General features: G+C 68.8%; 53 protein-coding genes (2 of these 53 cut by a window edge). 23 read left to right on the top strand and 30 right to left on the bottom strand.

The genetic code is table 11. The features are described 5' to 3' along the window. From ACT541_RS08210 to ACT541_RS08200, 3 genes are all read left to right on the top strand, one after another. On the top strand, positions 1-97 hold the end of the coding sequence (locus ACT541_RS08210; RefSeq protein WP_476135772.1) for an AEC family transporter. 845 nt of this gene lie to the left of the window's left edge; only the last 97 of its 942 coding nucleotides appear in the window; its start codon lies off the left edge, out of view; the stop codon is at positions 95-97. Positions 98-178: 81 nt separating this feature from the next. Further along, complete coding sequence (locus ACT541_RS08205) at positions 179-1,288, top strand: ATP-dependent DNA helicase (RefSeq protein ID WP_476135770.1); 1,110 nt, start codon at positions 179-181, stop codon at positions 1,286-1,288. Positions 1,289-1,557: 269 nt separating this feature from the next. Next, entirely contained in the window at positions 1,558-3,243 is a 1,686-nt protein-coding gene (locus ACT541_RS08200) for a methyl-accepting chemotaxis protein (RefSeq protein WP_476135768.1), read from the top strand. Between the two features lie 83 nt (positions 3,244-3,326). On the opposite strand, the gene puuE is transcribed toward ACT541_RS08200, so the two are convergent. Next, positions 3,327-4,250 (bottom strand): allantoinase PuuE, encoded by a 924-nt coding sequence (gene puuE / locus ACT541_RS08195; protein WP_476135766.1) that lies wholly within the window; start codon positions 4,248-4,250, stop codon positions 3,327-3,329. Positions 4,251-4,356: 106 nt separating this feature from the next. Beyond that, entirely contained in the window at positions 4,357-4,794 is a 438-nt protein-coding gene (locus ACT541_RS08190; RefSeq protein WP_476135764.1) for a hypothetical protein, read from the bottom strand. Positions 4,795-5,024: 230 nt separating this feature from the next. Here ACT541_RS08190 and ACT541_RS08185 point away from each other — a divergent pair, with 230 nt between their 5' ends. After that, on the top strand, positions 5,025-5,279 hold the full coding sequence (locus ACT541_RS08185) for a hypothetical protein (RefSeq protein WP_476135763.1): 255 nt from the start codon (positions 5,025-5,027) through the stop codon (positions 5,277-5,279). Positions 5,280-5,282: 3 nt separating this feature from the next. Here ACT541_RS08185 and ACT541_RS08180 read toward each other — a convergent pair whose 3' ends face one another. From ACT541_RS08180 to ACT541_RS08170, 3 genes are all read right to left on the bottom strand, one after another. Beyond that, positions 5,283-6,131, bottom strand: coding sequence for a CDP-alcohol phosphatidyltransferase family protein (locus tag ACT541_RS08180; RefSeq protein WP_476135761.1), 849 nt, complete (start codon positions 6,129-6,131; stop codon positions 5,283-5,285). A 28-nt stretch (positions 6,132-6,159) separates the two neighbouring features. Continuing rightward, positions 6,160-6,864 carry a phosphatidylserine decarboxylase gene (locus ACT541_RS08175; protein ID WP_476135759.1) on the bottom strand — a complete coding sequence of 235 codons (705 nt, stop codon included), beginning with the start codon at positions 6,862-6,864 and terminating at the stop codon, positions 6,160-6,162. 148 nt (positions 6,865-7,012) lie between these two features. Next, a complete protein-coding gene (locus tag ACT541_RS08170; RefSeq protein ID WP_476135757.1) occupies positions 7,013-8,911 on the bottom strand; it encodes an ABCB family ABC transporter ATP-binding protein/permease in 1,899 nt (632 codons plus the stop codon). Positions 8,912-9,109: 198 nt separating this feature from the next. Between ACT541_RS08170 and ACT541_RS08165 the strand changes: the two genes are divergently transcribed. Next, entirely contained in the window at positions 9,110-9,730 is a 621-nt protein-coding gene (locus tag ACT541_RS08165) for an LOG family protein (protein ID WP_476135755.1), read from the top strand. Between the two features lie 13 nt (positions 9,731-9,743). Here ACT541_RS08165 and cimA read toward each other — a convergent pair whose 3' ends face one another. From cimA to ACT541_RS08130, 7 genes are all read right to left on the bottom strand, one after another. Beyond that, positions 9,744-11,342 carry a citramalate synthase gene (gene cimA, locus ACT541_RS08160; protein WP_476135753.1) on the bottom strand — a complete coding sequence of 533 codons (1,599 nt, stop codon included), beginning with the start codon at positions 11,340-11,342 and terminating at the stop codon, positions 9,744-9,746. Positions 11,343-11,361: 19 nt separating this feature from the next. Beyond that, positions 11,362-11,835: a GFA family protein gene (locus ACT541_RS08155; RefSeq protein WP_476135751.1), complete on the bottom strand. Its 474-nt coding sequence runs from the start codon at positions 11,833-11,835 to the stop codon at positions 11,362-11,364. A gap of 30 nt (positions 11,836-11,865) precedes the next feature. Then, positions 11,866-11,991: a hypothetical protein gene (locus ACT541_RS08150; protein WP_476135749.1), complete on the bottom strand. Its 126-nt coding sequence runs from the start codon at positions 11,989-11,991 to the stop codon at positions 11,866-11,868. Between the two features lie 22 nt (positions 11,992-12,013). Next, complete coding sequence (gene cysS / locus ACT541_RS08145) at positions 12,014-13,408, bottom strand: cysteine--tRNA ligase (protein WP_476135747.1); 1,395 nt, start codon at positions 13,406-13,408, stop codon at positions 12,014-12,016. 239 nt (positions 13,409-13,647) lie between these two features. Continuing rightward, positions 13,648-14,415, bottom strand: coding sequence for a sulfite exporter TauE/SafE family protein (locus tag ACT541_RS08140; RefSeq protein ID WP_476135745.1), 768 nt, complete (start codon positions 14,413-14,415; stop codon positions 13,648-13,650). An 86-nt stretch (positions 14,416-14,501) separates the two neighbouring features. Then, positions 14,502-14,714, bottom strand: coding sequence for a hypothetical protein (locus tag ACT541_RS08135; protein ID WP_476135743.1), 213 nt, complete (start codon positions 14,712-14,714; stop codon positions 14,502-14,504). Positions 14,715-14,722: 8 nt separating this feature from the next. Continuing rightward, positions 14,723-15,232 carry a CreA family protein gene (locus ACT541_RS08130; RefSeq protein ID WP_476135742.1) on the bottom strand — a complete coding sequence of 170 codons (510 nt, stop codon included), beginning with the start codon at positions 15,230-15,232 and terminating at the stop codon, positions 14,723-14,725. 193 nt (positions 15,233-15,425) lie between these two features. Between ACT541_RS08130 and ACT541_RS08125 the strand changes: the two genes are divergently transcribed. After that, a complete protein-coding gene (locus ACT541_RS08125) occupies positions 15,426-16,568 on the top strand; it encodes a DUF2865 domain-containing protein (protein ID WP_476135740.1) in 1,143 nt (380 codons plus the stop codon). Here the strand turns inward: ACT541_RS08125 and gltX are convergent. The 4 genes from gltX to ACT541_RS08105 form a co-directional block, all read right to left on the bottom strand. After that, the gene (gene gltX, locus ACT541_RS08120) at positions 16,531-17,865 is read right to left on the bottom strand and encodes a glutamate--tRNA ligase (protein WP_476135738.1); all 1,335 of its coding nucleotides are present in this window, start codon (positions 17,863-17,865) and stop codon (positions 16,531-16,533) included. The two genes, ACT541_RS08125 and gltX, sit on opposite strands and share 38 nt — an antisense overlap. A 16-nt stretch (positions 17,866-17,881) precedes the next feature. Beyond that, positions 17,882-19,606 (bottom strand): NAD+ synthase, encoded by a 1,725-nt coding sequence (locus ACT541_RS08115; RefSeq protein ID WP_476135736.1) that lies wholly within the window; start codon positions 19,604-19,606, stop codon positions 17,882-17,884. Between the two features lie 9 nt (positions 19,607-19,615). Further along, positions 19,616-20,893 (bottom strand): PAS domain-containing protein, encoded by a 1,278-nt coding sequence (locus ACT541_RS08110; RefSeq protein ID WP_476135735.1) that lies wholly within the window; start codon positions 20,891-20,893, stop codon positions 19,616-19,618. Between the two features lie 152 nt (positions 20,894-21,045). Beyond that, on the bottom strand, positions 21,046-21,684 hold the full coding sequence (locus ACT541_RS08105) for a LysE family translocator (protein WP_476135733.1): 639 nt from the start codon (positions 21,682-21,684) through the stop codon (positions 21,046-21,048). Positions 21,685-21,815: 131 nt separating this feature from the next. Here ACT541_RS08105 and ACT541_RS08100 point away from each other — a divergent pair, with 131 nt between their 5' ends. After that, on the top strand, positions 21,816-22,316 hold the full coding sequence (locus ACT541_RS08100; RefSeq protein WP_476135732.1) for an Lrp/AsnC family transcriptional regulator: 501 nt from the start codon (positions 21,816-21,818) through the stop codon (positions 22,314-22,316). Here the strand turns inward: ACT541_RS08100 and ACT541_RS08095 are convergent. Next, positions 22,298-23,101, bottom strand: coding sequence for a DODA-type extradiol aromatic ring-opening family dioxygenase (locus tag ACT541_RS08095; protein ID WP_476135730.1), 804 nt, complete (start codon positions 23,099-23,101; stop codon positions 22,298-22,300). The genes ACT541_RS08100 and ACT541_RS08095 overlap by 19 nt on opposite strands. A gap of 182 nt (positions 23,102-23,283) precedes the next feature. Beyond that, the gene (locus ACT541_RS08090; RefSeq protein WP_476135729.1) at positions 23,284-24,681 is read right to left on the bottom strand and encodes a class II 3-deoxy-7-phosphoheptulonate synthase; all 1,398 of its coding nucleotides are present in this window, start codon (positions 24,679-24,681) and stop codon (positions 23,284-23,286) included. A gap of 320 nt (positions 24,682-25,001) precedes the next feature. On the opposite strand from ACT541_RS08090, the gene ACT541_RS08085 reads away from it, so the two are divergent. After that, a complete protein-coding gene (locus tag ACT541_RS08085) occupies positions 25,002-25,817 on the top strand; it encodes a GntR family transcriptional regulator (RefSeq protein WP_476136067.1) in 816 nt (271 codons plus the stop codon). 84 nt (positions 25,818-25,901) lie between these two features. Here ACT541_RS08085 and ACT541_RS08080 read toward each other — a convergent pair whose 3' ends face one another. Together ACT541_RS08080 and ACT541_RS08075 are read right to left on the bottom strand one after the other, a co-directional pair. Further along, entirely contained in the window at positions 25,902-29,165 is a 3,264-nt protein-coding gene (locus tag ACT541_RS08080) for an efflux RND transporter permease subunit (protein ID WP_476135728.1), read from the bottom strand. After that, on the bottom strand, positions 29,162-30,208 hold the full coding sequence (locus ACT541_RS08075; RefSeq protein ID WP_476135726.1) for an efflux RND transporter periplasmic adaptor subunit: 1,047 nt from the start codon (positions 30,206-30,208) through the stop codon (positions 29,162-29,164). The genes ACT541_RS08080 and ACT541_RS08075 overlap by 4 nt, the downstream gene beginning before the upstream one ends. Positions 30,209-30,430: 222 nt before the next feature. On the opposite strand from ACT541_RS08075, the gene ACT541_RS08070 reads away from it, so the two are divergent. Continuing rightward, the gene (locus tag ACT541_RS08070; protein WP_476135724.1) at positions 30,431-30,634 is read left to right on the top strand and encodes a YgaP family membrane protein; all 204 of its coding nucleotides are present in this window, start codon (positions 30,431-30,433) and stop codon (positions 30,632-30,634) included. 81 nt (positions 30,635-30,715) lie between these two features. Here the strand turns inward: ACT541_RS08070 and ACT541_RS08065 are convergent, their stop codons facing one another. The 4 genes from ACT541_RS08065 to rpiA form a co-directional block, all read right to left on the bottom strand. Further along, entirely contained in the window at positions 30,716-32,719 is a 2,004-nt protein-coding gene (locus ACT541_RS08065) for a potassium transporter Kup (protein ID WP_476135722.1), read from the bottom strand. Between the two features lie 279 nt (positions 32,720-32,998). Continuing rightward, positions 32,999-34,381, bottom strand: coding sequence for a glutathione-disulfide reductase (gorA, locus tag ACT541_RS08060; RefSeq protein WP_476135720.1), 1,383 nt, complete (start codon positions 34,379-34,381; stop codon positions 32,999-33,001). Positions 34,382-34,501: 120 nt separating this feature from the next. Continuing rightward, positions 34,502-34,999 (bottom strand): DUF2059 domain-containing protein, encoded by a 498-nt coding sequence (locus ACT541_RS08055; RefSeq protein WP_476135719.1) that lies wholly within the window; start codon positions 34,997-34,999, stop codon positions 34,502-34,504. A 62-nt stretch (positions 35,000-35,061) separates the two neighbouring features. Then, entirely contained in the window at positions 35,062-35,757 is a 696-nt protein-coding gene (rpiA, locus tag ACT541_RS08050) for a ribose-5-phosphate isomerase RpiA (protein ID WP_476135717.1), read from the bottom strand. Between the two features lie 208 nt (positions 35,758-35,965). Between rpiA and gph the strand changes: the two genes are divergently transcribed. Then, positions 35,966-36,637, top strand: coding sequence for a phosphoglycolate phosphatase (gene gph / locus ACT541_RS08045; protein WP_476135715.1), 672 nt, complete (start codon positions 35,966-35,968; stop codon positions 36,635-36,637). A 171-nt stretch (positions 36,638-36,808) separates the two neighbouring features. On the opposite strand, the gene rpe is transcribed toward gph, so the two are convergent. Then, entirely contained in the window at positions 36,809-37,501 is a 693-nt protein-coding gene (gene rpe, locus ACT541_RS08040) for a ribulose-phosphate 3-epimerase (protein ID WP_476135714.1), read from the bottom strand. Positions 37,502-37,655: 154 nt separating this feature from the next. On the opposite strand from rpe, the gene ACT541_RS08035 reads away from it, so the two are divergent. From ACT541_RS08035 to ACT541_RS08005, 7 genes are all read left to right on the top strand, one after another. Beyond that, positions 37,656-37,934 carry a metal/formaldehyde-sensitive transcriptional repressor gene (locus ACT541_RS08035; protein WP_476135712.1) on the top strand — a complete coding sequence of 93 codons (279 nt, stop codon included), beginning with the start codon at positions 37,656-37,658 and terminating at the stop codon, positions 37,932-37,934. Between the two features lie 23 nt (positions 37,935-37,957). Then, entirely contained in the window at positions 37,958-39,085 is a 1,128-nt protein-coding gene (locus ACT541_RS08030) for an S-(hydroxymethyl)glutathione dehydrogenase/class III alcohol dehydrogenase (protein ID WP_476135710.1), read from the top strand. Between the two features lie 11 nt (positions 39,086-39,096). Next, a complete protein-coding gene (gene fghA, locus ACT541_RS08025; protein ID WP_476135708.1) occupies positions 39,097-39,939 on the top strand; it encodes an S-formylglutathione hydrolase in 843 nt (280 codons plus the stop codon). Between the two features lie 325 nt (positions 39,940-40,264). Further along, the gene (locus ACT541_RS08020) at positions 40,265-40,504 is read left to right on the top strand and encodes a hypothetical protein (RefSeq protein WP_476135707.1); all 240 of its coding nucleotides are present in this window, start codon (positions 40,265-40,267) and stop codon (positions 40,502-40,504) included. 114 nt (positions 40,505-40,618) lie between these two features. After that, positions 40,619-41,014, top strand: a complete 396-nt coding sequence (locus ACT541_RS08015) for a COG4315 family predicted lipoprotein (RefSeq protein ID WP_476135706.1) — start codon at positions 40,619-40,621, stop codon at positions 41,012-41,014. A 41-nt stretch (positions 41,015-41,055) separates the two neighbouring features. After that, on the top strand, positions 41,056-41,568 hold the full coding sequence (locus ACT541_RS08010) for a sigma-70 family RNA polymerase sigma factor (RefSeq protein ID WP_476135704.1): 513 nt from the start codon (positions 41,056-41,058) through the stop codon (positions 41,566-41,568). Next, on the top strand, positions 41,565-42,374 hold the full coding sequence (locus ACT541_RS08005) for an anti-sigma factor family protein (protein ID WP_476135702.1): 810 nt from the start codon (positions 41,565-41,567) through the stop codon (positions 42,372-42,374). Before ACT541_RS08010 ends, ACT541_RS08005 begins: the two co-directional genes overlap by 4 nt. A 747-nt stretch (positions 42,375-43,121) precedes the next feature. Here the strand turns inward: ACT541_RS08005 and ACT541_RS08000 are convergent. The 3 genes from ACT541_RS08000 to ACT541_RS07990 form a co-directional block, all read right to left on the bottom strand. Then, positions 43,122-44,753 (bottom strand): fumarate hydratase, encoded by a 1,632-nt coding sequence (locus ACT541_RS08000; RefSeq protein ID WP_476135700.1) that lies wholly within the window; start codon positions 44,751-44,753, stop codon positions 43,122-43,124. Positions 44,754-44,920: 167 nt separating this feature from the next. Continuing rightward, positions 44,921-45,709, bottom strand: coding sequence for a sterol desaturase family protein (locus ACT541_RS07995; RefSeq protein WP_476135698.1), 789 nt, complete (start codon positions 45,707-45,709; stop codon positions 44,921-44,923). 52 nt (positions 45,710-45,761) lie between these two features. Then, a complete protein-coding gene (locus ACT541_RS07990) occupies positions 45,762-46,505 on the bottom strand; it encodes an LbetaH domain-containing protein (protein WP_476135697.1) in 744 nt (247 codons plus the stop codon). Positions 46,506-46,721: 216 nt separating this feature from the next. Between ACT541_RS07990 and ACT541_RS07985 the strand changes: the two genes are divergently transcribed. The 3 genes from ACT541_RS07985 (at position 46,722) to fba (ending at position 51,659) form a co-directional block, all read left to right on the top strand. After that, the gene (locus ACT541_RS07985) at positions 46,722-47,738 is read left to right on the top strand and encodes a class 1 fructose-bisphosphatase (protein WP_476135695.1); all 1,017 of its coding nucleotides are present in this window, start codon (positions 46,722-46,724) and stop codon (positions 47,736-47,738) included. Positions 47,739-48,399: 661 nt separating this feature from the next. Beyond that, a complete protein-coding gene (gene tkt, locus ACT541_RS07980) occupies positions 48,400-50,406 on the top strand; it encodes a transketolase (protein WP_476135693.1) in 2,007 nt (668 codons plus the stop codon). Positions 50,407-50,594: 188 nt separating this feature from the next. Beyond that, entirely contained in the window at positions 50,595-51,659 is a 1,065-nt protein-coding gene (gene fba / locus ACT541_RS07975; protein WP_476135692.1) for a class II fructose-bisphosphate aldolase, read from the top strand. Positions 51,660-51,853: 194 nt separating this feature from the next. Here the strand turns inward: fba and ACT541_RS07970 are convergent, their stop codons facing one another. Further along, positions 51,854-52,942, bottom strand: a complete 1,089-nt coding sequence (locus tag ACT541_RS07970; protein ID WP_476135691.1) for a DUF2336 domain-containing protein — start codon at positions 52,940-52,942, stop codon at positions 51,854-51,856. Between the two features lie 331 nt (positions 52,943-53,273). Between ACT541_RS07970 and ACT541_RS07965 the strand changes: the two genes are divergently transcribed. Then, entirely contained in the window at positions 53,274-53,885 is a 612-nt protein-coding gene (locus ACT541_RS07965) for a L,D-transpeptidase (RefSeq protein WP_476135689.1), read from the top strand. 106 nt (positions 53,886-53,991) lie between these two features. Here ACT541_RS07965 and ACT541_RS07960 read toward each other — a convergent pair whose 3' ends face one another. Then, the gene (locus ACT541_RS07960; RefSeq protein WP_476135687.1) at positions 53,992-54,357 is read right to left on the bottom strand and encodes a gamma-butyrobetaine hydroxylase family protein; all 366 of its coding nucleotides are present in this window, start codon (positions 54,355-54,357) and stop codon (positions 53,992-53,994) included. Between the two features lie 126 nt (positions 54,358-54,483). On the opposite strand from ACT541_RS07960, the gene moaA reads away from it, so the two are divergent. Together moaA and ACT541_RS07950 are read left to right on the top strand one after the other, a co-directional pair. Beyond that, positions 54,484-55,515 (top strand): GTP 3',8-cyclase MoaA, encoded by a 1,032-nt coding sequence (gene moaA, locus ACT541_RS07955; protein ID WP_476135685.1) that lies wholly within the window; start codon positions 54,484-54,486, stop codon positions 55,513-55,515. 183 nt (positions 55,516-55,698) lie between these two features. After that, on the top strand, positions 55,699-56,567 hold the 5' portion of the coding sequence (locus ACT541_RS07950) for a DMT family transporter (protein ID WP_476135683.1). It continues 28 nt past the right edge of the window; 869 of the gene's 897 nt are visible here — the first part of the coding sequence; the start codon lies at positions 55,699-55,701; the stop codon falls past the right edge of the window.

Below are 56,567 nucleotides of genomic sequence, written 5' to 3'. Positions count from 1 at the left end.
CGCCGGTCAGCGGCTGGGGGCCGGCGTGGTGGCGCTGACCACGGCGCTCGGCGTCCTCACCTCGGTCGGCTGGCTGACGCTGCTCGGGGCGCGGTGAGCGAGCCCGCAACCTCTGTTTTCATTTTGTTCCGATCCCTGTAGAACCTTGCTCGAGGGAATCGACGAGGATCGGCGTCGCATGGAATGGGCACCCCAACAGGATCGCGCGCTGGTCGAGATCGCCGACTGGCTGAAGCGCGGTGATCGACAGGTCTTCCGCCTGTTCGGCTATGCCGGCACCGGCAAGACGACGCTCGCCCGTCACATCGCCGAGGGCGTCGACGGCGACGTCTGTTTCGGCGCCTTCACCGGCAAGGCGGCGCTGGTGATGCGCTCCAAGGGCTGCGACGGCGCCTCGACCATCCATTCGATGATCTATCGCCCCAAACGCCCGGCCGAAGACGAAGAGGAAGAGGAGGAGACCTTCTCCTTCACCCTCAACCGCAACTCGGACGCCGCCAAGGCCGATCTGATCGTCATCGACGAATGCTCGATGGTCGACGAGGAGCTCGGGCGCGACCTGCTCTCCTTCGGCAAGAAGACGCTGGTGCTCGGCGATCCGGCGCAGCTGCCGCCGGTCAAGGGCGGCGGCTACTTCACCGAGGCGACGCCCGACGTGATGCTGACGGAAGTGCACCGGCAGGCGGCGCACAATCCGATCATCCGCCTGTCGATGGACATCCGCGAGGGGCGCGACCTCGAGCCGGGCGACTACGGCGAGGCCGCGGTGATCGGCCGGCGCGACATCACCGCCGACCGCATCCTCGCCGCCGATCAGGTGCTGGTCGGGCGCAACAAGACGCGGCATCTCTACAACAGGCGCATCCGCGAACTGCGCGGCTACACCGCCTCGACGCCCGAGGTCGGCGAGAAGCTCGTCTGCCTCAGGAACGACAAGACCAAGGGCATCCAGAACGGCGGCCTCTATCGCGTCACCCGGGTGAAGAGCCCGAAGGGCGCCTTCCTGAAGTTCGACCTCGCAGCGGAAGACACGACCGAGCGGCGACGCATCGCTGCCTCGGTTCTACCGGCCTTCTTCGAAGGCGGCGAAGATGCTCTGCCCTGGCAGTTGCGTCGTCGATCGGACGAATTCGACTACGGTTACGCGTTGACCGTCCACAAGTCGCAAGGTTCGCAGTGGGACGACGTCGTCCTGTTCGACGAGAGCTTCGCCTTCAAGGAACATCGCGCCCGCTGGCTCTACACCGGCATTACGCGTGCGGCAGAGCGTCTCACTATCGTGACGTGAGGGCAATCCGGCCCTCTCGTCGACGTGATGCCCGGCGGGACATCACGAAATCGTTTTCAGTCTCGATTGCGGCGGTTTCCCGCGAATTCTACCGCGACAACGATATCAGCCTTTCGTCTAATTTTTCTGACGTCGCGTCAGCTTCGCGTGGAAACTGTACGGCCACGTGGTTTCCCGTATGCGGGCAAATCGCTGTGACGCAATGATTTCTTTAACCACCACGGCCTATTTTTGCAGCGGAACGCCTGCGAGAGCCGGAACAAGAAAACATGTTCAGCCGCATCAAACTGACCCTCGGGCTTCGGTTTCTCACGATCATCGCCATCGCGGTCGTGATCATGAGTGCCGGAACGATCTATGCGATCTACCAGTTCCGCGAGGCGATGATCGAGCTGCGCCAGCAGCAGGCCAAGGCGGTGATCGACACCACCGCCTCCCATCTCGGCGGATTGCAGCGCAAGGTCGCGGCCGGCGAGATGACGCCGGAGGCCGCCCGCAAGGCAGGCGCCGAGGCAATCGCGGCGATCCGTTTCGAGGGCGACAACTACATCTTCGCCTACGACAAGGCCGGCCATCTGGTCGCCTCCGGCAATCCCGACCTGAAGGTCGGCTCCGACGCCAAGGGCGTGATCACCGCCGACGGCAAGATGCTGATGAAGGAGATGATGGCGGTCGCCGCGGCGGGCGGCGGCTTCGTCGACTATCAGTGGAAGCGGCCGGGCGACGGTTCGATCAGCCGCAAGAGCGCCTATGCCCTGACCGTCCCCGGCTTCGACTGGATGATCGGCTCCGGCACCCACGTGACCGACGTCGACACGACCATCATCCGCACCGTGATGTGGATCTCCGCCGGCTGCACGCCGGCGATGGTCGCCTTCGTGATCTATGCGCTGTGGCTCGGCCGCGGCATCTCGCGCCCGATCAACCGCCTGACCGGCGTCATGGACGAGCTCGCCGCCGGCGACACCTCGGGCAAGGTCCCCTACACGGTCCGCAACGACGAGGTCGGCGAGATCGCCCGCGCCGTCGAGGTGTTCCGTCAGTCGATGATCGAGCGTGACGCGCTGAAGCTCGAGGAGGCCAACATCGCCGACGAGCACAATGCCCGCGCCGGCCGCATCGAGAAGATCATCTCCGACTTCCGCGGCGAGGCGGCACAGATCGTCGCCTTCGTCCGCACCACGGCGCAGGACATGACGGTCTCGGCCGAAGAGCTGACCAAGACGGCGCGCGAGACCGGCCAGTCGATGCACGAGGCCGAGAAACTCGCCTATGCCGACGCCGAGCACGTCGCCGCCGTGGCGCATGCGACGTCGGAACTGTCGTCGACCGTCATCGACGTCGGCCGCCAGACCTCCGAGGCCGGCCGCATCACCTCGGAAGGCGCCGAACAGGGTCGCGAGGCGCGCCAGGGCGTCGCCGCGCTCGCCGACACCGCCGAGAAGATCGGCGTCGTCGTCGACCTGATCCGCGCCATCGCCGACCAGACCAATCTCCTCGCCCTCAACGCCACGATCGAGGCGGCGCGGGCCGGTGAGGCGGGCAAGGGCTTCGCGGTCGTCGCCTCCGAGGTCAAGCAGCTCGCCACCCAGACCACCAAGGCCACCGAAGAGATCGGCGGCAGCGTCGCCGCCATCCAGTCGGCGACCCGCGAGGCGGTTCGTCAGATCGCCTCGGTGACGCATTCGCTGGAGGCGATCGAGAATTCGAGCTCGACCATCGCGCAGGCCGTCGAGGAACAGACCGCCACCACCAACCAGATCTCCGACCGTTCGCGCGACGTGGCACGCGACACCGCGCTGCTCACCGAGGCGATCTCGCGGGTGGCCGGCGCCGTCGACGACACCTCGCGCGTCGCCGACGAGGTCACCGGTGTCGCCAAGGAACTGGCCGAGGCCGCCAGCGAACTCGACGGCCGCATCTCGCGTTTCCTCCAGGACGTCGCGGCGGCCTGACGCCCGATCGTCCCGCCCGCATGCACAAAGAGGCCGCCTCATGGGCGGCCTCTTTCGTTTCGACGTCGTCGGATCGACCGACCTCAGCCCGCGTCGGCGGGGCGATGGTGGGAGTGCCAGTGCCAGGCGATGTCGATGCGGCGCGGGATCCACACCTTCTCCTTCGACGCGATGTAGTCGAGGAAGCGGGCGAGACCGGCGGCGCGGCCGGGGCGACCGACGATGCGGCAGTGGAGGCCGACCGACATCATCTTCGGGCTCGTCGCCCCCTCCTCCCACAGGACGTCGAACGTGTCCTTGAGATACTGGAAGAACTGCACGCTCTCGGTGAAGCCCGGCGCGTTCGAGAACCGCATGTCGTTGGTCTCGAGGCTGTAGGGGATGACGAGATGCGGCCCCTTCGGGCCCTCCTCCCAATAGGGCAGGTCGTCGGCATAGGTGTCGCTGTCGTAGACGAAGCCGCCTTCCGCCTTGACCAGATCGCGGGTGTTGACCGAGGTGCGGCCGGTGTACCAGCCGAGCGGGCGCGAGCCGGTCACTTGCGTGTGGATGCGGATCGCCTCTTCGACGTGGGCGCGTTCCTCTTCCGCGGTGAAGTGGCGGTAGTCGATCCACTTCAGGCCGTGGCTGGCGATCTCCCAGTTCGCCTCCTTCATCGCCGCGACGATCTCGGGATTGCGGGCGAGCGCGGTGGCGACGCCGTAGACGGTGACCGGCATCTCGCGGGCGGTGAACATCCGCCACAGTCGCCAGAAGCCGGCGCGCGAGCCGTATTCGTACATGCTCTCGACGTTCATGTGGCGCTGGCCCGGCCAGGGCTGGGCGCCGAGCACGTCGGAGAGGAAGGCCTCGGAGGCGGCATCGCCGTGCAGGATGCAGTTCTCGCCGCCCTCCTCGTAGTTCACCACGAACTGCACCGCCACGCGCGCGCCGCCCGGCCACTTCGGGTCCGGCGGGTTGCGGCCGTAGCCGATCAGGTCGCGGGGATAGGCGGTATCGGCGGTCATGGGTCACCCTCGCAGCGTATACGGTGACGCATACAGTGCGTCCGTCGCCGGCGCGAATTCAACCCCCGCCGCGCGGAGACCATCCATTCGGGAAACGGAGAGCCGCTCAGCGCCGCCGCGACCGCGAAGGGGCGACGCGGATCGGCACGGGCTCGAGCCGCGGCGCGGGGGTCGGAAGCTTCAGCACCTCGAGCCTCATGCCGCCGCCCGGACCGTCGTCGTCGTCGTCCTTGGGCAGCAGCATCACCGCCGTCGCCATGGCGACCGAGCACATGGTGACGAGGAAGCCGAAGACAAGAAGGATGAGGCCGATCCACGGCTCGCTCGAGCGCATGATCAGCGAACGCAGGTGGGCGGTGTCGGTCACCAGCACGACGGCGACGAGCACCAGCGCGACCGCTGCGCCGATCAGCCAGTTGACCGCGAAGAGGCGGAGCAGCGGGTCGTCGCGCAGGCGACGCGGCCCACCCGCCAGGGCGAGATCGGGGTCGGCGAGCATGGGGTCGCTCGGCTCGAATTCCCCATCGCGACGATCGTCGTTCATGCGGGCTGTCTCCCGAAGCGCTCTCGGAGAAGAGGATAGCGCGGCGTCTCGTCCCGCACAGAGGAAAAGCGCCGAAGTAGACAAAAAGATGCAGACGCCGTCGAAAACGTCACGATCGCGTGCGACGATCGGGCACGGATGGCGGCAATCCGACAGAATGACGATGGCACGAAACGTGCTTTGTCATCTGCCAGTCGATCGACTCACTCGAAGAGGCCACGGAGCGCGACATGACGGACAGAAAGACGTCGCCCGGCGTCGCAGAATGGACGCCGACCACCAGGGTCCTCGGCGAGTGTCCGCCGGGCTGGCAGGCCGATGCCCATGCCATGGCGATCGACGCGCGCATCGCCGAGATGCGGGCCTTTCTCGCCCGGATGCGACCGACGAGCGACGCCGAGGCGCTGAAGTGCCTGTGCGACGCCTTTCCCGAGGCGAGCCTGTCGGCCCGCGTCGCGGTCATCGCGGGCGTGGCGCGGCGCTGAGGCTCAAAGACCGACGTCGTCGACGTCGGGCTGCGGCACCGAGGCTTCCGCCGCCTTGTGGGCGCGGTCCAGACGCCGGAAGGCATGCCAGCCGAGAGGAATGCAGACGAGATAGGCGATGGTGGCGATCGCCAGGAACGGGAACGGCCAGCTGACCAGGAAGGCGATCAGCATCACCACCGCGACGATCATCGGCACGACCTGCTCGCGCGGCACCCGGGCGCCGATCTTCTTGCCCGACCAGGTCGGGATGGTCGAAACCATCAGGAAGGCGACGAGCGCGAGATAGATCGCGACCACGCCGGCGATCGGACGGGCGGGGGCGAACTCGAAGATCTGCGCCAGATAGAGCGGCAGCAGCGCGGCGATGGCGCCGGCGGGCGCCGGCATGCCGGTGAAGAAGTTCGCCTGCCAGGCGGGCTTCTCGGTGTCGAGCTGGGTGTTGAAACGGGCGAGGCGCAGCACGGCGCCGAGCACATAGGCGAGCACCGCGATCCAGCCGAAGTTGCCGGCGAGCTTCAGCACCCAGATGTAGAGCAGCAGACCCGGCACGACGCCGAAGTTGACGAAGTCGGCGAGGCTGTCGAGCTCGGCGCCGAAGCGCGAGGTTCCCTTCAGCCAGCGCGCGACGCGGCCGTCGACGGCATCGAGCAGGGCGGCGAGCACCACCGCGCCGACCGCCCATTCGAAGCGGCCGTCGAGACCCATGCGGATGCCGGTGAGGCCGGCGCAGAGCGCCAGCAGCGTCACCAGATTGGGCAGGATGACGCGGAAGGGCAGCGAGCGCAGGCGCGCGAAACGGCGCCCGGTGCGGATCGACTGGTGGTCGACTTCGGGAAAAAGCTCGCTCATCGTCCGATCTCCGGATGCGGTCGCCCGATCAGGCGGCGTGGTAGACCGGCGCGGCGGCGCCGCCCGTCGTCAGGTCGGCGAGGATGGTCTCGCCGGCGATCGTCGTCTGGCCCAGCGCCACCTTGGCCACGGTGCCGACCGGCAGATAGACGTCGAGGCGCGAGCCGAAGCGGATCATGCCGATGCGGGTGCCGACCGTGTGGTGCGAGCCCTCGGTCGTCCAGGTGACGATGCGGCGGGCGACGAGGCCGGCGATCTGGACGCAGCCGATGGTGCCGAGCGAATGGCGGATGACGAAGCCGTTGCGCTCGTTGAATTCGGACGCCTTGTCGAGCTCGGCGTTGAGGAACTTGCCGGGCGTGTAGGCGATCTTCTCGATCTCGCCGGTGATCGGCATGCGGTTCACGTGGACGTTGAACACGTTCATGAAGATCGACACGCGCAGCATCGGCTCGGCCGGAAGACCCAGTTCCGGCGGCGGCAGGACCTCGCCGACATGGGAGACGCGGCCGTCGGCGGGGGCGACCACCAGGCCCTCGGCCTCGGGGGTGACACGGACCGGATCACGGAAGAAGGCGGCGACCCAGATCGTCAGACCGAGCAGGATCCAGAACAGCGGCTGCCAGAAGGCGCCGAGCACCAGCGTCAGGATCAGCGCGATCGCCACGAAGGGCCAGCCTTCGCGATTGACCGGGGGGAAGGCCTTGGTGATCGTCGCCCAGAGGGAATCCATGCCGTCAGCTCTCGTCTATCAGCGCGGGTGCGCGGGGTCTCGTCTCGGTGCGCGCGGGCGCAGGGTGCCCAAGGACCTATACGGGAACGGCGGCGAAGAAAAGGCCGCACGTCGGCGCAGGCGGTTCGGCGGGCACACGGCCCGCCCCTCACTCCGCCGCCGGTGCGCCGCGCTTGACGATGCCGAACGGGTCTTCGGCCTCGGTCTTCTCCAGCTGTTCGCGGGCCTCGTCGGCGGCGCGCTGGCGGGTCCACATCGAGGCGTAGAGACCACCCCTGGCGAGGAGCTCCTCGTGGCGGCCGCGTTCGGCGACGACGCCCTTGTCGAGCACCAGGATCTCGTCGGCGCCGACCACCGTCGACAGGCGGTGGGCGATGACCAGCGTGGTGCGGTTGCGCGAGACGCGGTCGAGCGCCTCCTGGATCTCGCGTTCGGTGTGGGTGTCGAGCGCCGAGGTCGCCTCGTCGAGCATCAGGATCGGCGGCGCCTTGAGAATGGTGCGGGCGATCGCCACGCGCTGCTTCTCGCCGCCCGAGAGCTTGAGGCCGCGCTCGCCGACTTCCGTCTCCCAGTGCTTGGGCAGACGCTCGACGAAATCGGCGATCTGGGCGAGGCGGGCGGCCTCGCGCACGTCCTCTTCCGAGGCGTCGGGGCGGCCGTAGCGGATGTTGTAGGCGATGGTGTCGTTGAACAGCACCGTGTCCTGCGGAACCATGCCGATGGCGCCGCGCAGGCTCTCCTGCGTCACGTCGCGGATGTCCTGGCCGTCGACGGTGATGCGGCCGCCCTTGACGTCGAAGAAGCGGAAGAGCAGCCGCGAGATGGTCGACTTGCCCGCCCCCGAGGGGCCGACGATGGCGACGGTCTTGCCGGCCGGCACCTCGAAGGTGACGCCCTTGAGGATCTGGCGCTCGGGATCGTAGGCGAAGTGGACGTCCTCGAAGCGGATGGTGGCGTCGCGCACCACGAGGGGCTTGGCGTCCGGCTTGTCGGCGACCTCGGCCGGCTGTCCGAGGATCGAGAACAGGCTCTCGATGTCGACGAGCGACTGCTTGATCTCGCGATAGAGCGTGCCGATGAAGTTGAGCGGCACCGACAGCTGCATCATCAGCGCGTTGATCATTACGAAGTGGCCGACCGACTGCTCGCCCTTCGACACCGACCAGGCCGACAGGCCCATGCAGGCCGCCATGCCGATCGAGAAGATCACCGCCTGGCCCATGTTGAGCCAGGAGAGCGAGGTGTAGGTGCGGATGGCGGCGCGCTCGTATTTCGCCATGGCGCGATCGTAGCGATCGGCCTCGAGGCGCTCGGCGCCGAAATACTTCACCGTCTCGAAGTTGAGCAGGCTGTCGACCGCCTTCGACATGGAGTCGTTGTCGGCGTCGTTCATGTCGCGGCGGATGTCCATCCGCCAGTCCGACGCCTTGACCGAGAACCAGACGTAGATCCAGGTCGTCACCGCGATGACGGCGACGTAGGTCCAGTCGAACTCCCACAGGATCACCGCCGCCATCAGGGCGAATTCCACGATGGTCGGGAAGCCGGCGAGGATGGAGATGCGGACGATGGTCTCGATGCCCTTGGCGCCGCGCTCGACGATGCGGGAGAGGCCGCCGGTGCGGCGCTGCAGGTGGAAACGCAGCGACAGGGCGTGGAGGTGGCGGAAGGTCTCGGTGGCGAGTTCGCGCACGGCGTGCTGGCCGACGGCGGCGAAGAGCGCGTCGCGCAGCTGGTTGAAGCCGTTGGAGGCGATCCGCACCATGCCCCAGGCGACGACCAGCATGATCGGCGCGGCGAGAAGCCCGGTGGCGGTCGGCCCGGCGCCCGAGGGGGCGAGCGCGTCCGTCGTCCACTTGTAGACGTAGGGCATCCACACCGTCAGCACCTTGCCGGCAACGAGGGCGAGCAGCGCCCAGATCACGGCACGCTTCAGGTCGGGACGGGCGGCGGGCCACAGGTGGGGCCACAGCTCGCGCAGCGTCTCGAGCGTCTTGCCGTCGCCGACCGGAACGTTCGGGCCGACGGGCTTGTGGTGTCGCGACATGGGAATCTCTTCGGGAAGGCGGGCTTGGAACGTTTCCATGTAAGGCGTCGGCGGCGGAATTCAAACCCCATGGCGCGCAGGGCGGCCCCGACGGGCCGTTCTTTCGCGAAAGGGGTTCCACGGGCGGGCGAAGCGGATAGACTTGACCCATGCTGCATCGCGAAAGCCCGATCCGGGCCGACGACGGAGATCCCCCCTGTGAGCGCGCTTTCCTCCATCTGCATCTACTGCGGTTCCGGCAAGGGTGCCGATCCGGCCTTCGAGACGGCGGCGGTCGATCTCGGCCGACTGCTGGCGCGTGAAGGCATCCGCCTCGTCTACGGCGGCGGCTCGCTCGGCCTGATGGGGGCGGCGGCGCGCGCCTGCCTCGCCGGGGGCGGCAAGGTGACGGGCATCATCCCGCAGTTCCTGGTCGACATGGAGGTGATGCTGCCGGAGGTCTCCGAGCTGATCGTCACCGCCGACATGCACGAGCGCAAGCGGCTGATGTTCGACCACGCCGACGCCTTCGTGGCGCTGCCGGGCGGCATCGGCACGCTCGAGGAGGTGGTCGAACAGATGACCTGGGCGCAGCTCGGCCAGCACGCCAAGCCGATCGTGCTCGCCAACATCGCCGGCTTCTGGGACCCGTTCGTGGCGCTGCTCTCCCACATGAAGGACAGCGCCTTCATCCGCCCGCGCTTCGAACTCTCCTACGGTGTGGCGAACGCGATCGACGAGATCCTGCCGAAGATGCGCAAGCGCCTCGGCCAGCTCGCCGAACAGGCCGATCAGGCGATCACCGCGGAACAGGCGGCGGTGGATCTGAAGAAGATGTGAGGGGCGCCGCCCCTCACCCCGCCTTCTCGACCCCGGCCTTCACCAGCTTGTAGACCACCGAGTCCATCAGCGCCTGGAACGAGGCGTCGATGATGTTCTCGCTGACGCCGATCGTCGTCCAATGGTTCTTGGCGCCGTCGCGGCTCTCGATCAGGACGCGGGTCGTCGCCCCCGTGCCGCCGTTGAGGATGCGGACCTTGAAGTCGACCAGCTCGAGATCCTCGATCGCCGCCTGATAGGGGCCGAGATCCTTGCGCAGCGCCGCGTCGAGGGCGTTGACCGGGCCGTTGCCCTCCGCCACCGACAGGAACAGGTCCTCGCCGATGCGCACCTTCACGATCGCCTCCGACTGGGTGACCATCTCGCCCATGCCGTCCGAGCGCTGGCCGACGATGACGCGGAAGGACTGGACGTCGAAGTAGCGCGGCACGGCACCGAGGGTGCGGCGGGCGAGCAGTTCCAGCGAGGCGTCCGCCGCCTCGTAGGAGAAGCCGCGCGCCTCGCGCTCCTTCACTTCCGAGAGCAACGTGTCGAGCTTCGGGTTGGCCTTGTCGACCTCGATGCCGAAACGGGCGAGTTCGGCGAGGAGGTTCGACTTGCCGGCCTGATCGGAGACGAGCACCCGGCGGCGATTGCCGACGCTCTCGGGCTCGACGTGCTCGTAGGTCTTGGGGTCCTTGACGATCGCCGAGGCGTGGATCCCGGCCTTGGTGGCGAAGGCATTGGCGCCGACATACGGCGCATGCCGATTGGGCGAGCGGTTGAGGATGTCGTCGAAGGCGCGGCTGACGTGGGTCAGCTCCTTCAGCTTTCCGGCCTCGACGCCGGTGACGAAGCGGTCGGAGAACTCCGGCTTCAACGACAGCGTGCCGATGATCGTCACCAGATTGGCGTTGCCGCAGCGCTCGCCGATGCCGTTGAGCGTGCCCTGGACCTGACGCACGCCGGCGCGCACCGCGGCGAGCGAGTTGGCGACCGCCTGGCCGGTGTCGTCGTGGGCATGGATGCCGAGATGGCTGCCGGGCACCACTTCCGTCACGGCGCGGACGATCGCGTCGACCTCGTGCGGCAGGGTACCGCCGTTGGTGTCGCAGAGCACGACCCAACGGGCGCCGCTGTCGTAGGCCGCGCGAGCGACCTCGAGGGCATAGGCGGGGTTCGCCTTCCAACCGTCGAAGAAGTGCTCGCAGTCGATCATCGCCTCGCGGCCGCGGGCGATCGCCGCTTCCACCGTCTGGCGGACGCAGGCGACGTTCTCCTCGAGCGTCGTGCCGAGCGCGACGTGGACGTGGTAGTCCCAGGACTTGGCGACGAAACAGTTGGCGTCGGCGGCGGCCGCGAGCAGCGCAGCGAGGCCGGGGTCGTTCGACACCGAGACGCCGGCGCGCTTGGTCATGCCGAAGGCGGTGAAGCGGGCGCGCTTGGTGCGCTTCTCCTCGAAGAAGGCGCTGTCGGTCGGGTTGGCGCCGGGATAGCCGCCCTCGACATAGTCGACGCCGAGATCGTCGAGCAGACGGGCGATCTTCACCTTGTCGTCGAGGGTGAAGTCGACGCCGGAGGTCTGTGCACCGTCGCGCAGGGTGGTGTCGAAGAGGTGGACGCGCTCTTTCATCGGACTTCTCTCGGCTCTGTCACGCGTCGGCGCGCGGCGGCCATTCGGCCGTGTCGTGGTCGGGATGCTGGTAGGAGACGATGTCGGCGAAGAAGGTCTCCGCCGTCGCCTGCTGCTCGGGCGGGCGGCCGGGGAGCCCCGCCAGTTCGTGGAACCAGGGCATGCGGCTCTCGACGCCGACCTGGATCGCCGGGCGGATGTCGGCGGGATGATCGAAGGCGCCGAGCGCCACCTCGACCACGGGGAAGCCGTCCGGCTCGTAGGTCAGCGGCGTGCCGCAGTCGGGGCAGAAGCCACGGGCGATCTTGTTCGACGAGCGGAAGCGCTTGGGCTCGCCGCGGGTCCACACCAGACCCTTGGCGGTGACGAGCGGTCCGTAATGCCCGCCGAAGGCCTTCTGGCACATGCGGCAATGGCAGATCGACGCGCGTCCGAGATCCTCACAACGAAAACGGATGGCGCCGCACTGGCACCCACCGGTGAACCCCGTCATGGCAAGTCCCTCCCCTTCGGATCGGCCTCTTCAGATCAGCCCCTTCCAGCGCAGGACGACGACCGTGAGCGCCGAGAGCAGCGCGATCTTCACCGCGATGAAGATCGAGACCTTCAACACCGGATTCATCGGCTCGCGCTTTCCCGGATCGCTCATCGTGCCGGTTCCCCAGAGCGCGTCATCGCGCCGGTTCCCACGTCGTCTTCATCTCGCCGGTTGCCGGATCCTTGGCGTCCTTGATGACGAGACCCATCGCCGTCAGCTGGTCGCGAATGCGGTCGCTCTCGGCCCAGTTGCGGGCCTGACGGGCGGCCAGACGATCGGCGATCAGCGCCTCGACGGCGGCGACGTCGACCTCGACGGCCGACTTGCGGCGCGCCGCCCAGGCCTCGCCCGTGTCGGCGAAGAAGCCGAGGAAGCGGAGCGAACCCGCGAGCGCGTCGCGGGCGCCCTCGCCGCCGGTGCGCTGGGCGGCGTTCCTCAGCGCATGCAGCTCGGCGATCGCCTTCGGGGTCGAGAGGTCGTCGCAGAGCGCCTCGACGACCGCCTTGGCCGGACGGGTGCCGGGGACGTCGCCGGCGAACCAGTACCAGTCGTCGAGCGTCTTCCAGCTCTCCTCGAGGCTCTTCACGGTCCAGTCGATCGGCTGGCGATAGTGCGTCTTCATCATGGTGAAGCGCAGCACCTCGCCCGGCCAGTCGGCGAGCAACTGGTTGATGGTGAGGAAGTTGCCGAGCGACTTCGACATCTTCTCGCCTTCGACCTGAAGGAAGCCGTTGTGCATCCAGACGTTCGCCATCACGTCGTGGCCGAAGGCGCAACGCGACTGGGCGACCTCGTTCTCGTGATGCGGGAAGACCAGATCGATGCCGCCGCCGTGGATGTCGAAGGTCTCGCCGAGGTGCTTCCAGCTCATGGCGGAGCACTCGAGGTGCCAGCCCGGACGGCCGCGGCCCCAGGGGCTCTCCCAGCCGGGCTCGTTCTCGGTCGACGGCTTCCACAGCACGAAGTCCATCTCGCCGCGCTTGTAGGGCGCGACGTCGACGCGGGCGCCGGCGATCATGTCGTCGAGCGGACGGCGCGACAGGCGGCCGTAGTCGGCCATCGACGGCACGTCGAAGAGGACGTGGCCTTCGGCGGCATAGGCATGGCCGGAGGCGATCAGCCGCTCGATGATGGCGATCATCTCGGCGATGTGCTCGGTGGCGCGCGGCTGGACGGTGGGCGCCAGCGTGCCGAGCGCTGTGACGTCGGCCTGGAACTGCGCCTCGGTCGCGCTCGTCACCTGGCGGATCGCGTCGTTGAGCGCGAGACCGGGGAAGTCGCGGGCGGCGCGCGCATTGATCTTGTCGTCGACGTCCGTGATGTTGCGCACGTAGGTCACGGCACTGGTGCCGTAGAGGTGGCGCAGCAGGCGGAAGAGCAGGTCGAAGACGATGACCGGGCGGGCATTGCCGATGTGGGCGAAGTCGTAGACCGTCGGCCCGCAGACGTACATGCGCACGTTGGCGGGATCGATCGGCGAGAAGTCTTCCTTCTCGCGAGTGAGCGTGTTGTAGAGCTTCAGGACCACGACCGGTCTCCTCGAATGCCGCATTTCAACGCGGACCATGAACGTCGAGACGAATTTCCCCGCCCGCCGGCCGGGGTTTCATCTGGGCTTTTCGAGGAAAGACAGACGGAACCGGGCCAGCGAAGCTGCTAGCCGCAAATAATGCAAATGGCGATCTGCGCGAGACGCGCGACGGGTCCGTTCGTCATGGCGCGAGAAGTGACGGATTTCGGGCCTGCCGTCAAGGGAGCGCGGATGCTTCAGAAGGTCCGCGCGAAGTCGATCACCAGTTTGACGATGAGCGCCACCACCGCGATCAGGAAGACCTTGCGCAGGAACTTCGAGCCGTAGCGCAGCGCGACGCGGGCGCCGACCTGGGCGCCGAGGAAGTTCGCCGCCGCCATGGCGAGTGCCACCGGCCACATCACCGCCCCCGACGCCGCGAAGAACAGGATGGCGGCGATGTTGGTCGTGGCGTTGACGATCTTGGTGGCGGCGTTCGCCCTGACCATGTCGAGGCCGAAGAGGCGGACGAAGCCGAAGATCAGGAACGAACCCGTGCCGGGACCGAAGATGCCGTCGTAGAAGCCGATACCGCCGCCCATCGCGGCCGCCTTCGGCCGGTCGGCGGCGACCGGCTCACGGGTGGCGACGCTGCCGAAGTCCTTCTTGAGGAAGGTGTAGAGCGCGGCGCCGATCATCAGCACGATGACCAGGGGCAGCATCACCCGGCGCGGCAGCGACGAGGCGAAGATCGCACCGGAGAACGAGCCGACGAAGGCGGCGATGGTCGCCGGGATCACGATCAGCCAGGGCATCCTCACCCGGCGGACGAAGTGCAGCGCCGCCGCCGCCGTACCCACCACGCTCGCCACCTTGTTGGTGCCGAAGAGCGCCGGGATCGAGGTCGTCGGGAAGAGTGCGAGCAGCGCCGGCACCTGGATCAGACCACCACCGCCACCGACCGCGTCGACCATGCCGGCGAAGAAGGAAGCGCCGAGCAGCAACGGCCATTGATCGGGAAACATGGAACACCTCGGGAGCCGCGCGGGGCGGAAGAACATGCGCCGCCCGACCCTGCGGCCGGACGGCGGAAACGGACGGGTGGGAACCGTCAGCGCAGCGTGGCGCGCTTCAGGCAGAGTTGGAGGCGGAAGCGCGTGTCGGCCGAGGCCTGCTGCACCGCCGTCATGCGGCTCCAGCCGATCTCGGCGCGGCAGCGCTCGAGCGCGCGGTCGGCGGCGGTGCGGGTGGTGGTCGCGGTCTGGGCGGCGGCCGCCAGCGGGGCGGCGACGATCAGGGCGAGCGCGAGGAGGACGGGCTTCATCGGTCGGCTCACTTGACGAAGTCGGCGCAGCGCGGCGGCGGCTCGACGCCCCAGGGCATCAGCGGCACCGAGGAGGTGGAATTCTTCGGGCTGCCTTCGATGATCTTGTCGGTATAGACCATGTAGACGAGGACGTTGCGTTTGGCGTCGCAACCGCGCACGATCTGCATCTTCTTGAAGAAGAGCGAGCGTCGTTCGCGGAACATCTCGTCGCCCTGCGCCAACGGGCGCTTGAACTTGACCGGGCCGACCTGACGGCAGGCGAGCGAGACGTCGGAGGTCTGTTCGGCGACACCGAGCATGCCCTTGACGCCGCCGCGCTCGGGAACGGTGAAGTGACAGGCGACGCCTTCGACGTCGGGATCGTCGATGCCGTAGACCGCGAGCTTGTCGTCGGGGGTGAGCAGCTTCCACACCGTCGACTTCTTGAAGACCAGATCGGGCTCCTCGGCGCGCGCCGAAAGGGGCACCGCCGCGAGGGCGAAGGCGAGGAGAGCGAAGGCGAGGCGCGACGTCATGGGGTACTCCCGCGGAATGGCGAGGTGCCAGAGCATCCGACGATTCGGGCGGTACGAAGGCCCGAAATCGCCCGGATCGCCGCCGTTCGCGACGACCGGGCCCGACAGGCGTCCGCGTTTTGACTTTGGCTACCAAATGCGGGTTATAGCTCGTCCCGACGGAGGTGTCGCCGGGGCGACGACGGGGACGGACATGTTCGAAACGAGGGGCAGAGCGACGGTGCGCCGACGCACGCGGGGGTTCGCACGGGCGATCCCGGCCGCGGTCGCGCTGCTGTGCGCCGTCCTCGCGCCGTCCTTCGCTTCGGCCCAGTCGGCGGTCGACCAGTATGCCTCGGCGATCCGCGAACAGCGCGAGGCGATCGCCACCAACCGCGCGGCGCGGGCGCGCTGCGGCGCGCCGGGCGATCCGCGCTGCGCCGCGATCGACGACCGCGCCAAGCTGATGGCCGACAATCTGGCGCGGCTCGAGCGCCAGCATGCCCGGATGGGCGGCTCGGCCGCCGCCCGCGCCCCCGAGCCGTCGCGCTTCGTGCCGCCGCCGCCCGGCCCGCCGCACGGGCGTTTCGAACCGCCGCCGGGGGTGCAGACCTATCAACAGCCGGCGCCGCAACAGCAGCAGCGCTCGCTGTTCTCGTTCCTGTTCGAGCCGCGCGGCTCGCAGACGCGGCCCGCACCTTACGAGCCCGGGCGGGCGGCGCCGTCGGGCGTCACCATCTACCCCGGTGACGGCGACCCGAACGCCGCGCTCACCGCCGGCGGCGAGACGACGATCGGCGGGGCGGGTGCGTGGTCGGGCAACTACCGCACGCTCTGCGTCCGCACCTGCGACGGCTTCTTCTTCCCCGTGACGTTCAACGCCTCGCGGGCGCGGATGAAGACCGACGCCAACGTCTGCAAGGCGCTGTGCCCGGCGGCCGAGACCCGGCTCTACTATCACGACACGACGGGCCAGGAGGCGGAGGACGCGGTCGCCGCCGACGACGGCACGCCGATCACCCGGCTGCCGAACGCCTTCGTCTATCGCACCAAGGTGGTGTCGAACTGCAGCTGCGGCGCGCCCGACCTCAAGGCGATCCCGGCGGGCGCCGGCGGGCTGATGGGCACGCGCGAGGCGCGGGCGGGCATCGACGCCGGGGCGCCGCTGCCGCGTGTCCGCCCGGCCCCCGATCAGGATCCCGAGACGCAGGCGCTGCGGATGTCCGGCCTCGCCATCGACGACGTCGCGCCGCAGACCCCGGTCTCGGCCGAGGCCGCCGCCAAGATCGCCGAATCCGAGCTTCCCGCGGCGCCGAAGGTCAGGACAGTCGGGCCGAAGTACTTCTCCGACCGATGAGCGGCATGAGGCGCTTCATCTCCGGCCCGTGATCGCGGCCGGTGAGCGCGAGGCGCAGCGGCAGGAAGAGATCGCGGCCCTTGCGCCCGGTCGCCGCCTGGATCGCCTTGGTCCAGAGCCCCCAGGTCGTCTCGTCCCACGGCTCCTCGGGAAGGAGACGCACGGCTTCGGCGAGGAACTCGCCCTGCCCGTCCGCCTTCACCGACACCGCGTCGGAGCGAACCACCTCGGCCCATTCGGCGACGTCGGCGAGCTTCGCCAGATTGTCGCGCACCGCGAGCCAGAAGGCCTCGCCGAGATCGGCGTCGAGGGCGGCGAGCCTGTCGCGCACCTCGGCGTGGCCGAGGTGATGGACGAGGCGGGCGTTGATCGTGTCGAGCTCGTGGGGATCGAACTTGGCGGTCGAGCGTGACATCGCCGAGAGTTCGGCGTGGGGCGCGAGGCTTTCGAGATCCGGATAGGCGTGGACCTCTTCCGACGAGCCGATCAGCACGGCGATCGAGGCGACGGTCATCGCCTCGTAGCCGGCGTCGCGAAGCGAGCGAATGGAGAGCGAGCCGAGCCGCTTCGACAGCGCCTCGCCGGTCGTCGCGGCCAGCAGATTGTGATGGGCGAAGCGCGGCACCGGGCCGCCGAGCGCCTCGAAGATCTCGATCTGGACGCCGGTATTGGTGACGTGGTCCTCGCCACGAACGACGTCGGTCACGCCCATCTCGATGTCGTCGACGACCGAACCGAGCGTGTAGAGGCAGGTGCCGTCGGCGCGGATCAGCACCGGATCGGAGAGCGAGGCGGTGTCGACCGACTGACGGCCGCGCACGCCGTCCTCCCACGTGACCGGCCTGCCGTCGAGGCGGAAGCGCCAGTGCGGCCGGCGACCCTCGGCCTCGAAGGCGGCGATCTCGTCGGGGGTCAGCGTCAGCGCCGCGCGGTCGTAGATCGGCGGCAGGCCGCGGGCGAGCTGGCGGCGACGGCGGCGCTCGAGTTCGTCGGGCGTCTCGAAGGCGGGATAGAGACGGTCGGCCGCCTTCAGCCGTTCGACGGCGAGGGCGTAGCGATCGAGCCGTTCCGACTGGCGCTCGACACGATCCGGCACGATGCCGAGCCAGGCGAGATCCTCGGCGATGGCGTCGGCATATTCGCGCTTCGAGCGCTCGGTGTCGGTGTCGTCGTAGCGCAGGATGAACGTCCCCCCGCGGGCCTTGGCCCAGAGGAAGTTCAGGAGCGCGGTGCGCGCGTTGCCGATGTGGATCAGGCCGGACGGCGACGGCGCGAAGCGGGTGACGGGTGCGGTCACGGGGGATCCGTTCGGGTCAGAAGTCGACGACGTCGGTCTGCGGCTTCACCGGCAGCGGTGCAGCCGGCAGGTCGGGCTTCACGCCCGGATCGCGGAAGCCGTTGGTGATCGGATAGCGGCGGTCGCGGCCGAAGTTGCGGTGGCCGATCTTCACGCCGGGGGCGGCCTGACGGCGCTTGTATTCGGCGACGTAGAGCAGCCGCTCGATGCGGCGCACCGTCGGCTCGTCGAAGCCTTCGGCGACGATCTCGGCGACCGCCATCTCGCGCTCCACCAGCCGCGTCAGGATGCCGTCGAGCACGTCGTAGGGCGGCAGGCTGTCCTGGTCGGTCTGGTTCTCGCGCAGTTCCGCGGTCGGCGCCTTGGTGATGATGCGGTCGGGGACGACCTCGCCGGCCGGGCCGAGCGCACCCTCGGGGCGGTTGGCGTTGCGCCAGCGCGAGGCGGCGTAGACCTCGGTCTTGTAGAGATCCTTGATCGGGTTGAAGCCGCCGTTCATGTCGCCGTAGAGCGTGGCGTAGCCGACGGACATCTCCGACTTGTTGCCGGTCGTCACCACCATCGGCCCGAACTTGTTGGAGATCGCCATCAGGATGGTGCCGCGGGTGCGCGACTGGAGGTTCTCTTCCGTGATGTCGGGGGTCTTGCCGGCGAACATCGGCGCCAGCGCACCGAGGAAGCCCTCGACCGGATCGGAGATCGGCACGACGTCGTAGCGGATGCCGAGACGACGGGCGCAGTCGGCGGCGTCCTCGAGGCTGTCGGACGAGGTCCAGCGATAGGGCAGCATCACCGCATGCACCCGGTCGGCGCCGAGCGCATCGACCGCCATCGCCGCGACGATCGCCGAATCGATGCCGCCGGAGAGGCCGAGCACCACGCCGGGGAAGCGGTTCTTGTTGACGTAGTCGCGCAGGCCCAGGACGCAGGCGGTGTAGTCGCCGGCGGTCCCCTCCTCGACCAGTGCCTTCTCGCCCGGGCTCGGCACCCAGCGGCCGGAGACCTTGCGGAACTCGACGAGGCCGAGCGCCTCGCGGAAGGCCGGCATCTGCACGACGAGGTTCGCATTCGCATCGAGCACGAAGGAGGCGCCGTCGAAGACCAGTTCGTCCTGGCCGCCGACCTGATTGAGATAGGCGAGCGGCAGGCCGCTCTCCTTCACCCGCGCCACGGCGACGGAGAAGCGTTCGTCCATCACCGCGCGGCGGAAGGGCGAACCGTTGGGAACGAGCAGGATCTCGGCGCCGGTCTCGGCGAGGCATTCGACCACGTCCGGCTTCCAGACGTCCTCGCAGATCGGCACGCCGACGCGCACGCCGCGCACCGGCATCGGGCCGGAGAGATCGCCGGGGACGAAGACGCGCTTCTCGTCGAAGGGGCCGTAGTTGGGCAGGTCGACCTTGAAGCGCAGATGGCGGATGGCGCCGCCGTCGACGAGCGCATGGGCGTTGTGCAGCCGCCCTTCGGCGAGCCAGGGCGTGCCGATCAGCACCGCCGGGCCGCCGTCGGCGGTATCGGCGGCGAGGTCGGCGACCGCGGCCATGCAGGTCGCCTGGAAGGCGGGCTTCAGGACGAGGTCTTCCGGCGGATAGCCGGCGAGGAAGAGCTCGGAGAACAGCACCACGTCGGCACCGTGACGCGCGGCTTCGGCCCGGGCGGCACGCGCCTTGGCGAGGTTGCCGGCGACGTCGCCGACGATCGGGTTCGACTGCGCGAGGGCGACGAGAAGGCGATCGGTCATGCCCCGGTCTTAGCGCGCGCCGGGGCGGGCGACAACGGGCGGCTTGCGCGAAGCACCCTTGTGCGCGGCGCGGTCGGCGATCTCGGCGCGGGTCAGCGCATGGGGATGGGCGTGCAACGTCGTGTCGTGATACTCGACGAAGATCAGGTCGGCATCGTAGTCGACCATGCGGCCGACGCGGGCACCGAGCCTGAGGCGCAACGCCTGTCCGCCGGCGGCGGCCACCGCGAGGGCGTCGACGTCGCAGTTGAAGCCCGACAGATCGTAGAGATTCTCGACGAAGCACCGCTTTTCGGTCGGCAGGCGGAAGAGATCGCGGGCGGCGCGGTTGGCGAAGGCGATCTCGCCGGTGGTGATCGACACCAGCACGATCGGATGCTTCACCCATTCGAGCGCCTTGTGACGGGCATCGGCCTCGGCGGCACTCGGCGATGCGGCGGGCGGCGGCGGCAGTTCCGGCGGCTGCGCGGCCTCGGCGGCGATCGCCAGGCCCGTCTCGATCGCCTGAGCGAGCGCCGCGACGGGATGATCGCCGACTTCCGTGCCGACGGCGCGAGACTTGGCGTTGAAGGTCATGACGAGGCCCGACATGTCGCCGACGCCGTCGCCCCAGGGGTTGGCACGCCAGGCGAGCCGCGGACTGCCGAGACCACCGAGCGACAGGGTGCCGGAGACGGCGGAGGAATTCTGGATCGCCTCGAGCAGCAGCTCGCGCGTCCCCTTGGGCATGCGCTTTTCGATGACGGCGGCCCAGTCGCCCGACGTCTCCTCCTCGTCGGTGACGCCGAAGAGGTCGAGAGCGTTGCGGTTGAGCCGGCGCACGCGAAGCTGGTCGTCGAAGATGACGATGCCGCTGTCGGAGGAGATGAACAGCGCCTCGACGATGAAGGACAGGCTCTTGGCGAGCCGCTCGACTTCGTGGACGTGCTCGGTGACCTCGACCAGACCGATCACCTTGGCGTCGCGACCGGTGCCGACCTGACGGCCGGCCATGCGGATGTGGATGATCGGCCCCCAGGTCGCCTGGATGGCGAGCTCGACGGGCTCGTCGCCGCGACCGTCGAGGATGCCGGCGAGGAAGGAACGAAAGCGCCCCTGGTCCTCGGGCACGACGCGGGCGATCAGCTTCTCGAGCGGCGCGACCTGATAACCGCGTTCGCTCTCTTCGCCGCGGGGACGGCCGAGGCCCTTGGGCCAATAGACGAGCCCACGCTCGAGTTCGACCATCCAATAGCCGACGCCGAGTGCGTATCCGACCTTCTTGACGGCTTCCACGACGTCGTGCATCGCGACGCCTCCGTTCGACGCGCCGTGCCGCAAGACGCGGCGACGGACCTCCCATGCGGCGACGATATTGGTCGATCGGTTCGATTCGATCGAATCCAAACCCTAAAATTCGAACGATTTCGCAATTTCAGAGTGTAGCGCGCGCGGCGCTCTCATGCTGCGCGGTCGGCGACCAGCGCGACGGCGAAAATCAGCAACACGGCGCCGAATCCGCGCGCCTGCAGGCGCGTCAGGCGCGGCCGGCCGGCGACGAGGCGGCCGATCGCCGTGCCGCCGAGCGCGTAGGCGAGATCGAAGGCCATGCCGACGGCGACGAGCACCGCGCCGAGCAGGGCGAAACGGGCGCCGACCGCACTCTCGTCGGCGGCGACGAACTGCGGCAGCAGCACCGAACAGAAGAGCAGCGCCTTGGGGTTGGGCAGGTTGGTGGCGACGCCTTTCAGGAAGGCACGACCGAGCGAGACACCGCCATCGGCGGGAGCCGCCGCGTCGGGCGCCGACAGGAGTGCGGGCGAACGGGCGATCTCGACGCCGAGCCAGGCGATCCAGGCGGCGCCGAGGAGGCGCATGGCGTCGTAGAGCGCCGGCGCCGAACGCAGCAGCGCGGCGAGCCCGGCACCGGCGAGCGCGACGTGGACGGCACGTGCGACCGCCAGCCCCGCCGCCGCGGCGAGGGCGGGAAGGCGGCCGTCGCGAATGCCGGTCTGCAGCACCAGGATCATGTCGGCGCCGGGCAGGAGATAGACCAGCGCCAACGCGACGACGAAGGCCGAAAGGCTCGTGGCTTCCATGGGATCACCTCCTCGACGAGGAAGCGATAGCACCGATGGGCGGGGCCGATCCCTGCGTTTCGTGCTTCATATCGGCGTGCGATCGGCATATCCTGCCAATCTTCTGTGAATTACGACGGATTCATGCCGGGATGAAGCTCGACGCCATCGATCGGCGCATTCTCGCCGCCCTGCAACGCGACGGTCGGCTCTCCAACGTCGACCTCGCCGAGGCGGTCGGGCTGTCGCCGTCGCCCTGCCTGAGACGGGTGAAGATGCTGGAGAAGGCCGGGGTGATCGCCGGCTATCACGCCACGCTCGAGCGCAAGGCGGTCGGGCTGGGGCTGACGGTCTTCGTCGGCGTCAAGGTGGAGCGCCACCACGACGAACAGGCGACCGCCTTCCGCGACGCGGTCGGCGGGCTGGCGGAGGTGGTCTCCTGCCACCTCGTCTCGGGCGAGGCCGACTTCCTGTTGCAGGTGGTGGTGCCCGATCTCGCCGGCTACGAGCGCTTCCTGCTCGGCACGCTGCTGAAGCTGCCGGGGGTCAGCGACATCCGCTCGAACTTCGCCATCCAGACGGTGAAGAGCGGCGCGCCGCTGCCACTCGATCACCTGCCGGATGCGATCGACGCTCAGGCCGCGAAGCGGTAGGCGTCGAGGGCGAGGACCGCGAACTGGGTCTCGCGGTGGATCACCGTGCCCGCCCCGCCGGCGCCGAGCGCCACGAAGAAGGGCAGGAAATGCTCGTCGGTCGGGTGGTTGCGACCGCCGAAGGGGGCTTGGGCGCGGTAGTCGATCAGCGCCTCGACGTCGTTTGCCGCCACCTTCTCGGCGACCCAGTCGGCGAAGTCGGTCACCCAGCGCTCGGCTTCCTCGGTCATCGGGCGCAGGCCGCCGAGAGGGCCGAAGGCGGCGTGGAGATTGTGGGTGAGCGAGCCCGAGCCGAGGATCAGCACGCCCTCCTGCGCAAGCGGCGCCAGCGCCCGGCCGATCTCGAAATGATGGCGCGGATCGCGGCGCGGCTGCACCGAGACCTGGACGACGGGGATGTCGGCCTCCGGATACATCAGCTTCAGCGGCACCCAGGTGCCGTGGTCGAAGCCGCGGCTCTCGACGCGGGCGGGATCGAGCCCGGCCTCGCCGAGGAGCGACAGCACGCGCTCGCCGAGCGCCGGATCGCCGGGCGCCGAATACTGCATGCGGTAGAGCTCGCGCTCGAAACCGCCGAAGTCGTGGACGGTCTCCGGCCGCGGGTCGACGACGACGGCGGGGCGTGTCGCCATGAAATGGGCGGAGACCGAGACGACCGCCTTCGGCCGCGGCATCGCCCCGCCGAGACCGGCGAGGAACGAGCGCGTGGCGCTGTCGTGCAGGATCATGTTGGGGGCGCCGTGGGAGACGAAGATCGGCGCGATCGGGGTGGCGGTGTCGGTCATGATGACGATCCTCGGCCACCCCGGATCGTCCGATGGGAGATCGTGACGGGAAGGCCTCTTTCGTCTTCACAAATCGGCCGAGACGGCCGTGAATTCAACGACGACGGCCCCCCGGAAACGAGAAAGGATCGTTCGATCTTCTCGAACGATCCTTTCGTATCGGGGCGGATCGTCCGCCGGGCTCACTCGGCCGCGGCGGCGAGCGCCGGGCGACCGGCGCGATCCTTCTTGAGTTCCTCGGCGACGAGGAAAGCCAGTTCGAGAGCCTGGGCCGCGTTGAGGCGCGGGTCGCAGGCGGTCTCGTAGGCCTGGGAGAGATCGGCCTCCTGAATGGCCACGGCGCCGCCGGTGCATTCGGTGACGTTCTTGCCGGTCATCTCGAGGTGGACGCCGCCCGCCCAGGTGCCTTCGGCGCGATGGACCTCGAAGAAGCTCTGCACTTCCGAGAGGACCTTGTCGAAGGGACGGGTCTTGTGGCCGGTCGCCGAGGTCACGGTGTTGCCGTGCATCGGGTCGCAGGACCACACGACGTTGCGACCCTCGCGAGCCACCGCGCGGACCATCTCCGGCAGGTGCTTGCCGATCTTCTCCGAGCCGAAGCGCGCGATGAGGGTCAGGCGACCCGCCTCGTTCTTCGGATCGAGCGCCTCGATCAGGCGGAGCAGGCCGTCGATGTCGAGGCTCGGGCCGCACTTGAGGCCGATCGGGTTGGCGATGCCGCGCATGTACTCGACATGGGCGTGGTCAGGCTGACGGGTGCGGTCGCCGATCCACAGCATGTGGGCGGAGGTGTCGTACCAGCCGCCCTCGACCGAGTCCTCACGCGTCAGCGCCTCCTCGTAGGGGAGCAGCAGCGCCTCGTGCGAGGTGTAGAAGTCGACGGTCTGCAGCTGCGGCACGGTCTCGGCGGTCAGGCCGCAGGCGGCCATGAAGTCGAGCGCCTCGGAGATGCGCTCGGCGACTTCCGAGAAGCGCTCGGCGACCGGGCTGTCGGCGAGGAACTCGACCATCCACTTCTGCACGCGCTCGAGCTTGGCGTAACCCCCGTTGGCGAGGCCGCGCAGCAGGTTCAGCGTCGCCGCCGACTGGCGGTAGACCATGCGCATGCGCTGCGGATCGGGGATGCGCGACTCCGCCGTGAAGTCGAAGCCGTTGATGATGTCGCCGCGGTAGGACGGCAGCTCGACGCCGTCGCGCTTCTCGATGTCGGAGGAGCGCGGCTTGGCGAACTGGCCGGCGATGCGGCCGACCTTGACGACCGGCAGACCGGCCGAATGGGTCAGCACCACCGACATCGACAGGAAGATGCGGAAGAAGTCGCGGATCTGATTGGCGGAGTGCTCGGCAAAGCTCTCGGCGCAGTCGCCGCCCTGGAGCAGGAAAGCCTTGCGCTCGGCCACGCGGCCGAGGTTCTTGCGCAGACGGCGCACTTCGTCGGCGATCGCCAACGGCGGCCAGGTGCGCAGGTCTTCCTCGACCGCCTGAAGCAGGGCCTGATCGGCATAGACCGGCACCTGGACGATCGGCTTGCCACGCCAGCTCGTCGGCGACCAGTCGGCCGAGTTCCCGGACTTCGTCATTTCAAGATCCTCCGCCCGTCGTCATGCGGGCTCGCTTGTCCATTCACGCGGAAATGTGGGTCCCGGACGCCCCCTGTCCAGGGCCGCCGGAGGCGGGTTTATACACGCCCGCCGCCGTCTTGGCCACATCCGCGGACGCACGCCGCGGCCCACGGGCGGCGCACCGGCGCCTTGACCGATGAAAGACGACACCATCAGGGGCTTCACGTAAGGACGGCGATTCCAGGGCCGAATTCGGCCGAATTTCGGAAATTTACTTTCGTCTACGATTGTGGTTTGCCCGTATACATGAGAATATCTGTAATTGCTCCGATACCCTCATGACGACGATCGGACTAGCATCCCTCGTCGAAGGTCGTCGAGAGACGTCGACGAACGGCGGGAAAGCCAATTGGCGGGCTTTCGGCCGGACTTCGGGGGAGAGGCACATGTATCGCGGCATGCGATCGCAAACCGACGCGGAAAGCGACGCTTCACAAGTCGTTCGCAAGTCGGAACGCGCATATTTCTGGCTCAGGGACGAAATACTGTCGTTCGGCATGCAACCCGGAACGTTCATCGACAAGGTGGAAGTCTGCGAAAAACTCGGAGTATCGAAACAACCGGTGACGGCGGCGTTGACGCGCTTGGAGCAGGAAGGCCTCGTCGAGATCTATCCGCAACGCGGTACCTATGTCGCGCGGCTGCGCCTCGGCGCGATGCGCGAGAGCCTGTTCGTGCGCGGTGCGCTCGAGACGGCGGCGGTGCGGCGGTTGGCGCAGGCCGACGACGCGGCCCTGCGGGCGCGGATCGACGAGATCCTGGCGGGGCAGATCGCGGCCGTCGAGGCCGAGGACACCGACGCCTATTTCGTGCTCGACCGCGAGTTCCACATGACGCTGGCGCTGGCCCTGCCCTATCCGCAGGTCGCCCATCAGGTCGACCTCGGTCTGGCGACGATCAGACGCTGCCAGGAGCCGTTCCGACCCGACATCGAGGCCGTCCGCGCCTCGCATGCCGGTCATCGACGCATCGCCGAGGCGATCGCGGCACACGACGGCGACGCGGCTGCGCGCGAGATGGAGGCACATGTCGAGTCCTACACCGCCATGCTGCTGAACCTCTCCACGGCGCGACCCGAACTCTTCGTCGCCTGACCCGCGACGCCCCCTACGACGAGAGAGGCCCCGGACGTCACCGTCCGGGGCCTCTCTCTCGTTCGGCTCGCGCGCAGCCGCCGATCAGGCCTTCTCGTCCGCCGCCGGGCCCGCCGGCAGGCTGTCGGGGCCGCGCATGACGACGTAGATCGCCGGGATCACCAGCACCGTCAGGGCCGTCGACGAGGCGAGGCCGAAGAGCAGCGAGATGGCGAGGCCCTGGAAGATCGGGTCGGCCAGGATGAAGGCCGCGCCGATCATCGCCGCGATGGCGGTGAGCAGGATCGGCTTGATGCGGATCGCACCGGCCTCGAGCACCACGTCCCGCAGCGTCGCGCCGGGGCGGGCGGCGTGGCGGATGAAGTCGACCAGCAGGATCGAGTTGCGCACGATGATGCCGGCGAGCGCGATGAAGCCGATCATCGACGTCGCGGTGAAGGGCGCCCCGAACAGCCAGTGACCGATGACGATGCCGACCAACGTCAGCGGCACCGGCGTCAGCACTACCAGCGGCACGCGGAACGAACCGAACTGGGCGACGACCAAGAGGTAGATGCCGACGAGCGCCACGCCGAAGGCGCCACCCATGTCGCGGAAGGTGACCCAGGTCACTTCCCACTCGCCGTCCCACAGGAGGCTGGCGCGGGCCTCGTCCTCGGGCTGGCCGTGGAGCGACACCGGGGGCACGCCGTGGGCGCCCCAGTCGATCTTCTTCAGCTCGTCGGAAACCGCGAGCATGCCGTAGATCGGGGCCTCGTAGGCACCGGCGAGTTCCGCCGTCACCATCTCGGCCGGACGACCGTCACGGCGGAAGATCGAATGGGAGGCCTTCTCGCGTTCGACGCGGACGAGCGAACCGAGTTCGACGTTGCCGCGCGCGCCCTGCACCGGAGTGGCGAGCAGACGCTCGGTCACCGCGAGGTCGGCCTTGGGCATGCGGACGGCGATCTCGATCGGCTCGACGCCGGCGCCGCGGTGGGAATAGCCCACCGGCACGCCGCCGAGGATCGCCCGCATCGTGTCGTAGACCGCCTGTTCGGAGACGCCGTGCCACTCGAGCGCCGCCTCGTCGAGACGGAAGCGGATGCGTTCGCCCGGCTCGCGCACGGTGTCGTCGACGTCGACGATGAAGGGCACGCGGGTGAAGGCCTCGCGCACCTTGGCGGTGACGGCCCGCCGCTCGGCGGCGTCGCGACCGTAGACCTCGACCAGCAGGGTCGAAAGCACCGGCGGTCCCGGCGGCACCTCGATCACCTTGACCGAGGAGCCCTCCGGCATCTTCACCTTGGCCTCGATCTTCTTGCGGATGTCGAGGGCGATGGCGTGGCTCTGGCGGGCGCGTGCGGACTTCGGCGTCAGGTTGACCTGGAGGTCGCCCTGCGACGGCGAGGAGCGCAGGAAGTAGTGGCGCACCAGACCGTTGAAGTTGAAGGGCGCGGCGGTGCCGGCATAGGCCTGGATCGAGGCGAGTTCCGGAACGTCGGCGATGGCCTTCGCCGCCTCGATCAGGGTGCGGTCGGTCGCCTCGAGCGAGGTGCCTTCCGGCAGGTCGAAGACCACCTGCAGCTCCGACTTGTTGTCGAAGGGCAGCAGCTTCACCGTCACCCACTTGGTGGCGAAGGGCAGCATCGAGACGACGGTGGCGACGCCGACGGCGATCAGGAAGCGCTTGGACTTCGCCTTCGTCGCGACGATCGGGCCGGCGACGCGGCGATAGAAGCGGCCGAGCGCGCCCTCGTCGTGTTCGCCGTGACCGGCCGGAGCGCCGCTCTTGCCGCGCATCTTCACCATCAGCCACGGCGTCAGCATCACCGCGACGAAGAAGGAGAAGAGCATGGCGGCCGAGGCATTGGCCGGGATGGGGCTCATGTAGGGGCCCATCATGCCGGAGACGAACATCATCGGCAGCAGCGCCGCGACCACCGTCAGCGTCGCGACGATGGTCGGGTTGCCGACCTCGGCCACGGCGTCGATCGCCTTGGCGACGGTCGATCGTCCGTCGGGCATCGACCAGTGGCGGTCGATGTTCTCGACCACCACGATGGCGTCGTCGACCAGGATGCCGATCGAGAAGATCAGCGCGAAGAGCGAGACGCGGTTGATCGTGTAGCCGAGGATCCACGAGGCGAACATGGTGAGGAGGATGGTCGTGGGCACGACCACCAGCACCACCAGACCTTCGCGCCAGCCGACCGCGAAGGCGACCAGCGCGGCGATCGACAGCGTCGCCAGCGCCAGATGGAACAGCAGTTCGCCGACCTTCTCGTCGGCGGTCTCGCCGTAGTCGCGGGTCTTGGAGACCACGACGTCCTCGGGGAGGATCTCGTGCTCGATCTTCGCCAGACGATGCTCGATCGTGTTGGCGATGGTCACGGCATTGGCGCCGGCGCGCTTGGCGATGGCGATGGTGACGGCCGGGGTGGTGGTCAGACCGCCCTTGCCGTCGGGCGCCATGGTCCAGGCACGCGCCTCCTCGGGGCGTGCTTCGAGGACCACGTCGGCGACGTCCTTGACGTAGACCGGACGGCCGTCGCGCGTGGTCAGCAGCAGCAGGCCGACGTCGGGGATGCCCTGCAGCGTCTGGCCGGCGGCGCCCGGCACCTGACGGCCGGCGTCGCGCAGCGTGCCGAGCAGGAACGACCGGTTGGCGTTCTTGACCTTCTCGACGAGGTCGTTGAGGGCGATGCCGTAGCGGGCGAGCTTCTCGGGATCGGGCTCGACGCGGATCTGGTCGGCGCGGCCGCCCACCGTGTAGGTGAGGCCGACGTCGTCGATCTTGACGAGTTCGGAGAGGAGCTTGTCGGCGAGCTTCTTCAGCGCGTTGTCGGACCAGCGGTCGGCGACGGCGGGCTTGGGCGACAGCGTCAGCGTGACGATGGCGACGTCGTTGATGCCGCGGCCGACGACCAGCGGCTCGGGGATGCCGAGCGGCATGCGCGAGTAGTTGGCGCGCAGCTTCTCGTGGACGCGCAGGATGGCGTCTTCCGACTTGGTGCCGACCATGAAGCGGGCGGCGGCCATGACGCGGTCGTCGTAGGAATAGGTGTAGACGTGCTCGACGCCGTCGATGCCCTTCAGCACGCTCTCGAGCGGCTTGGTGACGAGCTCGACCACGTCGTCGGCGGCCAGACCGTCGGCCTGGACCAGGACGTCGACCATCGGCACCGAGATCTGCGGCTCCTCCTCGCGCGCCAGCGACATCAGCGCCAGCGAACCGAGCGCGATCGAGGCGAAGAGCAGCAGCGGCGTCAGGGCCGAGCGGATGAAGGCCGCCGTCAGGTGGCCGGCGAGGCCGAGGGCCTTCTTCGAAGGCTCGGCTCCGCTCGCGTGATCGTTGGGACCGCTCATGGACGCACCACCCGGTCGCCGGCCTTGAGGCCGGTCAGGATCTCGACACCGGCCGGCGAATCGCCGGTCGCGGGGCGGGGCACGCCGATCTGGACCGGGACCTCGCCGAGCCCCTCGAGCCGGACGAAGGTCAGGCCTTCGCGGTTGATCACGGCGTCCTTCGGCAGGACGAAGGTCTCGCGCTTGCCGGTCGAGACGAAGACCGACACGCGCTCGCCGACGAAATAGTCGCCCATGCCCGGGGCTTCGGCGTCGGCGACGACGCGGCCCTGGTCGAGCTCGGGATAGACGCGGACGATCCTGCCGGCGATCGGGCGGGGGTCGGTGGCACGGTCGAGGCCGCGGCCGGCGACGACGATCGCGTCGCCCTGGCGGATGAAGCGGGCATGGCGCTCGGGCAGGCGGAGCTTCAGGACGTAGGTCGCGGTGGCGAGGCTCGCCACCGGCTCGCCCGGCATGATCACCTGGCCCTCGACACCCATCACCTTGAGGACGCGCCCCTCGTCGGGCGCCAGCACGCGGCCTTCGACCACCTGCTGCTCCAGCACCGACTTCTCGGCCTGGGCGGCGGCGATCTCGGCTCGGGTGACGACCAGCTGGGTCTGGGCGTCGTCGAGCTTGGCCTGCGGCGCGGCTCCGGTGGTGCGCAGTTGGCGGACGCGGTCGAGTTCCATCTGCACCAGCGTCAGCTTGGCCTCGAGCGCGCCGATGCGGGCATCGGCGGCCTGGAGCTGGAGCCTCAGCTTGGGATCGACCACGACGGCGAGGACGGCGTCCTTCGCCACACGATCGCCTTCGACCACCGCCACCTTCTCCAAGGTGCCGCCGATGCGGGCGCGGGCGAGCGGCGCGCGCACGCTCTCCACCGTCGCCAGCACTTCCTTGGCGTCGTCGACCGTGACCGGCGCCACGGTCACGACCTCGGCCGCCGCGACCGCGGAAGCCGAGAGGACCAGCGCGAGGGCGAGCGCCGCACGCGAGGCGGCGGCACGTCGACGGAAGGCGCCGGCCGACGGATCGAGGAGAGGAACGGAACGAGGCATGCCGCGGAGTGCTCCAAGCTTGGGTCCGATCGAGGCGGCCGTCGTCCGACGGCACTCTCCCCCCGACCGAGGATTCTTGCTTCGATCGTATATATTAGATCTTGCTAATCCAACAAGGGGGCGGCATGGTTCTTTCGTAGCTCCCCGAGCCCGGCGCCGGGAGCAGTGTCCGACTTTTCCGCACGCGGCGCCATCGGCGCTTCGTCGCTCCGGAGTTTCCCCATGAGCATCGACCGCATCGTTCTCGCCTTCGCCGGCGCCATGATCCTGATTTCACTGGCGCTCGGCTGGACTGTCCATCCGTACTTCCTGTTCTTCACCGCCTTCGTCGGCCTCAACATGCTGCAGGCGGCCTTCACCGGCTTCTGCCCGCTGGCGATGATCCTCAAGAAGCTCGGCGCCAAGCCCGGCTGCGCCTTCGAGTGAGGTCGGCGGCAGACCCGCAGACGAAGAGAGCCCCGGTCGTCGACCGGGGCTCTCGGCGTTTCGGGGCTCGAATCGACGGGCTCAGATGGTGATCTGGGCGCCGAGGTCGACCACGCGGCCGGGCGGGATCTGGTAGTACTCCGCCGGATCGGCCTGGTTGCGATAGAGGAAGATGAAGAGCCCGCGCAGCCAGGTCCACAGGCCGCGCTCCTCGCCTTCGACGAGATGGGCGCGCGAGACGAAGAAGGACAGGTCCTTCTTGTCGACGTGGACGCCCATGCATTCCGACGCGGCGAGCGCGGCGGGCACGTCCGGCGTCTCCATGAAGCCGAACTTCACCCGGACCATCGCGACGGCCTCGCCGATCTCCTCGACCGAGACCCGCCGTTCGGCTTCGGCCCACGGCTCCTCGGTCGTCTGGATCGACATGAAGACGATCTGCTGGTGGGCGACCTTGTTGTGCTTGAGGTTGTGCAGGAACGACCGCGGCGCCAGCGACGGGTCTTCCATCATGTAGACCGCGGTGCCGCGCACGTGCTCGATGCGCGGGCTGCGGAGCGCCGAGAGCGCGATCTTGATCGGCACGCCCTCGTGCCGCCGCCGCGCCGCGAGCCTGAGGCGACCCATGCGCCAGGCGGCCATGATGAAGACCAGCAGCATGCCGATGACCAGCGGCAACCAGGCGCCGTGCAGCAGCTTGGTGGCGCAGGACAGGAAGAAGCCGACGTCGAACATCATGAAGAAGGCGACGGTCGGGATCGCCCGCCACAGCGACCAGCCCCAGACGCCGCGCGCCACCATGAAGGCGAGCAGCGAGGTGACGACCATCGTGCCGGTCACCGAGAAGCCGTAGGCCTCGGCGAGCTTCTCCGACTTCTGGAACATCAGCACGATCGCGATGACGGCGACGAACAGCACCATGTTGACGACCGGCACGTAGATCTGCCCGCGCTCGGAGGCCGAGGTGTGGCGGGTGTCGGTGCGCGGCCAGAAGCCGAGATGGGCGGCCTGATGGGTGACGGTGAAGGCGCCGGAGATCACCGACTGCGAGGCGATGACCGTCGCCATGGTGGCGAAGACCACCAGCACCGGCTGGAAGGCCGGGCCGACCATCTGGAAGAAGGGATCGTCGTGGCCGTGCAGCGGATCGGCGAGCGCCTGGGCGCCCTGGCCGAGATAGACCAGGATCAGCGCCGGCACGACGACGAAGGCGAAGGCCTTGCGCACCGAATCGCGGCCGACGTGGCCCATGTCGGCATAGAGCGCCTCGGCGCCGGTCACCGCGAGGACGGCGACGGCGAGGATGGCGAAGACGTGCCAGCCGCCGTTGGCGATGAAGGCGATGCCGTACCACGGGTCGAGCGCCCACAGGACGCCCGGATAGAGCATCAGCTGCTTGAGGCCGAGGAAACCCAGAAGGCCGAACCAGCCGAGCATGATCGGGCCGAACCAGCCGCCGACCTTGGAGGCGCCGCCGCGCTGGACGGCGAAGAGCGTCGTCAGGATCACCACCGCCAGCGGCAGGACCACCGGCTCGAGCGACGGCGCGGCGACGGCGATGCCCTCGACCGCCGAGAGGACCGAGATCGCCGGCGTGATCACCGCGTCGCCGTAGAACAGCGAGGCGCCGATGATGCCGAGCACGGCGATCACCGTGCCGAGTTCCGGCCGGGCGCGATGGGCGAGCGCCATCAGGGCGAAGATGCCGCCCTCGCCGCGGTTGTCGGCGCGCATGATGAAGATCGCGTACCAGATGCCGACCACGATGATCAGCGACCAGATGATCAGCGACAGGAAGCCGAGGATGTCCGCGGGGACCGGCTGGATCACGCCGACCTTGAAGGCGGTGCCGAGGGTGTAGATCGGCGACGTGCCGATGTCGCCGAAGACGATGCCGAGGGCGGCGAGCAGGCCGGCGTGGCCCGCACCGTGACCGTGGCCGCCGCGGCCGTCGGCCGGGGCCGCGGGCGCGCAGGGGCCGTCGGCCGGGGTCGCCGGTGCCGCGGGAGCCTTGTCGATGGGCGTCTCGTGCGCTTCCGAAGCGGCGTCACCCGCCGTCGGGACTTCCTGTTCACTCTGGGCCATGGCCCTCTCCCGGGAGAAACGGGTGCGGTTCGAACCTACGTCGCGGCGCGGGCGGTTTGCCGCGCCCGTCGGCGAGACGGCGAAACGTCGATCGCGGATCGCCCCTCCGCATCGCGCATCGCCTCGTGTGGGTCTGGTTCTTCGCTCCCCGGCTTCACTCGTCCGGGTGCGACCGTTTCGCCGCACCTCCAGACGCGGCGGAAAATAGCCCCGCGCCGAGCGGGGGTCAAATCGCGCGAAATCCCTACTTCGGAGGGAGGCGCACGCCGTCCCGTGCGCTCACGGGTGCCAGTGGCCGGAAGGCTGGCGCATGGTCACCAGTTCCTCGGCGGCCGAAGGATGGAGCGCCATGGTGCGGTCGAAGTCGGCCTTCTTCGCGCCCATCCGCATGGCGACCGCCACCAGCTGGACCATCTCGGCGGCATCCGGGCCGACGACGTGCACGCCGAGGACGCGGTCGTCGGCCTCCCCGACGAGGATCTTCATCAGGGTGCGCTCCTCGCGCCCGGCGAGCGTCGCCCGCATCGGACGGAAGGTCGAGCGGAAGATCGCGTGCGCGATGCCCGCCTCGCGCAACTCCTCCTCGCCGGCGCCGACCGTGCCGACCTCCGGCGTGGTGAAGACCGCCGTCGGGATCAGCTCGTGCGACACCTCGCGGGGGAGACCGCCGAAGGTCTCGTCGGCGAAGGCATGGCCGTCGCGGATGGCGACCGGGGTCAGCGCCGGGCGGCCGGTGACGTCGCCGACGGCGTGGAGCCAGGGGAGATTGGTCGCCGCCGCGCCGGTCACCGGGATCGAGCCGTCGGGGCGAAGCGCGAGATCCGTCGTCTCGACGCCGAGATCCTTCGTCGCCGGCCTGCGGCCGATCGCCAGCAGCACCGCGTCGGCGGCGATCACCCGGCCGGCGCGGGTCTCGAGGCGGAGGGAACCGTCGGCCTCGCGGGAGAGCGCCGCCGGCGTGTCGCCGGTGACGACGTCGAGGCCGCGGGCGACCAGCGCCGCGTGGACATGGGCGCGGACCTCGCCGTCGAAGCCGCGCAGGATCTCCTCGCCGCGGTAGAGCACCGTCACCTTCGAGCCGAGGCCGGCGAGCAGCGAGGCGAATTCCAGCGCCACATAGGCGCCGCCGACCACCACCACGCGCTCGGGGCGCTGCGGCCAGTGGAAGACCTCCTCCGAGGTCGCGGCGAGTTCCGATCCGGGGAAGCCGCCGTCGCGCACCGGGGTGCCGCCGGTGGCGATCAGCACGTGGCGGGCGGTGAAGGTGCGGCCGTCGGAGAGGCGGACGCGCTGCGGTCCGTCGAGCCGGGCGCGGGCGCGCAGGATGGTCACGCCGGCGCGTTCGAGATTGGCGACATAGGCGCCCTCGAGGCGGGTGATCTCGCGGTCCTTGGCGGCGATCAGCGCCGACCAGTCGTGCGCGGTCTCGCCGACCGTCCAGCCGAAGCCGCGGGCGTCGACGAAGTCGTCGGCGTAGCGGGCGGCATAGACCATCAGCTTCTTCGGCACGCAGCCGCGGATGACGCAGGTGCCGCCGACCTCGCGGTCCTCGGCGATCGCCACGCGGGCGCCGTGGGTCGCCGCGATGCGGGCGGCCCGGACGCCGCCCGACCCGGCGCCGACGACGAAGAGGTCGAGATCGAAGTCGCTTGCCTCGGCCATCGGGCCCTCCGCCGATCGGTCACACCGCGGGCGGCAGGCCCGCCCGTTCACGCCTGTCGCGGCGGGAGCGGGCCCGCCGAACCGTCCCGTTCGCGGCGGCTTCCCGCCGCGACGGAAACGTCAGAGGTTGACGCCCTTGGCCTTGGCGGCCTCGCGCACCTTGGCGAGCATCTCCTGGGCGATCTTGGCCTGCCAGACCTGGGCGGCGACGCCCGACATCTGGACCATCGAGGCGGTCTCCTTGGAGAGCTTCTGGCCGACCGGCGAGTTGTAGAACTCGGCGATCTTCTTCAGCTCGTCCTGGGAGAAGCGGGCGGCCCAGACTTCCTGGATCTGCTTGTCGAGCTCGGGGCGCTTGGCGGCCAGCTCGAGGGCGGCGGAGTTGGTCAGCTCGTCGATCAGGTTCGACTGGGCCGGGTTGGTGCGGGCGAGCACCGCCTTGGTCTGCTGGGCGACGCCGATCAGGATGTTGTCGAGACCGTCGCCGACATGGCTCGCCTCGATCGCCGACTTGGCCGCGTCGAGGTGCTCCTTGGTGTAGTCGTCCGCGAAGGCCGGCTGGACGAGACCGACGAAGAGAGCGGCAGCAGCGAGGCGAGAGGCGAAGGAACGGGTCATCGGAAGGCTCCGGTTGGCTGTCTCGGGCGTCGGCGGCAGGCCGACGCGGAAAGGACTTCGTGTCAGGGCTTCAGAACGTCGATGCCGTCGGCGCGGGCCACCACGGCGGCGGTCGCCATGCCGAGGAAGAGGCCGTGCTCGACGACGCCGGGAATGTCGACCAGCGCGCGCGCGAGGCTCAATGGATCGGGAATTCGGCGAAATGATGCATCGAGCAGCAGATGGCCGCCGTCGGTGACGAAATCGGTCCCATCGGCCTTGTTGACGCGCTTGACCAGCGTGCCGGAGAGGCCGAGCCGGGCGGCCGCCTTCTCGATGGCGATGGTGGTGGCGCGCAGGCCGAAGCGGTTGACCTCGATCGGCAGCGGGAAGGCGCCGAGCATGTCGACGATCTTGGTCTCGTCGGCGATCACAACCATGCGGGCCGAGGCCGCGGCGACGATCTTCTCGCGCAGATGGGCACCGCCGCCGCCCTTGATCAGCGACAGGCCGGGGCCGATCTCGTCGGCGCCGTCGACCGTCAGATCGAGTTCGGGCAGGTCCTCGAGGGTGGCGAGGCGAATGCCGAGCGAGCCGGCGAGCACCCGGGTGCGCTCCGACGTCGGCACGCCGATGATGTCGAGGCCGTTCGCGACCTTCTCGCCGAGCAGCTTGGTGAACTCGTCGGCGGTCGAGCCGGTGCCGATGCCGAGCCGCATGCCGGGTTCGACGAACTCCAGGGCGGCGGCGGCGGCGCGCTTCTTCATCTCGGCGCTCATGCGCGGCGTCTCTCCTCGTATCCGCGGGCGGGCCCGCGGGTTCCTCACCGACGGGCCCGGCCCGACCCGTCGCGGTTTCCATAGCGCAGCGGCGCGCGCCTCGCCAGTGCGAAGCGCCGGCGCGAGAAACCGACGCAGTCGGAATCTGCGGGGTTTCCCGCGAGCGCGGCGGCGGCTAGTGTCCGCCTCCCGTTTTCGGAGACCCGAGATGACCCGACCGCTGCTCGTCCTCGACCTCGACGGAACCCTCGTCGACACCGCCGAGGATCTGATCGCGACGCTCAACCGCATCCTCGCCGACGAAGGCGTCCGGCCGATGACGCGGGCCGATGCGGGAGCGCTTCTGGGCGCCGGGGCGCGGGCGATGATCCGGCGCGGCTTCGCCATCGCCGAGGTGCCGCTGGCCGACGACAAGCTCGATCGGCTCTTCGCCCGCTTCATCCCGCTCTACGGCGAATCGATCGCCGTCCATTCCCGCCCCTTCCCGGGCATGGAGGCGGCGCTCGACCGATTCGTCGCCGCCGGCTGGGATCTCGCGGTGTGCACCAACAAGCTCGAGGGTCTGTCGCTGCAGCTCCTCGACGCGCTCGGCCTGACGCAGCGCTTCGCGGCGATCTGCGGCGGCGACACGTTCCCGGTCCGCAAGCCCGATCCGGCCCATCTCCTCGGCACGATCGCGCGGGCGGGCGGCGATCCGAAGCGGTCGGTGATGGTGGGCGATTCGGGCACCGACATCGCCACGGCGCGTGCCGCCGGCATCCCCGTCGTCGCCTTCACCTTCGGCTACACCGACAAGCCGGTCGCCGAGTACCACCCCGACGCGGTGCTCGACCGGTTCGACCAGCTCTTCGACACGGTGGCGACGTTCGGGATCGCGTGAGGCGGTCACTTCCCGCGACGAAAGCCCATTTCAGTTCGGCTTCACCCTGAGGTGCCCGGCGAAAGCCGGGCCTCGAAGGGCGAAGCCTCGACGGGCGGTGCCACTCGGCACTTCGCGCTTCGAGGCCCGACCTGCGGTCGGGCACCTCAGCATGAAGGGCCTCCGCTTGGATCACGCCTCGAGCGTCTCGCCGCGGCCGCGGGCGATCTCGGCGCGCATCTTCGCGATGATCCCGGCGTAGTCCGGCTTGCCGAAGATCGCCGAGCCGGCGACGAAGGCGTCGACACCGGCCGCCGCGATCTCGGCGATGTTGTCGACCTTGACGCCGCCGTCGATCTCGAGGCGGATCTCGCGGCCCGAGGCCTCGATCAGGTCGCGCACGCGCTTCGCCTTCTCCAGCACGTGCGGGATGAAGCTCTGGCCGCCGAAGCCGGGGTTGACCGACATCAGCAGGATCATGTCGACCCGGTCCATCACCCAGTCGAGCGTCGAGAGCGGCGTCGCCGGGTTGAGCACCAGACCGGCCTTGGCGCCCTTCTTCTTGATCAGGTCGAGCGACCGATCGACGTGGCCGCTCGCCTCCGGATGGAAGGTGACGATGTCGGCGCCCGCTTCCGTGAACATCTCGATCATCCGATCGACCGGCTCGACCATCAGATGGACGTCGATCGGCGCCTTCACGATCGGACGGATCGCCTGGAGCACCAGCGGTCCGATGGTCAGGTTCGGAACGTAGTGGTTGTCCATCACGTCGAAGTGGATCCAGTCGGCGCCGGCGGCGAGCACGTTCGTCACCTCTTCGCCGAGGCGGGCGAAGTCGGCCGAGAGGATCGACGGGGCGATGACGGGGGCAAGCGCGGACATGACGGCTCCGATGGCGAGGCGGCAGGAATGAAGGCGCGACCGAAGCGCCGAAAGGGCGGTTCTGTCAACCCGGAACCCGCCCCTCCATATACTCCCCGGAGTATGTTGACAGATCGTCCGGCCTCGCCGAAGCTTCCCCCATCGGGAGGAGCCGATGCCGCATTCGCCGGAAGACAAGAAGCGCGCCCTGACGCGGCTTTCCCGCATCGCCGGGCAGGTCGAGGCGCTGCGGCGCGCGATCGAGGCGGGGACCGACTGCAGTCCCCTGCTGCAACAGATCGCGGCGCTGCGCGGCGCGGTCGGCGGGCTGATGGCGGAAGTGATCGAAAGCCATCTCAAGGAGACGCTGGCGCGCGCGGAGGCGCCCGTCGACGTCGCCTCCGACGCCGAACTCGACGGCGTGCTGCGCATCCTCAAGACCTATCTCAAATAACCAACACCCGAGGGAGGACGACCATGAAGAGCCGTGCCGCCGTGGCCTGGGAGGCCAACAAGCCGCTGACCATCGAGACGATCGACATCTCCGGGCCGAAGCCCGGCGAGGTGCTGATCGAGATCATGGCGACCGGCGTCTGCCACACCGACGCCTACACGCTGTCGGGCCTCGATTCGGAGGGCAAGTTCCCGGCGATCCTCGGCCACGAGGGTGCCGGCATCGTGCGCGAGGTGGGCGCGGGCGTCACCTCGGTGAAGCCGGGCGACCACGTCATTCCGCTCTACACGCCGGAATGTCGCGGCTGCAAGACGTGCTTGTCGCAGCGCTCCAACCTCTGCACGGCGATCCGCTCGACCCAGGGGCAGGGCCTGATGCCGGACCGGACGACGCGCTTCTCCTGCGAGCCGGTCGGCGGCACCAAGAACGAGATCTTCCACTACATGGGCTGTTCGACCTTCTCGAACTTCACCGTGCTGCCGGAGATCGCCGTGGCCAAGGTCCGCGAAGACGCCCCCTTCGACAAGATCTGCTACATCGGCTGCGGCGTCACGACCGGCATCGGCGCGGTGATCTACACGGCGAAGGTCCGGCCGGGCTCGAACGTCGTGGTCTTCGGCCTCGGCGGCATCGGCCTCAACGTGATCCAGGGCGCCCGCATGGTCGGCGCCGACAAGATCATCGGCGTCGATCTCAACCCGTCCAAGGTGGAGATGGCGAGGAAGTTCGGCATGACGCATTTCGTCAATCCGGACGAGGTCGGCCGCGACAAGGTGGTCGAGGCGATCCAGGACCTCACCGACGGCGGCGCCGACTATTCCTTCGAGTGCATCGGCAACGTCCACACCATGCGCCAGGCGCTCGAGTGCTGTCACCGCGGCTGGGGCGAGAGCATCATCATCGGCGTGGCACCCTCGGGCACCGAGATTTCGACGCGGCCGTTCCAGCTCGTCACCGGCCGCGTCTGGAAGGGCTCGGCCTTCGGCGGCGCGCGCGGGCGCACCGACGTGCCGAAGATCGTCGACTGGTACATGGAGGGCAAGATCGACATCGACAGTCTGATCACCCACACCATGCCTCTTCCCGAGATCAACACCGCCTTCGACCTGATGCACGAAGGCAAGTCGATCCGCTCGGTGGTGGTGTTCTGAGGAGACGAACTATGGCTCTCGAACAGGTCTCCGCCGCCAAGTGCTTCGGCGGCACGCAGTTCGTCTACAAACACGCCTCGACCGAGACGAGCTGCGACATGCGCTTCTCGGTCTTCGTGCCGCCGGCGGCGGAACGGCGGCCGGTGCCGGTCGTCTGGTTCCTCTCCGGGCTCACCTGCACCGAGGAGAACTTCACGGTGAAGGCGGGCGCCCAGCGCGTCGCCGCCGAGCGCGGGCTGATGTTGATCGCGCCGGACACCTCGCCGCGCGGCGAGGGCGTGCCGGACGATCCGGAGGGCGCCTACGACTTCGGCCTCGGCGCGGGGTTCTACGTCGATGCGACCGTCGAGCCCTTCGCGAAGCACTACCGCATGCGCTCGTGGCTCGAGCACGAGCTGCCGGGGCTCGTCGGGCGGGAGCTGCCGGCCGACATGATGCGGCAGGGCATCATGGGCCATTCGATGGGCGGCCACGGGGCGCTGACGATTGCGCTGCGGGAGCCGTCGCGCTTCGCCTCGGTCTCGGCCTTCGCCCCGATCGTCTCGCCGATGAACTGCCCCTGGGGCGAGAAGGCGCTGACGGGCTATCTCGGCCCCAATCGGGCGCAGTGGCGCAAATACGACGCCTGCGCCCTGATCGAGGACGGAGCGCGGCTGCCGGGCCTGCTCGTCGACCAGGGCACCGCCGACGGTTTCCTCGAGGCGCAGCTGAAGCCGCACCTGCTGGAAGCGGCGTGCGAGAAGGCGAAGATGCCGCTGACGCTGCGCCGGCAGGAGGGCTACGACCACTCGTATTTCTTCATCGCCAGCTTCATCGCCGATCACCTCCGGTGGCACGCCGAACGGCTGGGGTGAAGCGGGGCGTACGAGAGCCCTGCCTGCGTGGGGCTCGGCCGACGGCGCCAGCGGCGCGGCTTTCCCCTCCCCTCGGGGGAGGGGCAGGGGTGGGTGTAAAGCCACGCGAGGCGCTCGTGCTCTTTCCATCGAGCGCTCCACCATGCCGAAACACCGAACCCCGCCCGGCCCTGCGGGCCCTCCTCCCCTGATGGGAGGGTGGGGATGCGGCAACGCCTCGATCTGGGCGAAGTTTCCGTTTTTACAATTCTCGATTGTTTCCGGTTCGTTGAATGCGCCCGAACCGAACGCGAAGGATGTCTCCCTCGAAACAGGGAGATCCGTCATGCGCTTCGTCACCACCGTCGTACTCGGGCTCTTCGTGGCACTCGCCGTCGCTCCGGCGGAAGCGAGGAGCAGCGGCGGATACCATCACGTCCGCTCCTATACGACGCACCGCGGCACTCACGTGCAGAGCCACCACAGGACCAATCCCAACCATACGCGCTCCGACAATTGGTCGACCCGGGGCAATCGCAATCCGTTCACCGGGCGGGCGGGCACCAAATCGCCGTGGCACCGCTGATCCGGAGCCGAGCGGTCTTCGACGCGGTGACGAAAAAAGTTCGGTCGATACGGAATAATCCGTAGCCCCTCGACGTCTCTCCTTCGTCAGGCATACCAACGAAGGAGACCCCCCATGTCCCACTCCCTGCTGCGTTCCGCCCTCCTCGCTTCCGCTCTCGTCATCGCCGGCCTCTCCGGTGTCGCCTTCGCCGCCGATCCGGCGATGGTCGGGACCACCGAGAAGGGCAAGGTGCTGACCGACGCCAAGGGCATGTCGCTCTACACCTTCGCCAAGGACGCCGACGGCAAGTCGGCCTGCAACGGTCCCTGCGCCACCAACTGGCCGCCGCTCGCGGCGAGCGCCGACGCCAAGGCGATGGGCGACTGGACCGTGATCACCCGCGACGACGGCGCCAAGCAGTGGGCCTACAAGGGCAAGCCGCTCTACGCCTGGACGAAGGACACCAAGCCCGGCGACACCACCGGCGACGGCTTCCTCAACGGCGCCTGGAGCCTGGCGCGTCCCTGAGGCATGATGGCGGGCGCCGAGACGGGGGAGGAGGAGAGCGAATGGCGAGCGACGATGCCGCACGCGTGCTCGAACCCCTGATCCCGGCGCTGCGCCGCCATGCCCGCGCGCTGACCGGCGATGCCGACCGCGCCGACGATCTGGTGCAGGACACGCTGGAGCGTGCCCTCGCCCGCTGGTGGATGCGGCGCTCCGCCGACGATCCCCGGCCCTGGCTCTTCGCCATCCTGCGCAATCTCCATCTCGACGAGATCCGCCGCGGACGCCGACGCGGGGTAGCGGTCGAGATCGACGAGAGCAACGAACCCGCCCTTCCCCCCGATCAGGAGACCGGCCTCGGTGCCCGCGACGCGCTCGCCGCGCTCGATCTGCTTCCCGAAGAGCAGAAGGCGCTGCTGCTCCTCGTCGGCGTCGAGGACCTGAGCTACGAAGAGGCGGCGAAGGTGATGGGCATTCCGATCGGCACCGTGATGTCGCGGCTGGCGCGCGGGCGCCAGAGGCTCAGGGGCCTGATCGAGACCGGACGGACGACGCTTCTCAGGAGAGTGAAATGACCGATCTCCGGTCTCCCATCGGCGAAGACGATCTGGTGGCGGCGGTCGACGACCGCCTCGCCCCCGATCGCGCCGCTCTCCTCGCCACCCGGATGGGCGAAGACCCGGCGCTCGCCGAACGCATCGCCGCGGAGACGCGCGACCGCGCGGCGCTTCGCGAACAGCTCGCCCCGATCGCCGACGAGCCCATCCCCAGCCGCCTGCGCATCGCCAACATCCGCGAGGCGAACCGTCGGCGCAGCCTCTCGCGGATGCGGGCGATCGCCGCAGCGCTGGTGGTCTTCGCCGCCGGCGCCCTCGTCGGCGGGCTGTCGATGCGCCTCGCCGCGCCCTCCCCTGCCGCCCCCGTCGCACCGGTGCCGATGATCGTCGCCGAGGAGGCGAGCGCGGCGCATCGGCTGTTCGTGGCGGAGGTGGTGCATCCGGTCGAGGTGCGCGCCAGCGAGGAGACGCATCTCCTCGGCTGGCTCTCCAAGCGCCTCGGTCGGCCGATCGTCGCGCCCGATCTCGGCCGCTTCGGCTGGAAGCTGATCGGCGGGCGGCTGCTTCCCGCCGGCGAGCGGGCGGCGGCGCAGCTGATGTACGAGGACGCGGCCGGCGGACGGCTGACGCTGTGGGTGCAGGCGACGCCGGGCGGCGATACCACCGCCTTCCGGTTCCGCTCCGAGGGTGCGACCTCGACCTTCGCCTGGATCGATCGCGGCTGGGGCTTCGCGGTGACCGCGGCGACCGATCGCGACCGCCTGCTGCCGATCGCCGAGGCGATCTTCCGCGGCCTCGACGGGGATGCGCCGCGGGCGGGGTGAGTGGAGCGGAGCATGTCGCTCCGTAGGAGCCGGATAGAGCCTCAGATTCTTTGGAAGGCTGGCCACAGTCATCATTTTGGAAAGACGCACCATAGCTCGCGATGGTGTGTCGCGAGATCTGTCAGTGGCGTGCAACGACGAGAAGAAGCGGCGGCCGGTTGCCCGGCCACCGCTCGTCATCACATCAAAAGGTAGACCAGAGCCGCCAACGCCCGAAGGCAAGCAGCCAAGTCGACCTTGACCGTGACGGACACCGAGGTGTTCTTCCGCATGGGAAAAACCTCCGGCCCGTGCGCACGGAACCAAAAGGTTTCGTGTACATGCCCGTCGAACGGAACAACCCGCCGTTCACGGGTGCATCGGTCTGCTCTCCATCGTCGCGAACGACATCGAACAGCCCTTGGTGCGCTCCTGCGCGCCATCGGTTGCCCGAGAGAATCACTCCCTCAAGGCACACTTCGACATCCGTCTAGGTGCCCGCAGCTCCACAGGCCAAGGCCATGACATCGGGCCGAAGGGCCAAGCAGCGCATGCTCAGGTCCGGTTATCCGATGCCAAGGTAGTTCAATTTGGCCTCAACCAATCCTCGATTGCAAGACGTTCGTGCCCCACTGACGTCGTCGTCCACGGGAAAATACGCCGCAACGGATTGCTCCGCGGCGGCGTCTCTTCAGTGTGGCAAAGTTTGATCAGACGTCGACCCTCGTCGACCTGAATGCCATGGGCTATGTCGACGCCGCTTCAGCCTCAGCCGAGGTTCAACTCCTTGAAGAAGTCGTTCCCCTTGTCGTCGACGACGATGAAGGCGGGGAAGTTCTCGACTTCGATCTTCCAGATCGCTTCCATGCCGAGTTCCGGGTACTCGAGCACCTCGACGTGCTTGATGCAGTCCTGCGCCAGACGCGCCGCCGGGCCGCCGATCGAGCCGAGGTAGAAGCCGCCGTGGGTCTTGCACGCGGTCGTCACCGCCGCCGAGCGATTGCCCTTGGCGAGCATCACCATCGAGCCGCCGAAGGACTGGAACTGGTCGACGTAGCTGTCCATGCGGCCGGCCGTGGTCGGGCCGAAGGAGCCCGAGGCCATGCCCTCCGGCGTCTTGGCGGGGCCGGCGTAGTAGACCGGGTGGTTCTTGAAGTAGTCCGGCATCGGCTGCTGGCTCTCCAGCCGCTCGCGGATCTTGGCATGCGCCAGATCGCGGGCGACGATCATCGGGCCGGAGAGCGACAGGCGCGTCTTGGTCGGGTACTTCGACAGCGTCGCCAGGATCTCGGCCATCGGCAGGTTGAGGTCGATCTGCACCACGTCGCCCGACAGTTCGCTCTCGTCGAACTCGGGCATGAACTTCGCCGGCTCGTGCTCGAGCTGCTCGATGTAGACGCCGTCCTTCGTGATCTTGCCGAGGCACTGGCGGTCGGCCGAGCAGGAGACGCCGATGCCGATCGGCAGCGAGGCGCCGTGGCGCGGCAGACGGATGACGCGGACGTCGTGGCAGAAGTACTTGCCGCCGAACTGGGCGCCGACGCCGAGCGACTGGGTGAGCTTGTGCACCTCTTCCTCGAGCTCGAGGTCGCGGAAGGCGTGGCCGAGCTCGGTGCCCTTGGTCGGCAGGTCGTCGAGATAACGGGCGGAGGCGAGCTTCACCGTCTTGAGGTTCTGCTCGGCCGAGGTGCCGCCGACGACGATGGCGAGGTGATAGGGCGGGCAGGCGGCAGTGCCGAGGCCGAGGATCTGCTTCTTCAGCACCTCCATCAGGCGGTCATGGGTCAGCAGCGAGGGCGTGCCCTGGACCAGATAGGTCTTGTTGGCCGAGCCGCCGCCCTTGGCCATGAAGAGGAACTTGTAGGCGTCCTCGCCCTCTTCGTAGATGTCGATCTGCGCCGGCAGGTTGTTCTTGGTGTTCTTCTCTTCGAACATGGTGATCGGCGCGAGCTGCGAGTAACGCAGATTGCGCTTGAGGTAGGCGTCGCGCACGCCTTCCGACAGCGCCGCCTCGTCGCCGCCCCGCGTGTAGACCCGGCGTCCCTTCTTGCCCATGACGATGGCGGTGCCGGTGTCCTGGCACATCGGCAGCACACCGCCGGCCGAGATGCAGGCGTTCTTGAGGAGATCGAGCGCCACGAACTTGTCGTTCGACGTCGCCTCCGGGTCCTTCAGGATCTTGGCCAGCTGTTCGAGATGACCGGGGCGCAGATAGTGCGAGATCTCGCCCAGCGCGGTCTCGGCGAGCAGCTTCAGCGCCGCCGGATCGACCACCAGCATGTCCTCGCCCTGGAAGGTCTCGACCTTCACGAAGTCCGAGGTGAGCTTGCGCCACGGCGTCTCGTCGGGGCCGTGCGGGAACATCTCGGAATACTGGAAAGCCGGGGTCTCGGTGGTCATCGTCGAAGGTCTCCCGTGGGATCTGGGATCTCGGGCGCGACGGCCGGCCCGGGACGGGCCTGCGACCGGCGGTCGCGCCCGGCGGAGGTTCTAGAACGGTTCCGGGACGCCGCCAAGGCAGCGATTGGTCGGACGCCGAACGACGTCGCGATCGAAGGAGCCCGTGCTCAAGCGGCGCGGCGCGCGGCGTCCGCGGCGACGAAGGCGTCGACGGTGCGGTCGTAGTCGGGGTGGAGGGTGCCGGCCCAGCGATCCCAGAACGTGAAGGTGTGGGCGAAGTTCACCTCGCCGGCCGAGTGGTGCTGGTCGTGGAAGATGGTGCTGGCGAGGGGCCAGGGCGCGCGGGCGAGGGGCGAGGCGAAATACTCGTGGCCGGCATGGCCGACGACGCCGCTCGCCTGATCGTAGAGCTTGTGCAGGATCAACGCGATCGGCGGCACCGGCAGCACGAAGGGCAGGATCGCGAAGAAGGCCTGCAACAGGATCGCGTCGCCGATCGTCTCGGAGTGATGTGCCCAGGGGGTCGGCGCCGGGCTCAGGTGGTGGCGGCCGTGGAACTTGCGGAAGACGCCGACGTGGCCGAGCCGGTGAGCCCAATAGAACCACGCGTCGTAGAGGACGATGCCGAGGCCGACCCACAGCGGCACCGACCACCAGGTCGCCGCCATCGGTGCCATGGTCCAGCCCATGCCTTGCGCGAAGAGGCCCAAGGCGAAGCAGCCGGCGACGATCGCGATCGAGGCCGGCGCCGAGGCGAGTTCGGCGCGGCGGCGGGTCGCGTGGACGGCGGGCTGCACCTTGGTGTCGGGACGGCGGCGATTGGCGAATTCGTAGGCGAGACCGACGGCGACGAAGACGATCGCGAGGACGACCGCGCTCGCCGCCCAGAGCACCGCGAAGATCGCGAGGGGCGAGCCGAGGCGGGTCGCCTCGCGGATCACGTCGACCACGTTCATGCGCTTCTCCGCCCTCTCGCGAGAGGTCGCCCGTCGGGCACGCCCCGCCCGCTCACCGCAGCGTCGCGGCGATCTCTTGCCACTTGTCGAGGAAGGCCTCCGCCGACAGGGCCCGGAAGTCCGGCACGGCGCGGCGCAGCACCGCGTGCGGCCAGTTCCACCACGCCAGCCGCTCCAGACGCACCGCCGTCTCCTCCGAAAAGCGGCGGCGGATCGGCTTCGCCGGGTTGCCGGCGACGATCGTATAGGGCGCGACGTCCTTCGTCACGACGGCGCCGGCGCCGACGATGGCGCCGTTGCCGACGGTGCGGCCCGGCAGGACGATCGCGGCGCGGCCGATCCAGGCGTCGTGGCCGATCGTCACCCGCTCGGCGCGGCGGCGGTCGAACTCCTCGATCTCGTCGGCGACGTCCTCGAAATACTGCCAGGAGCGATAGGTGAAATGCGCCTGCGCCGCCCGCTCCCACGGGTGGTTGGCGGGATTGATGCCGACCAGTGCGCCGATCGAGACGAACTTGCCGATGGTCGCATAGACGATCTCGCAGTCGTTCACCGCGTAGGAATAGTCGCCGAAATCCGTCTCGATGATCGTCGTGCGGGCGCCGATCTTGACGAACTTGCCGAAGCGGCTGTCGCGGGTGACGGCGGTCTCGTGGACCAGCGGCTTCGCCCCCAGCCGCTTCTTGCGGACATGCGACGGCAGTCCCTCGTCGCCGTGCGCCCGGTCGGCGGGGGCTCGGTCGGAGGGCGCGGGCGAGCTCGAGGGGCTCGAGGGCGGAACGGGCGTTCGGGTCATGACGGGGAATTTCTTGCAGACTTGACGGAATTACGCAACTCGTCGCGTCAAAAGGCCTTCGTGAATCCACGATATCGACGAAGTGCGGAGCGAATACCATCGCGCGACTGGCTTTTCGCGGTTGCGAAGAACGTGGCGCGAGGGCATTTGAGGGGCGATGCGACACATCACCTCGAGGGGCGCGGTGTCGCGCGGGGTCAGGTCAGGGAGACGACGATGAAGAACGAGAGCCTCTATTCGTTCCTCGAGAAGTGGGCGGGCGGCGATTCCCTGAAGCAGGACATCGCAGCCACCGTCCATGCGCTGGCCGACGCCGGCCGCGACATCGCCGCACTGGTCTCCGACGGCCCGCTCGCCGGCGAGCTCGCCGCCGCGATGACCGAGAACGTCCAGGGCGAGGTGCAGAAGTTCCTCGACGTCCATTCCAACGACCTGCTGATCGAGGCCTGCCGTCGCGCGCCGGTCGCGGCGATCGCCTCCGAGGAGCTCGATCACCCGACCGCGATCCACCACGACGGCACGCTGCTGGTGGCGGTCGACCCGCTCGACGGCTCGTCGAACATCGACACCAACGTGTCGATCGGCACGATCTTCTCGGTGCTGCGCGCGCCCGACCACGTCGACCCGCACACCCACGACGCCTTCCTGCAGAAGGGCCGCGACCAGCTCGCCGCCGGCTACATCCTCTACGGGCCGCAGACGACGCTGGTGATGACGCTCGGCTCGGGCACGCAGATGTTCACCCTCGACCGTCGTCGCGGCACCTTCATCTGCACCAACCGGGCGATGAGCATCCCGCCGCGGACCAAGGAATTCGCCATCAACTCGTCGAACCGGCGCCACTGGAACGAGCCGACGCAGCGCTACATCGACGAATGCGTCCACGGCGCCGAGGGCGCCCGCGGCGAAGACACCAACATGCGTTGGGTCGGCAGCCTCGTCGCCGACGGCCACCGCATCCTGGTGCGCGGCGGCGTCTATCTCTACCCGGCCGACAAGCGCAAGGGCTACGACGAGGGCCGTCTGCGGCTGATCTACGAGTCGAACCCGATCGGCTGGGTGGTCGAACAGGCCGGCGGCGCGGTCTCGACCGGCAACGAGAACCTGCTCGACCTCGAGCCGCGCATCCTGCATCAGCGCATCCCGCTGATCTTCGGCAGCCGCGAGGAGGTCGAGCGCATCGAGAGCCATCACCTCGTCGACGAGGACGAGATCGAAGCCGCCGCCGAGTGAGGCGGAGGGGACGACGTCCCGATCATTCGAGGCGCCCGCGGATCTCGAGGTCCACGGGCGTCTCCGTTCGGCGACTCGGCGGCGCGTGTGTCGCGAACAAGTGCCCGACACGGCGATGAAAGTAGAACCGCGTAGGCTCGAAGCTCGCTTCGCGGTCACGTGCAATATCGTCGGGACAGCCATGACGTGGTGTCGGGACGAGACTTGTCGCGGTTGCCTTCGAATGCGCCCGCGCGAGCATGAACCACGGCGAGCCGGCCGCGCGGCATAGTCGTCTGCGCGACGAAATCCGTCGCGATGCCCGTTCAATCGATCGCGCCCTGCGCCGGCGCGCTCTTCGAGCCCTCTTCGCGCGGCGCGGAGCGGTTCTACTCAGGGCGCCGACGTTGTCGCGACGCGTATTCATCTTGCAACTATTATCGTTTATGCAATATCATTCATTATGATCCGGAGATGCCTTCGGGCGGTCGGGGACCGCGGCGATCTTTCCAACTTCGGAGGTTGACTTTCGTCGCAGGGTCTGGCGGTTGACCAGCACGTGGAGCGGCGGAAATCCGCCGCTCGTCCGCGATGGTCGGAAAGACCCGCCCGCGGGCACGAGTGCAGCGTGAACCCGTCGCGATCCCGATCAACGGGACGGCGGGGACCGGGAGACGACGAGATGAACAAGCCCGTGACCGACGCCCTGACCTGGAAGGTTTCCGCCGCCGTCCGCGCCCTCGCGATGGACGCGGTCGAACAGGCCAAGTCCGGCCATCCCGGCGCCCCGATGGGCATGGCCGAGATCGCCAGCGTGCTGTGGCGCGAGCATCTGCGCGTCGACCCGAAGAAGCCGACCTGGCCGAACCGCGACCGCTTCGTGCTGTCGAACGGCCACGGCTCGATGCTGAACTACGCGCTGCTGCACCTGACCGGCTTCGACGTCTCGATCGAAGACATCAAGAACTTCCGCCAGCTCCATTCCAAGACCCCGGGTCATCCCGAGTACGGCTACACGCCCGGCATCGAGACCACCACCGGTCCGCTCGGCCAGGGCATCGCCAACGGCGTCGGCATGGCCATCGCCGAGCGCACGCTCGCCGCGCAGTTCAACCGTCCGGGCCACGAGATCGTCGACCATCGCACCTGGGTCTTCGTCGGCGACGGCTGCCTGATGGAGGGCGTCAGCCACGAGGTCTCCTCGCTCGCCGGCACCATCGGCCTCGGCAAGCTCAACGTGATCTGGGACGACAACGGCATCTCGATCGACGGCAAGGTCGCCGAGTGGTTCGGCGAGGACGTCTGCGCCCGCTACGAAGCCTACGGCTGGCACGTGGTGCGCAACGTCGACGGCCACGACCCGGTCGCCCTCGACGCCGCCATGAAGGCCGCGATCGCGGAAGTCTCCAAGCCCACCCTGATCCAGGCCAAGACCGTCATCGGCAAGGGTGCGCCCAAGAAGCAGGGCACCGAGGGCTGCCACGGCGCGCCGCTCGGCGCCGAGGAGATCGCCGGCGTCCGCGCCGCGATGAACTGGCCCTTCGCGCCCTTCGAGATCCCGGACGACGTCTACGCCGAGTGGGATCGCACCACCCGCGGCGCCGAGCTCTCGGGCAACTGGGAAGCGCTCTTCGCCGGCTATGCCAAGGCCCATCCCGACCTCGCCGCCGAGTTCGACCGCCGCGTGAACCACCGGCTCCCGGCCGACTTCGACACGTTCGCGAAGGCCGCGCTCGCCGCGGTCGACGCCGAGGCGGCGACCATCGCGTCGCGCAAGGCCAGCCAGAACGCGCTCGGCGTGCTCGGTCCGAAGCTGCCGGAATTCATGGGCGGCTCGGCCGACCTGACGCATTCCAACCTGACGAACTACAAGGGCCAGACCGCGATCACCCGCGATCCGGCCGGCAACGCCGTGCTCTACGGCGTGCGCGAGTTCGGCATGACGGCGATCGCCAACGGCATGGCGCTGCACGGCGGCTTCATTCCCTACGTCGCGACCTTCCTCGTCTTCTCCGACTACGCCCGCAACGCGGTGCGCATGTCGGCGCTGATGAAGCAGAAGGTGGTGCACGTCTACACCCACGACTCGATCGGTCTGGGCGAAGACGGCCCGACCCATCAGCCGGTCGAGCACGCCGAGGCGCTGCGCGTCATCCCCAACCTCGACGTCTGGCGTCCCTGCGACGCGGTCGAGACGATGGTGGCGTGGCTGTCGTCGGTCAGCCGTACCGACGGTCCGTCGGCGCTGCTGCTGACCCGCCAGAACCTGCCGCATCAGCCGCGCGACGCCGCCCAGCTCGCCGACGTCGCCAAGGGCGGCTACGTGCTGGTCGAGCCGAAGACCGCGGCGAAGGCGGTGATCGTGGCGACCGGCTCGGAAGTGCAGCTCGCCGTCGCCGCCCAGAAGCAGCTCGAGGCGGAGGGCCTTTCGGTCCGCGTCGTCTCGATGCCCTGCGTCGAGGCCTTCGAGCGTCGCCCGGCCGACGAACAGGCCGCCGTGCTCGGCCGTCTGCCGACCGTCGTGGTCGAGGCCGGCGTCACCCGCGGCTGGTGGAAGCTCGCCGGCCGCGACGGCGCCGTCATCGGCATCGATCGCTTCGGCGAGAGCGCGCCGGAGAAGGTTCTGTGGCCGCTCTTCGGCTTCACCGTCGACAACGTTGCCGCGACGGTGCGCCGCATCGCCGGGTAATTCGAAGAAATTCGCCGCAGTGGAGGCAACTTCTTGCACTGCGGCGAAGTTTCTCCGTCGTTTCACCGACGGGGAATTTCGCGATGGTCGAACGTTCCACTTGAATGGAGGCGTCCGGGGTTCTAACTCGGACGTAGTCGAGCGGGGCCGCGTTCGGCTTCGCACTCGAACAGAATGAGGAGACCCCGATGCCGCTCGTTTCCATGCGCCAGTTGCTCGACCACGCCGCAGAGAACGGCTACGGCCTGCCGGCCTTCAACGTCAACAACCTCGAGCAGGTTCGTGCCGTCATGGAGGCGGCCCGCGAGACCCGGAGCCCGGTCATTCTCCAGGGCTCGGCCGGCGCGCGCAAATATGCCGGCGAGCAGTTCCTGCGCCACCTGATCCAGGCCGCCGTCGAGGCCTATCCCGAGATCCCGGTCGTCATGCATCAGGATCACGGCGCCTCCCCCGCGATCTGCCAGGCGGCGATCCGTTCGGGCTTCACCTCGGTGATGATGGACGGTTCGCTCCAGGCCGACGGCAAGACCGTCGCCACCTACGAATACAACGTCGAGACCACCCGCACGGTGGTCGACTTCGCCCACTCGATCGGCGTGTCGGTCGAAGGCGAACTCGGCGTTCTGGGTTCGCTCGAGACGATGAAGGGCGACAAGGAGGACGGGCACGGCGCCGAGGGCACCATGACCCGCGAGCAGCTCCTGACCGACCCGGATCAGGCCGCCGACTTCGTCAAGCGGACCCAGGTCGACGCTCTGGCGATCGCCATCGGCACGTCGCACGGCGCCTACAAGTTCTCCAAGAAGCCGACCGGCGACATCCTCGCCATCGACCGCATCAAGGAGATCAACGCCCGCATCCCGAACACCCATCTGGTGATGCACGGTTCGTCCTCGGTTCCCCAGGAACTGCTCGAGGAGATCCGCAAGTACGGCGGCGACATGAAGGAGACCTACGGCGTTCCGGTCGAGGAGATCGTCGAGGGCATCAAGTACGGCGTGCGCAAGGTCAACATCGACACCGACCTGCGTCTGGCCATGACCGCCGCCGTGCGGCGCGTCTTCGCCACCAAGCCGGGCGAGTTCGACCCGCGCAAGTACAACGCCGAAGCCCAGAAGGCCGCCTCGGCGGTCTGCAAGGCGCGCTACGAGGCCTTCGGCGCCGCCGGTCAGGCCGACAAGATCAAGCCGGCCCCGCTCGAGGACATCGCCGCCGCCTATGCCTCGGGCAAGCTGGCGCAGATCGTCAAGTGATCGGGTCGGCGCCCCGGCAGCGGGGCGCCCCCTGAACGACATTCGCCGCCGGGCAGACCCGGCGCGACCTTCGAGGAGACGGGCGTGGGATCAACCCGCGCCGCCCGGGAGAGGCGCCGCCGCGGAGCGATCCGCGGCGGCGTTGTTTTTCGGCGGATCGTCGGAAGAGAGCGCGGCGAGAACGAAGGGCGGCGTCACGCCACCGAGCGACGATGGCGGCCGAGCTGGTCGAGGGTGGCGCGGGCGTTCTCGCGATCGAGCTTGCGATAGGCCTCGCGTTCCCACTTCACCTGGGTGGCGGAGAACCGCAGCCGGCGGCGGCGCAGCTCGATCAGGCGTTCGAAGGCGGCTTCGGCGATGGCGAGGCCGCCGGCGAGCAGCGCGATGCCGTCGACGTCGGCGCGCACCAGGACGCGCAGAACGCCGCTCTCGTCGATGTCGGCCATGGTGCCGAGGAAGCGGGCGAGATCGGCATGGCGATCGGCGTCGGCGAGTTCGACCACCACCGCATCGACGGAGCGGGTGCCGCGCCGGACGTTTTCGACCAGCACGGCGACGCCGAGGTCCGCATCCCGGGGCTTCGCGGCGGCAGCCTCTTCCTCGACGGGAGCCGGGACGTCGCCGACGGTATGGACGGGATGGAGATCACCGTGAGCCGACAGGCCGCGGCTGCGCGGTCGAACCTCACCGACGGCGCGCTCCATCATCCGGCGCAGGACGCGCAGGAGGGCGTCGCGCAGGTCGTCGCGAGCGTTGAGCGCGTTGCGCAGGACGGGGTCGCTCTCGGAGCGCAGATGCAGCGCGTGGATGTCGTCGTCGGAGAACTCGGCGCCGCGATTGGCGCCGAGCCGGCGCAGCACCTCGCCGTCGCCGAGGCGCACCAGCACGCGGGAGAGCCGACGCGACACCACCCGGCGCACCGCGATGGCGGCACGATGGTCGTTGCCGCAGCGGGTGGCGAGGTCGATCAGATCGTCGTCGAGAAAGCCGACGGCGCGCGCCAGCACCGGCTCGGCCACCGCGATGTCGTCGACGGCGAGCCGCATCAGGAGGTCGTGCGGGAAGTGTTCGAGATCGGCGGCGATCTGCGACAGGCGCTCGCGATCGGCCTGTGGCACGTGCTCGATCAGGTCACGGACGATGTCGAAGAAGATGTCGCGTTCGCGCGAAGCATGGCCGACGTCGCCCAGCACCAGACCGGTCAGGAGCGTCAGCAGACGCCCACGCGCGGCCGAACTGCGGTCGCGCGCGATGTCGAAGAGCCGGTCGGCTTCGATGTCCATGTCGTCGTCCGCCCCGTCGCGGTGGCGCCGCGTTCAAACACTATCGTCACGTCATAGTCGGCACGGAGCCTTAAGAGACCGTTCGCGAAATCGGAACGATCCGCCGGATCGCCCAGAAAGATATCGAATCTGGACGAATCCGTCACCGTCGACGGCACCGCGCCGTTGCAGGGGCGACACAGGCGCCCCTAAACTCGCCCGCCTCCGTCGGAACACGCATCCCGAGACCGGTCTACGGCTTGCCCCGTACCGTCCGGTTCGGCCAATATGAGGTCGACCGGGGCGGGCAGCCTCCCCGATTGCTTTTTCATTCGGCATACATGAGGGCGGCATGAGCAGGTCTATGCTTGTGGCGGCGGCTGTTGCGATCGGGACCCTGTCCCTGTCCATCCCGGCCGGCGCGGAATTCAATCCGGCGGTCCAGACGCGTTACGACGCGCTCGGCAACATCGTCGAAGGTCCGGGTGCGACGAGCTATTCGTCCGCCGCCCCCAACTACACGCCCATCCCGCGCGAGGTCGTCTCGTTCGACGGTGGCTACGCGGCCGGCACGATCGTCGTGAAGACCTCCGAGCGTCGTCTCTATCTCGTGCTCGGCGACGGCAAGGCGCTGAAGTACGGCATCGGCGTCGGTCGTCCGGGCTTCGCCTGGGGCGGCACCCACTCGGTGACCCGCAAGGCCGAATGGCCGGGTTGGACCCCGCCTCCGGAAATGCGCCGCCGCCAGCCGCACCTGCCCGCCTACATGGCCGGTGGCCCGGAGAACCCGCTCGGCGCCCGCGCCATGTACATCGGCTCGACCTACTACCGCATCCATGGCTCGAACGAGCCGTGGACCATCGGTCAGGCCGTGTCCTCGGGCTGCTTCCGCATGACCAACGACGACGTCACCGACCTCTACGAGCGCGTCAAGGTCGGCGCTCGCGTGGTCGTGATCAACTGATCCGACGATCCGTCGCGACATTCGAGAAGCCGGCGAGCGATCGCCGGCTTCTTTCGTTTCGAGGCTCCCGGGCCGTCGCGGCGCGGCCTCTGCGGTCGCGCGGGCCTCAGCGGTCGCGCGTGAGACCCGCGGCCTCGAGCTCGGCGAGATAGTCCGCCCACAGCATCTCGCCGTCGCGGCCGAACTCGGCGAGGTGGGCCCAGGTGTAGATGCCGGAGGAGTGCAGATCGTCGAAGGTCAGGCGGACGGCGTAGTTGCCGACCTCCTCGATGCCGATGATCTCGACCTTGCGCTTGCCGGCGACGAGCTTGCGCTCGGACGGGGAATGGCCCTGGACCTCGGCCGAGGGACTCATGACGCGGAGCATCTCGGCGGAGAGTTCGTGGCGGCGACCGTCCTCGAAGGCGACGATCAGGGTGCGGCGATCCTTGGTCAGGCGCAGTTCGGTCGGCCAGTCGGCGGCTTCGCTCATCACTCGGTTTCTCCCTTCGGATGTCTCTGCCCAATAGAACGTCCACTGGTCTGCGGCAAGCGGCGGGTTGACGGCGGCGTCGCGCGCCATATGGTCCGTCTGCGGAGAGACATTCGAGGAAAGCGCATGAACGTGATCGATCAGACGGCAACCGGGCGCGAGACGCTGGTGGACCCGTTCGGGAGAACGATCCGCTATCTGCGCGTCTCCGTCACCGACCGCTGCGACTTCCGCTGCCACTACTGCATGTCGGAAGACATGACCTTCCTGCCCAAGCGCGACGTCCTCAGCCTCGAGGAACTGTCGCGGCTGTGCCGGATCTTCGTGAACCTCGGCACCCGCAAGATCCGCCTGACCGGCGGCGAACCGCTGGTGCGGAAGGGAATCACCAACCTGATCGCCGACATCGGCCGGCATCTTTCGACCGGCGAACTCGACGAGCTGACGCTGACCACCAACGGCTCGCAGCTCGCCGCCAAGGCGCGCGAGCTGGTCGACCACGGCATCCGCCGGATCAACGTCTCGCTCGACACGCTCGATCCGGACAAGTTCCGCGCCATCACCCGCTGGGGCGAAATCGGACCGGTGCTCGCCGGCATCGACGCGGCGCTGGCGGCAGGGCTGAAGATCAAGATCAACACCGTCGCGGTGAAGGACTTCAACGAGGACGAATACGAGCGCCTCGTCGCCTTCGCCCACGAGCGCGGCATGGAGATGACGCTGATCGAGACCATGCCGCTCGGCGAGATCGGCGGCGAGCGGGCCGATCAGTATCTGCCGCTGTCGGTGGTGCGCGAGCGGCTCGAGCGGCGCTGGACGCTGACCGACGTCGACCGGTCGACCGGCGGGCCGGCGCGTTACGTGCGGGTCGAGGAGACCGGCGGCCTCGTCGGCTTCATCACGCCGATGACGCACAATTTCTGTGAGAGCTGCAACCGCGTCCGCCTGACCTGCACCGGCACGCTCTACATGTGCCTCGGCCAGGACGACAGCGTCGACCTGCGCTCGGTGCTGCGCGCCTCGCCGGACGACGACGCGCCGCTGATCGAGGCGGTGCGCGGCGCGGTCGCCCGCAAACCGAAGGGCCACGACTTCGTCATCGACCGGGCCATCGGCGATTCCGTGCTGCACCGGCACATGAACACGACCGGCGGCTGAGACGGCGGCGCCCCGAAACGGGGCGTCGGGGCCGTTCTTCGTTCGCAGGCCATCTGCGGAGTTCGCCTGGCGCACATCACGCCGCGCGGCATGCAGGGCGGATTCCCTCGCGCGGCGTGGCAGGCCACCCTGCGAAAGGCTATCAGCAGTCTTCCGCAGCCCGCGAGCCCCCGCCGAGGCCCCATGCCCCATCTGCGCGACAACCGTCGCGGCATCGTTTCCATGGCGATCGCCATGTCGGCCTTCAACCTGTCGGACGCGCTGACCAAGATCGCGACGCAGACGCTGCCGCTCGGCGAGACCATCTTCGTGCGCGGGCTCTTCGCCACCGCGGCGGTGGCGCTCTTCGTGCTGCGCGACGGGTCGTGGAGGCGGGTGCGGGACCTCTTCGACGCGCGGATGGGGCTGCGTCTCGTCGGCGAGCTCGGGGCGACGCTGTTCTATCTGATGGCGCTGGTCCACGTGGCGCTGCCCAACGTCTCGGCTGTGTTCCAGGCGACGCCGCTCGCCATGACGATCGGCGCGGCGGTGTTCCTCGGCGAGACGGTCGGGGCGCGGCGCTGGATCGCCATCGCCATCGGCTTCCTCGGGGTGACGATCATCGTCAGACCAGGCCTCGCCGGGTTCGAGCCGAACTCGATCTGGGTCCTCGTGTCGGTCGCCTTCGTGGTGGTGCGCGACATCTCCACCGCGCGGCTCGGCACCAGCCTGCCGACCTCCCTGGTGACGCTGACGACGGCGGTCGCGGTGTCGCTGCTCGGCCTAACGCTGATTCCCTTCGAGACCGCCGTCTCCAACGTCACGGTCTGGTCCTGGCCGACGCCCGGGCAACTGGCGCTGCTCGCCGTCACCGCGGGGGCGCTGATCACCGGATATTCCATGTTGATCCGGGCGACACAGCTCTCCGAGACCTCGGCGATCGCGCCCTATCGCTACACGCTGCTGGTCTGGGCGATGATCTGGGGCCTGCTGCTCTTCGGCGACTTCCCCGATCCGGCGACGCTGGTCGGCGGCGCGATCGTGGTGGGAACCGGGCTCTACTCCTTCGCCCA

It is taken from the genome of Pinisolibacter sp. DMC100 (assembly GCF_056313705.1).
The sequence above is the reverse complement of the archived record's forward strand: the minus strand, read 5'-3'. Positions and strand labels throughout refer to the sequence as shown.

Bases quoted from the DNA above. Each gene is read 5' to 3' on its own strand.
- moaA (WP_476135685.1), top strand. From the start codon at position 54,484: ATGAACGTGATCGATCAGACGGCAACCGGGCGCGAGACGCTGGTGGAC.
- rpe (WP_476135714.1), bottom strand. From the start codon at position 37,501: ATGTCCGCGCTTGCCCCCGTCATCGCCCCGTCGATCCTCTCGGCCGAC.
- ACT541_RS08055 (WP_476135719.1), bottom strand. From the start codon at position 34,999: ATGACCCGTTCCTTCGCCTCTCGCCTCGCTGCTGCCGCTCTCTTCGTC.
- ACT541_RS08140 (WP_476135745.1), bottom strand. From the start codon at position 14,415: ATGTTTCCCGATCAATGGCCGTTGCTGCTCGGCGCTTCCTTCTTCGCC.
- ACT541_RS08105 (WP_476135733.1), bottom strand. From the start codon at position 21,684: ATGGAAGCCACGAGCCTTTCGGCCTTCGTCGTCGCGTTGGCGCTGGTC.
- ACT541_RS08190 (WP_476135764.1), bottom strand. From the start codon at position 4,794: ATGAACGACGATCGTCGCGATGGGGAATTCGAGCCGAGCGACCCCATG.
- ACT541_RS08005 (WP_476135702.1), top strand. From the start codon at position 41,565: ATGACCGATCTCCGGTCTCCCATCGGCGAAGACGATCTGGTGGCGGCG.
- ACT541_RS07990 (WP_476135697.1), bottom strand. From the start codon at position 46,505: ATGACCCGAACGCCCGTTCCGCCCTCGAGCCCCTCGAGCTCGCCCGCG.
- ACT541_RS07985 (WP_476135695.1), top strand. From the start codon at position 46,722: ATGAAGAACGAGAGCCTCTATTCGTTCCTCGAGAAGTGGGCGGGCGGC.
- fba (WP_476135692.1), top strand. From the start codon at position 50,595: ATGCCGCTCGTTTCCATGCGCCAGTTGCTCGACCACGCCGCAGAGAAC.
- fghA (WP_476135708.1), top strand. From the start codon at position 39,097: ATGGCTCTCGAACAGGTCTCCGCCGCCAAGTGCTTCGGCGGCACGCAG.
- ACT541_RS07970 (WP_476135691.1), bottom strand. From the start codon at position 52,942: ATGGACATCGAAGCCGACCGGCTCTTCGACATCGCGCGCGACCGCAGT.
- ACT541_RS08175 (WP_476135759.1), bottom strand. From the start codon at position 6,864: ATGGATTCCCTCTGGGCGACGATCACCAAGGCCTTCCCCCCGGTCAAT.
- ACT541_RS08180 (WP_476135761.1), bottom strand. From the start codon at position 6,131: ATGAGCGAGCTTTTTCCCGAAGTCGACCACCAGTCGATCCGCACCGGG.
- ACT541_RS08080 (WP_476135728.1), bottom strand. From the start codon at position 29,165: ATGAGCGGTCCCAACGATCACGCGAGCGGAGCCGAGCCTTCGAAGAAG.
- rpiA (WP_476135717.1), bottom strand. From the start codon at position 35,757: ATGAGCGCCGAGATGAAGAAGCGCGCCGCCGCCGCCGCCCTGGAGTTC.
- ACT541_RS08015 (WP_476135706.1), top strand. From the start codon at position 40,619: ATGTCCCACTCCCTGCTGCGTTCCGCCCTCCTCGCTTCCGCTCTCGTC.
- ACT541_RS07960 (WP_476135687.1), bottom strand. From the start codon at position 54,357: ATGAGCGAAGCCGCCGACTGGCCGACCGAACTGCGCCTGACCAAGGAT.
- ACT541_RS08110 (WP_476135735.1), bottom strand. From the start codon at position 20,893: ATGCACGACGTCGTGGAAGCCGTCAAGAAGGTCGGATACGCACTCGGC.
- ACT541_RS08185 (WP_476135763.1), top strand. From the start codon at position 5,025: ATGACGGACAGAAAGACGTCGCCCGGCGTCGCAGAATGGACGCCGACC.
- ACT541_RS08095 (WP_476135730.1), bottom strand. From the start codon at position 23,101: ATGACCGACACCGCCACCCCGATCGCGCCGATCTTCGTCTCCCACGGC.
- ACT541_RS08035 (WP_476135712.1), top strand. From the start codon at position 37,656: ATGCCGCATTCGCCGGAAGACAAGAAGCGCGCCCTGACGCGGCTTTCC.
- ACT541_RS08125 (WP_476135740.1), top strand. From the start codon at position 15,426: ATGTTCGAAACGAGGGGCAGAGCGACGGTGCGCCGACGCACGCGGGGG.
- ACT541_RS08010 (WP_476135704.1), top strand. From the start codon at position 41,056: ATGGCGAGCGACGATGCCGCACGCGTGCTCGAACCCCTGATCCCGGCG.
- ACT541_RS08170 (WP_476135757.1), bottom strand. From the start codon at position 8,911: ATGTCGCGACACCACAAGCCCGTCGGCCCGAACGTTCCGGTCGGCGAC.
- ACT541_RS08065 (WP_476135722.1), bottom strand. From the start codon at position 32,719: ATGGCCCAGAGTGAACAGGAAGTCCCGACGGCGGGTGACGCCGCTTCG.
- ACT541_RS08070 (WP_476135724.1), top strand. From the start codon at position 30,431: ATGAGCATCGACCGCATCGTTCTCGCCTTCGCCGGCGCCATGATCCTG.
- ACT541_RS08205 (WP_476135770.1), top strand. From the start codon at position 179: ATGGAATGGGCACCCCAACAGGATCGCGCGCTGGTCGAGATCGCCGAC.
- ACT541_RS08200 (WP_476135768.1), top strand. From the start codon at position 1,558: ATGTTCAGCCGCATCAAACTGACCCTCGGGCTTCGGTTTCTCACGATC.
- gph (WP_476135715.1), top strand. From the start codon at position 35,966: ATGACCCGACCGCTGCTCGTCCTCGACCTCGACGGAACCCTCGTCGAC.
- tkt (WP_476135693.1), top strand. From the start codon at position 48,400: ATGAACAAGCCCGTGACCGACGCCCTGACCTGGAAGGTTTCCGCCGCC.
- ACT541_RS08085 (WP_476136067.1), top strand. From the start codon at position 25,002: ATGACGACGATCGGACTAGCATCCCTCGTCGAAGGTCGTCGAGAGACG.
- ACT541_RS08115 (WP_476135736.1), bottom strand. From the start codon at position 19,606: ATGACCGATCGCCTTCTCGTCGCCCTCGCGCAGTCGAACCCGATCGTC.
- ACT541_RS08030 (WP_476135710.1), top strand. From the start codon at position 37,958: ATGAAGAGCCGTGCCGCCGTGGCCTGGGAGGCCAACAAGCCGCTGACC.
- ACT541_RS08150 (WP_476135749.1), bottom strand. From the start codon at position 11,991: ATGAGCGATCCGGGAAAGCGCGAGCCGATGAATCCGGTGTTGAAGGTC.
- cimA (WP_476135753.1), bottom strand. From the start codon at position 11,342: ATGAAAGAGCGCGTCCACCTCTTCGACACCACCCTGCGCGACGGTGCA.
- ACT541_RS07965 (WP_476135689.1), top strand. From the start codon at position 53,274: ATGAGCAGGTCTATGCTTGTGGCGGCGGCTGTTGCGATCGGGACCCTG.
- ACT541_RS08090 (WP_476135729.1), bottom strand. From the start codon at position 24,681: ATGACGAAGTCCGGGAACTCGGCCGACTGGTCGCCGACGAGCTGGCGT.
- puuE (WP_476135766.1), bottom strand. From the start codon at position 4,250: ATGACCGCCGATACCGCCTATCCCCGCGACCTGATCGGCTACGGCCGC.
- ACT541_RS08100 (WP_476135732.1), top strand. From the start codon at position 21,816: ATGAAGCTCGACGCCATCGATCGGCGCATTCTCGCCGCCCTGCAACGC.
- ACT541_RS08135 (WP_476135743.1), bottom strand. From the start codon at position 14,714: ATGAAGCCCGTCCTCCTCGCGCTCGCCCTGATCGTCGCCGCCCCGCTG.
- ACT541_RS08155 (WP_476135751.1), bottom strand. From the start codon at position 11,835: ATGACGGGGTTCACCGGTGGGTGCCAGTGCGGCGCCATCCGTTTTCGT.
- ACT541_RS08020 (WP_476135707.1), top strand. From the start codon at position 40,265: ATGCGCTTCGTCACCACCGTCGTACTCGGGCTCTTCGTGGCACTCGCC.
- gorA (WP_476135720.1), bottom strand. From the start codon at position 34,381: ATGGCCGAGGCAAGCGACTTCGATCTCGACCTCTTCGTCGTCGGCGCC.
- ACT541_RS07995 (WP_476135698.1), bottom strand. From the start codon at position 45,709: ATGAACGTGGTCGACGTGATCCGCGAGGCGACCCGCCTCGGCTCGCCC.
- ACT541_RS08000 (WP_476135700.1), bottom strand. From the start codon at position 44,753: ATGACCACCGAGACCCCGGCTTTCCAGTATTCCGAGATGTTCCCGCAC.
- ACT541_RS08130 (WP_476135742.1), bottom strand. From the start codon at position 15,232: ATGACGTCGCGCCTCGCCTTCGCTCTCCTCGCCTTCGCCCTCGCGGCG.
- ACT541_RS08075 (WP_476135726.1), bottom strand. From the start codon at position 30,208: ATGCCTCGTTCCGTTCCTCTCCTCGATCCGTCGGCCGGCGCCTTCCGT.